54 protein-coding genes and 1 tRNA gene (2 of these 55 cut by a window edge) are annotated in these 57,671 nt (G+C 52.9%); 14 read left to right on the forward strand and 41 right to left on the reverse strand.

What is annotated here, in order from left to right; translation table 11 throughout:
* The 3 genes in view from NXS13_RS00270 to NXS13_RS00280 are tightly spaced (at most 4 nt apart) and all read right to left on the reverse strand, a layout consistent with a single transcriptional unit that may run on beyond the window.
* A protein-coding gene (locus tag NXS13_RS00270) for a hypothetical protein (protein ID WP_259076982.1) crosses the window boundary here: on the reverse strand, window positions 1-133 show its 5' portion. 50 nt of this gene lie to the left of the window's left edge; 133 of the gene's 183 nt are visible here — the first part of the coding sequence; it begins with the start codon at window positions 131-133; the stop codon falls past the left edge of the window.
* Window positions 130-849 carry a YceI family protein gene (locus tag NXS13_RS00275; RefSeq protein ID WP_259289208.1) on the reverse strand — a complete coding sequence of 240 codons (720 nt, stop codon included), beginning with the start codon at window positions 847-849 and terminating at the stop codon, window positions 130-132. The genes NXS13_RS00270 and NXS13_RS00275 overlap by 4 nt, the downstream gene beginning before the upstream one ends.
* A 4-nt stretch (window positions 850-853) precedes the next feature.
* Window positions 854-1,186: a hypothetical protein gene (locus NXS13_RS00280; protein ID WP_259076978.1), complete on the reverse strand. Its 333-nt coding sequence runs from the start codon at window positions 1,184-1,186 to the stop codon at window positions 854-856.
* Window positions 1,187-1,368: 182 nt separating this feature from the next.
* On the opposite strand from NXS13_RS00280, the gene NXS13_RS00285 reads away from it, so the two are divergent.
* A complete protein-coding gene (locus tag NXS13_RS00285; RefSeq protein ID WP_259076976.1) occupies window positions 1,369-1,773 on the forward strand; it encodes an RNA polymerase-binding protein RbpA in 405 nt (134 codons plus the stop codon).
* Between the two features lie 46 nt (window positions 1,774-1,819).
* Here the strand turns inward: NXS13_RS00285 and NXS13_RS00290 are convergent, their stop codons facing one another.
* The 4 genes from NXS13_RS00290 to cobN all read right to left on the reverse strand — a co-directional run bounded on the left by NXS13_RS00290 (window position 1,820) and on the right by cobN (window position 8,404).
* Window positions 1,820-2,614: a polyprenol monophosphomannose synthase gene (locus NXS13_RS00290; protein ID WP_396125045.1), complete on the reverse strand. Its 795-nt coding sequence runs from the start codon at window positions 2,612-2,614 to the stop codon at window positions 1,820-1,822.
* Between the two features lie 64 nt (window positions 2,615-2,678).
* On the reverse strand, window positions 2,679-4,148 hold the full coding sequence (gene lnt / locus NXS13_RS00295; RefSeq protein WP_259289281.1) for an apolipoprotein N-acyltransferase: 1,470 nt from the start codon (window positions 4,146-4,148) through the stop codon (window positions 2,679-2,681).
* A gap of 17 nt (window positions 4,149-4,165) precedes the next feature.
* Entirely contained in the window at window positions 4,166-4,708 is a 543-nt protein-coding gene (locus NXS13_RS00300) for an FxsA family protein (RefSeq protein WP_259076974.1), read from the reverse strand.
* Window positions 4,709-4,777: 69 nt separating this feature from the next.
* Window positions 4,778-8,404: a cobaltochelatase subunit CobN gene (cobN, locus tag NXS13_RS00305; protein ID WP_259076972.1), complete on the reverse strand. Its 3,627-nt coding sequence runs from the start codon at window positions 8,402-8,404 to the stop codon at window positions 4,778-4,780.
* Between the two features lie 249 nt (window positions 8,405-8,653).
* Between cobN and NXS13_RS00310 the strand changes: the two genes are divergently transcribed.
* The 4 genes from NXS13_RS00310 to NXS13_RS00325 all read left to right on the forward strand — a co-directional run bounded on the left by NXS13_RS00310 (window position 8,654) and on the right by NXS13_RS00325 (window position 12,365).
* Window positions 8,654-9,838 carry a precorrin-3B synthase gene (locus NXS13_RS00310; RefSeq protein WP_259289209.1) on the forward strand — a complete coding sequence of 395 codons (1,185 nt, stop codon included), beginning with the start codon at window positions 8,654-8,656 and terminating at the stop codon, window positions 9,836-9,838.
* Window positions 9,835-10,482, forward strand: a complete 648-nt coding sequence (locus NXS13_RS00315; RefSeq protein ID WP_259076968.1) for a precorrin-8X methylmutase — start codon at window positions 9,835-9,837, stop codon at window positions 10,480-10,482. The genes NXS13_RS00310 and NXS13_RS00315 overlap by 4 nt, the downstream gene beginning before the upstream one ends.
* Before the next feature lie 3 nt (window positions 10,483-10,485).
* Window positions 10,486-11,979 (forward strand): precorrin-3B C(17)-methyltransferase, encoded by a 1,494-nt coding sequence (gene cobJ / locus NXS13_RS00320; protein WP_259289210.1) that lies wholly within the window; start codon window positions 10,486-10,488, stop codon window positions 11,977-11,979.
* Between the two features lie 71 nt (window positions 11,980-12,050).
* Complete coding sequence (locus NXS13_RS00325) at window positions 12,051-12,365, forward strand: hypothetical protein (protein WP_259076964.1); 315 nt, start codon at window positions 12,051-12,053, stop codon at window positions 12,363-12,365.
* A 1-nt stretch (window position 12,366) separates the two neighbouring features.
* Here the strand turns inward: NXS13_RS00325 and NXS13_RS00330 are convergent, their stop codons facing one another.
* The 15 genes from NXS13_RS00330 to NXS13_RS00400 all read right to left on the reverse strand — a co-directional run bounded on the left by NXS13_RS00330 (window position 12,367) and on the right by NXS13_RS00400 (window position 29,531).
* A complete protein-coding gene (locus NXS13_RS00330) occupies window positions 12,367-13,107 on the reverse strand; it encodes a cobalt-precorrin-6A reductase (RefSeq protein WP_259076962.1) in 741 nt (246 codons plus the stop codon).
* On the reverse strand, window positions 13,095-13,868 hold the full coding sequence (gene cobM / locus NXS13_RS00335) for a precorrin-4 C(11)-methyltransferase (protein WP_259076952.1): 774 nt from the start codon (window positions 13,866-13,868) through the stop codon (window positions 13,095-13,097). The genes NXS13_RS00330 and cobM overlap by 13 nt, the downstream gene beginning before the upstream one ends.
* A gap of 5 nt (window positions 13,869-13,873) precedes the next feature.
* Complete coding sequence (cbiE, locus tag NXS13_RS00340; protein ID WP_259076950.1) at window positions 13,874-15,163, reverse strand: precorrin-6y C5,15-methyltransferase (decarboxylating) subunit CbiE; 1,290 nt, start codon at window positions 15,161-15,163, stop codon at window positions 13,874-13,876.
* A gap of 36 nt (window positions 15,164-15,199) precedes the next feature.
* A complete protein-coding gene (locus NXS13_RS00345; protein WP_259076948.1) occupies window positions 15,200-16,324 on the reverse strand; it encodes a Xaa-Pro peptidase family protein in 1,125 nt (374 codons plus the stop codon).
* Between the two features lie 37 nt (window positions 16,325-16,361).
* Window positions 16,362-19,136, reverse strand: a complete 2,775-nt coding sequence (locus NXS13_RS00350) for an RNA helicase (protein ID WP_259289211.1) — start codon at window positions 19,134-19,136, stop codon at window positions 16,362-16,364.
* A 57-nt stretch (window positions 19,137-19,193) separates the two neighbouring features.
* The gene (gene tatC, locus NXS13_RS00355; protein WP_396125057.1) at window positions 19,194-20,189 is read right to left on the reverse strand and encodes a twin-arginine translocase subunit TatC; all 996 of its coding nucleotides are present in this window, start codon (window positions 20,187-20,189) and stop codon (window positions 19,194-19,196) included.
* A gap of 22 nt (window positions 20,190-20,211) precedes the next feature.
* Window positions 20,212-20,622 (reverse strand): Sec-independent protein translocase subunit TatA, encoded by a 411-nt coding sequence (tatA, locus tag NXS13_RS00360; RefSeq protein WP_259157801.1) that lies wholly within the window; start codon window positions 20,620-20,622, stop codon window positions 20,212-20,214.
* Between the two features lie 104 nt (window positions 20,623-20,726).
* Entirely contained in the window at window positions 20,727-21,683 is a 957-nt protein-coding gene (locus NXS13_RS00365; RefSeq protein ID WP_259157800.1) for a YafY family protein, read from the reverse strand.
* Window positions 21,684-22,682 (reverse strand): YafY family protein, encoded by a 999-nt coding sequence (locus NXS13_RS00370; protein WP_259076940.1) that lies wholly within the window; start codon window positions 22,680-22,682, stop codon window positions 21,684-21,686.
* Between the two features lie 6 nt (window positions 22,683-22,688).
* Window positions 22,689-24,086, reverse strand: coding sequence for a Pup--protein ligase (gene pafA / locus NXS13_RS00375; RefSeq protein ID WP_259157798.1), 1,398 nt, complete (start codon window positions 24,084-24,086; stop codon window positions 22,689-22,691).
* The gene (locus NXS13_RS00380; RefSeq protein ID WP_396125047.1) at window positions 24,087-24,278 is read right to left on the reverse strand and encodes a ubiquitin-like protein Pup; all 192 of its coding nucleotides are present in this window, start codon (window positions 24,276-24,278) and stop codon (window positions 24,087-24,089) included.
* Window positions 24,279-25,754: a depupylase/deamidase Dop gene (gene dop / locus NXS13_RS00385; RefSeq protein WP_259289212.1), complete on the reverse strand. Its 1,476-nt coding sequence runs from the start codon at window positions 25,752-25,754 to the stop codon at window positions 24,279-24,281.
* On the reverse strand, window positions 25,754-27,298 hold the full coding sequence (gene arc, locus NXS13_RS00390) for a proteasome ATPase (RefSeq protein WP_259289213.1): 1,545 nt from the start codon (window positions 27,296-27,298) through the stop codon (window positions 25,754-25,756). The genes dop and arc overlap by 1 nt, the downstream gene beginning before the upstream one ends.
* A 130-nt stretch (window positions 27,299-27,428) precedes the next feature.
* Window positions 27,429-28,265 carry a tRNA (adenine-N1)-methyltransferase gene (locus NXS13_RS00395; protein WP_259157795.1) on the reverse strand — a complete coding sequence of 279 codons (837 nt, stop codon included), beginning with the start codon at window positions 28,263-28,265 and terminating at the stop codon, window positions 27,429-27,431.
* 6 nt (window positions 28,266-28,271) lie between these two features.
* A complete protein-coding gene (locus NXS13_RS00400) occupies window positions 28,272-29,531 on the reverse strand; it encodes a M18 family aminopeptidase (RefSeq protein WP_259157794.1) in 1,260 nt (419 codons plus the stop codon).
* 48 nt (window positions 29,532-29,579) lie between these two features.
* On the opposite strand from NXS13_RS00400, the gene NXS13_RS00405 reads away from it, so the two are divergent.
* On the forward strand, window positions 29,580-30,371 hold the full coding sequence (locus NXS13_RS00405; RefSeq protein WP_259076932.1) for a PD-(D/E)XK nuclease family protein: 792 nt from the start codon (window positions 29,580-29,582) through the stop codon (window positions 30,369-30,371).
* Between the two features lie 40 nt (window positions 30,372-30,411).
* Here NXS13_RS00405 and NXS13_RS00410 read toward each other — a convergent pair whose 3' ends face one another.
* The 7 genes from NXS13_RS00410 to NXS13_RS00440 all read right to left on the reverse strand — a co-directional run bounded on the left by NXS13_RS00410 (window position 30,412) and on the right by NXS13_RS00440 (window position 37,737).
* A complete protein-coding gene (locus NXS13_RS00410; protein WP_259289214.1) occupies window positions 30,412-32,067 on the reverse strand; it encodes a formate--tetrahydrofolate ligase in 1,656 nt (551 codons plus the stop codon).
* A 134-nt stretch (window positions 32,068-32,201) separates the two neighbouring features.
* Entirely contained in the window at window positions 32,202-33,656 is a 1,455-nt protein-coding gene (gene aspA, locus NXS13_RS00415) for an aspartate ammonia-lyase (protein ID WP_259289215.1), read from the reverse strand.
* Between the two features lie 270 nt (window positions 33,657-33,926).
* The gene (locus NXS13_RS00420) at window positions 33,927-34,601 is read right to left on the reverse strand and encodes an HAD family phosphatase (RefSeq protein ID WP_259076928.1); all 675 of its coding nucleotides are present in this window, start codon (window positions 34,599-34,601) and stop codon (window positions 33,927-33,929) included.
* A 17-nt stretch (window positions 34,602-34,618) separates the two neighbouring features.
* A complete protein-coding gene (locus NXS13_RS00425; protein WP_259076926.1) occupies window positions 34,619-34,810 on the reverse strand; it encodes a hypothetical protein in 192 nt (63 codons plus the stop codon).
* Window positions 34,811-35,139: 329 nt separating this feature from the next.
* Window positions 35,140-35,595, reverse strand: coding sequence for a hypothetical protein (locus NXS13_RS00430; protein WP_259289216.1), 456 nt, complete (start codon window positions 35,593-35,595; stop codon window positions 35,140-35,142).
* Window positions 35,592-36,845 (reverse strand): cysteine--1-D-myo-inosityl 2-amino-2-deoxy-alpha-D-glucopyranoside ligase, encoded by a 1,254-nt coding sequence (mshC, locus tag NXS13_RS00435; protein ID WP_259076922.1) that lies wholly within the window; start codon window positions 36,843-36,845, stop codon window positions 35,592-35,594. Before mshC ends, NXS13_RS00430 begins: the two co-directional genes overlap by 4 nt.
* A 67-nt stretch (window positions 36,846-36,912) precedes the next feature.
* Window positions 36,913-37,737 carry an undecaprenyl-diphosphate phosphatase gene (locus tag NXS13_RS00440; protein ID WP_259077104.1) on the reverse strand — a complete coding sequence of 275 codons (825 nt, stop codon included), beginning with the start codon at window positions 37,735-37,737 and terminating at the stop codon, window positions 36,913-36,915.
* Window positions 37,738-37,914: 177 nt separating this feature from the next.
* Between NXS13_RS00440 and NXS13_RS00445 the strand changes: the two genes are divergently transcribed.
* Both NXS13_RS00445 and NXS13_RS00450 read left to right on the forward strand, forming a co-directional pair.
* Window positions 37,915-38,922 (forward strand): hypothetical protein, encoded by a 1,008-nt coding sequence (locus NXS13_RS00445; RefSeq protein ID WP_259157789.1) that lies wholly within the window; start codon window positions 37,915-37,917, stop codon window positions 38,920-38,922.
* A 29-nt stretch (window positions 38,923-38,951) separates the two neighbouring features.
* The gene (locus NXS13_RS00450) at window positions 38,952-40,064 is read left to right on the forward strand and encodes a quinone-dependent dihydroorotate dehydrogenase (RefSeq protein WP_259076918.1); all 1,113 of its coding nucleotides are present in this window, start codon (window positions 38,952-38,954) and stop codon (window positions 40,062-40,064) included.
* Between the two features lie 69 nt (window positions 40,065-40,133).
* On the opposite strand, the gene NXS13_RS00455 is transcribed toward NXS13_RS00450, so the two are convergent.
* Together NXS13_RS00455 and NXS13_RS00460 are read right to left on the reverse strand one after the other, a co-directional pair.
* Window positions 40,134-40,502 carry a hypothetical protein gene (locus tag NXS13_RS00455; RefSeq protein WP_259076917.1) on the reverse strand — a complete coding sequence of 123 codons (369 nt, stop codon included), beginning with the start codon at window positions 40,500-40,502 and terminating at the stop codon, window positions 40,134-40,136.
* Complete coding sequence (locus NXS13_RS00460; protein ID WP_259076910.1) at window positions 40,495-41,040, reverse strand: YbhB/YbcL family Raf kinase inhibitor-like protein; 546 nt, start codon at window positions 41,038-41,040, stop codon at window positions 40,495-40,497. Before NXS13_RS00460 ends, NXS13_RS00455 begins: the two co-directional genes overlap by 8 nt.
* Before the next feature lie 86 nt (window positions 41,041-41,126).
* Between NXS13_RS00460 and NXS13_RS00465 the strand changes: the two genes are divergently transcribed.
* Both NXS13_RS00465 and NXS13_RS00470 read left to right on the forward strand, forming a co-directional pair.
* Window positions 41,127-41,975, forward strand: a complete 849-nt coding sequence (locus NXS13_RS00465) for a potassium channel family protein (RefSeq protein ID WP_259289217.1) — start codon at window positions 41,127-41,129, stop codon at window positions 41,973-41,975.
* A 100-nt stretch (window positions 41,976-42,075) separates the two neighbouring features.
* Window positions 42,076-42,161 (forward strand) — tRNA-Leu (locus NXS13_RS00470).
* A 142-nt stretch (window positions 42,162-42,303) separates the two neighbouring features.
* Here the strand turns inward: NXS13_RS00470 and NXS13_RS00475 are convergent.
* From NXS13_RS00475 to NXS13_RS00490, 4 genes are all read right to left on the reverse strand, one after another.
* Complete coding sequence (locus tag NXS13_RS00475; protein WP_259076906.1) at window positions 42,304-42,714, reverse strand: cupin domain-containing protein; 411 nt, start codon at window positions 42,712-42,714, stop codon at window positions 42,304-42,306.
* A gap of 64 nt (window positions 42,715-42,778) precedes the next feature.
* Window positions 42,779-43,879 (reverse strand): methylmalonyl Co-A mutase-associated GTPase MeaB, encoded by a 1,101-nt coding sequence (meaB, locus tag NXS13_RS00480; RefSeq protein ID WP_259076904.1) that lies wholly within the window; start codon window positions 43,877-43,879, stop codon window positions 42,779-42,781.
* Between the two features lie 156 nt (window positions 43,880-44,035).
* A complete protein-coding gene (gene scpA, locus NXS13_RS00485; RefSeq protein WP_259289218.1) occupies window positions 44,036-46,255 on the reverse strand; it encodes a methylmalonyl-CoA mutase in 2,220 nt (739 codons plus the stop codon).
* 3 nt (window positions 46,256-46,258) lie between these two features.
* Window positions 46,259-48,067, reverse strand: a complete 1,809-nt coding sequence (locus NXS13_RS00490) for a methylmalonyl-CoA mutase family protein (RefSeq protein ID WP_259289219.1) — start codon at window positions 48,065-48,067, stop codon at window positions 46,259-46,261.
* Window positions 48,068-48,270: 203 nt separating this feature from the next.
* On the opposite strand from NXS13_RS00490, the gene NXS13_RS00495 reads away from it, so the two are divergent.
* On the forward strand, window positions 48,271-48,990 hold the full coding sequence (locus NXS13_RS00495) for a TVP38/TMEM64 family protein (RefSeq protein WP_259289220.1): 720 nt from the start codon (window positions 48,271-48,273) through the stop codon (window positions 48,988-48,990).
* A gap of 46 nt (window positions 48,991-49,036) precedes the next feature.
* A complete protein-coding gene (locus NXS13_RS00500; protein ID WP_259076895.1) occupies window positions 49,037-49,597 on the forward strand; it encodes a MarR family transcriptional regulator in 561 nt (186 codons plus the stop codon).
* Window positions 49,598-49,637: 40 nt separating this feature from the next.
* Here the strand turns inward: NXS13_RS00500 and NXS13_RS00505 are convergent, their stop codons facing one another.
* From NXS13_RS00505 to NXS13_RS00515, 3 genes are all read right to left on the reverse strand, one after another.
* Window positions 49,638-50,777 carry an SPFH domain-containing protein gene (locus NXS13_RS00505; RefSeq protein ID WP_259289221.1) on the reverse strand — a complete coding sequence of 380 codons (1,140 nt, stop codon included), beginning with the start codon at window positions 50,775-50,777 and terminating at the stop codon, window positions 49,638-49,640.
* A 6-nt stretch (window positions 50,778-50,783) separates the two neighbouring features.
* Window positions 50,784-51,212: an NfeD family protein gene (locus tag NXS13_RS00510; RefSeq protein ID WP_259076891.1), complete on the reverse strand. Its 429-nt coding sequence runs from the start codon at window positions 51,210-51,212 to the stop codon at window positions 50,784-50,786.
* Between the two features lie 62 nt (window positions 51,213-51,274).
* Window positions 51,275-52,078: a DUF3097 domain-containing protein gene (locus NXS13_RS00515; protein ID WP_396124703.1), complete on the reverse strand. Its 804-nt coding sequence runs from the start codon at window positions 52,076-52,078 to the stop codon at window positions 51,275-51,277.
* A gap of 47 nt (window positions 52,079-52,125) precedes the next feature.
* Here NXS13_RS00515 and NXS13_RS00520 point away from each other — a divergent pair, with 47 nt between their 5' ends.
* Window positions 52,126-52,845 carry a hypothetical protein gene (locus NXS13_RS00520; protein WP_259157784.1) on the forward strand — a complete coding sequence of 240 codons (720 nt, stop codon included), beginning with the start codon at window positions 52,126-52,128 and terminating at the stop codon, window positions 52,843-52,845.
* On the opposite strand, the gene NXS13_RS00525 is transcribed toward NXS13_RS00520, so the two are convergent.
* From NXS13_RS00525 to NXS13_RS00535, 3 genes are all read right to left on the reverse strand, one after another.
* A complete protein-coding gene (locus NXS13_RS00525) occupies window positions 52,800-53,876 on the reverse strand; it encodes a ferrochelatase (protein ID WP_259289222.1) in 1,077 nt (358 codons plus the stop codon). The two genes, NXS13_RS00520 and NXS13_RS00525, sit on opposite strands and share 46 nt — an antisense overlap.
* 125 nt (window positions 53,877-54,001) lie before the next feature.
* Window positions 54,002-55,720 (reverse strand): DIP1281 family NlpC/P60 protein, encoded by a 1,719-nt coding sequence (locus tag NXS13_RS00530; RefSeq protein WP_396124702.1) that lies wholly within the window; start codon window positions 55,718-55,720, stop codon window positions 54,002-54,004.
* A 383-nt stretch (window positions 55,721-56,103) separates the two neighbouring features.
* Window positions 56,104-56,583 carry a DUF6676 family protein gene (locus NXS13_RS00535; RefSeq protein ID WP_259157783.1) on the reverse strand — a complete coding sequence of 160 codons (480 nt, stop codon included), beginning with the start codon at window positions 56,581-56,583 and terminating at the stop codon, window positions 56,104-56,106.
* A 395-nt stretch (window positions 56,584-56,978) separates the two neighbouring features.
* On the opposite strand from NXS13_RS00535, the gene acnA reads away from it, so the two are divergent.
* A protein-coding gene (gene acnA, locus NXS13_RS00540; protein ID WP_259289224.1) for an aconitate hydratase AcnA crosses the window boundary here: on the forward strand, window positions 56,979-57,671 show its start. It continues 2,082 nt past the right edge of the window; the window shows 693 of its 2,775 coding nt (coding positions 1-693); it begins with the start codon at window positions 56,979-56,981; its stop codon lies beyond the right edge, outside the window.

Here is a 57,671-nt window from a genome sequence, read left to right on the forward strand (position 1 = left end):
TACTAATCATCACCACCAGGACTAAGCCAATGCCACCGGCGATATAGCTTCCCTGGATGAGTACATATGCGGTAAAGGCCACAACCACGACTAGACGCAGCCATAGCATCGGTTGCATCCGTGGATCATTCACGATGCAGAGTCTTCCGGTTCAGGTTTGATCTTCTCGAAGGTCAGTAAAATATTTAATTCGCCTTCCTCGTCAATCTTTGCCGCCACAAAGTCAGGAGTTTTCACACCATAGTCGATGCGGTTGATATCAATTGTACTACTCATAGAAATTCGATCACCATCGCGCACGGCCAAAAACTCACTGGTGATCTCCTGTGTAGTGTCCTTGATAGTAAGTTCACCGGTGATGTTTACTACTCCCGCGGCACCGTTGCTGGGAAGAGAGCTGATATCTACCGGTTGAGTAAGCCTAAAATTAGCTGTGGGATAGATATCGGTATCGAAGATTTTTCGACGTACATTAATATCTCGGCGTTCCCTATCAGATGAAATAGATGTCATATCAACTTCAATGCGACCTGACTGAATGGTTCCACCGGCGATCTTGATATCCCCTCGTACGCCTCGGGTCGATCCAGATGTAGTCCGTCGGTCCGACGGCAGCAACTCTCCAAATGTAAATCCCACTGAGGATATATGAGGAGAACGTCCGTATACTACAGTCCAATATCCGTCTATATCGGTGGTGGCCGGTTTGGTAGCGGCCGTGTCTATGCTGCCCGTCTTAATACCGGGGCCCAATAGCACAGGAATGACCGCCGATGCTAGGGCGAAGAGACCTAAGAGTACAACCGCAGTCACCGTCACAAAAATTGCTATCCGCGCTTTTAGATTCATTACCCTACCTTAATCTCAACTGCTCAATACTTTTGGAGATCCCAACTAATTCTGCGCACAATGCAGCCACTTCATCGGGATGCGCTCCCTCGGCAACAGCAGTTTGAATATCCTCAGCAGCGCACCTCAGCTCGAAGAGCGAATCCTGAAGCTGATGAGCCCTGTCAGGAGTTATGATAACAGCCTCGGAGGAAATGACCGTTCCTACAACCGCGTTCCGCTGCTCATAAGCGCGCTGGCGGCATGATTGACTGCAGTATTTGCGTGGCCTTCCGCGTAGCGGCTTTTCTATTTCGGTTCCACACCACTGACACGCCAGCGCTCGTTTACCTGCCATTCTTCCCAGTCTAGCAACCAGGTCACTAGACCCCCAGCACAACCGTCACAGACCTCAACTCGGAACTTTTCACCGTGGTGTAACGTTATATCCAATGATCCGTGAGTAAAAGGTACTCGCGTCAATCCCCCTACCGCTGTTGAGCGGGGGAAGAACTTTTAAGGAAAGGACTGATTCGCACTATGGCAGACCGCGTTCTCCGTGGTTCCCGAATGGGTGCCGTCAGCTACGAAACCGACCGCGACCACGATCTAGCACCTCGCCAGATGGTCCGTTATAAGACCGAAACAGGCGACATCTATGACGTCCCCTTCGCTCACGACGCCGAAATCCCCGAGACCTGGCAGTGCAAGAACGGCCAGACCGGTCATCTCATGGAGGGTGAAGGAGTCTCCGCTAAGCCCACGAAACCACCGAGAACTCACTGGGATATGCTGCGGGAACGGCGCTCAATCGAAGAGCTTGACCAGCTCTTAGAAGAGCGTATTGATCAGCTACGCCGACGGCGTCGAAACGCAGCTCGGCTTCTCAAGCAGCAGGAGGAAGAGGCAGCTGCCGCTCGCGCAGAAGAGGAAAACGTTCACTAATGCATAGCGAAAACCGCAGTGGGATATGTCCACTGCGGTTTTTCGATTAAATATAGTGTTCTTTACGCCACTTCTTAACTTCGTGAGCAATAAGATGATAACTCTCTCTGGCGATCGCCTTAACCTGTTCGCTGCGATAAGTCAAGCCCCACTTGCTCACCTCAAGCAGCGAATCCTTCACAAAGGATCCATCCAACTTCGATTCCCCGATTTCGCGTTCAGTGAAGGTTATAGGAACCTCGCGGATATCAAAACCCAAATTATTCACTCGCCACGCCATATCCACCTGGAAGATATAGCCCGCACGGGACAACTCATCAAAATTCACCTGTTCTAAGACCTCGCGTCTAAAGGCCCGATAGCCAGCTGTCATGTCCTTGATGCCCGCCCCTAAAGCGACAGAGATATAGACATTGCCTCCCTTTGATAGGAGGTAGCGATGGCGAGGCCAGTTCACTACTTCCCCACCAGAAACGTATCGTGAACCAATCACCATGTCAGCGCCTTGGTCGATCTCGTCAAGAAGGCGGTGCAATTGCTCTGGAGCATGGGAACCATCGGCGTCCATCTCCACCAGAATGTCGTAGTGGCGCTCAAGGCCCCAGTGGAACCCTGCGATATAGGCGCCGAGTAGGCCGCTTTTGCCCTCGCGGTGCAGTACGAAGATATGGTCATCGCCGCTGGCTAGTTCATCGGCCAAATCACCGGTACCGTCGGGAGAATTATCGTCGATAATCAAAATATCAACATCCGGGTTACTTGCACGCACCCTTGAGGTGATGAGCGGAAGATTACCCACTTCGTTGTAGGTTGGGATCAAGACGAGAGTCTGAGAGCTCAAGATATTCTCCTTTAACAGGTCAGATACCCACGGTCGCTCTATGGAAGTGGGTGCGAAAAAGACTCTAGAGTTTCCGACGTACTAATGCAATCGATAGCGCCACAGCGATAAGCCCCATTATGACTAAGGCCCACTCGATGTCTGAGCCAAAACGAGCCGCAGGGCTGAGACTGTCTTTCAGCGGCACGGAAGCTGTCAGATTCTTGGCCTCGAAAATTCCTGTTCGAGACTGGATACTTCCATCGGGTGTCACAATCGCTGATACCCCAGAAGTAGCCGCGACAATAACAGCTCGATCCAATTCGATCGCGCGCATCCGGCTCATTGCTAACTGCTGATAGGTCATATCGCTGAATCCGAATGTGGCATTATTTGTCGGAGTGGACAGAATTTCTGCTCCAGCTCTGACGGCATCCCGCCCCGCTTGGTCAAAGGCAACTTCATAGCAGGTGCTGATACCAACGCGTACGTTGCGTCCCAGTTGCATTGCACGTATCGCTACCGTGCCATCTCCGTGTCCAGGTTGGAAATTGCCGGCTAGATCCACCATAGAGGAGAAAGTACGGAAAAAATCACGCATGGGCATATATTCCCCAAACGGCTGGAGAAATTTCTTGTGGTGGTACTCCCCTGGTCCTGAAATTGGATCGAAAACCTGCATTGTATTGTGTGCCCCCGCCTCATCTCGAGTAATTGTGCCCACTAGGATTGGCGCATTGAGCTGCGATACCGCTTGATCGATCAAACGCCGAGCATCCCCATCCTCGAAGGGGTTGACATCGGAAGAATTTTCTGGCCACACTGCGAAGTCAACAGGTTCAGAGATCCGTGCAGTCTCTGCCACGTGATTGCCTAATACTGCACGCCGCTGGGCATTGAAATCGAGGCCCAGCCGTGGCACATTGCCTTGCACTGCTGCGACTGTGACCGTCTCAGTGCTTTCACCTCGGGGCATCATGATGGCGGTGGCGCTTAAAATCACGACAAGGCTGAGCACCAGCCCGTGGCCTAGATCCATTCTCCAGCGGGCCAGCGTTGTGGCGAGCAGACAAATCATGGCACTCACCAGCGCAGGCCCCCCGAGAAATGCCAGGGATGCCAACGGACCATCAATCTGCGTCCATGCTAGGCGGACCCACGCGAAGCCACCATAGGGCCATGAGGAACGCAGGAACTCGATGGTGACATAGTAAAAAGCGAAACCGATATAACCGTATCGATGGGCGAGTATAACTGCTCCACCTGCTCCTAAGAGAAGAGAATACAGTGCCAAAAAGATTGCTAGCGCTATATATGGGAAGGCTCCGACAAACTCACCAATCCACGGCAGCATCAGGAGGTAGACCACGAGACTGTGGGCGAAAGCGATCACAGAGCCACTGCGCATACTCACAGCACGACCGTTATAGGGGCTCAGCGATAGCACGAGCACAATCACCCCGACGATTGCCGCCTTCCACCACCCCAGGGGTTGATAACCGCTATAAACTAGCAGGCCCCCAAAAGCGCTCAGCGCTATCCGGCCGAGAAAAATTACCAAAGGTTTATGCCTCATGAGGACTTTTTGGGGTCGTCAAAATCTTCAGGATTAAGATTTTTCGACCACGTGCTGAGCTCTTCCTCGTCGATTGTTTCGGCCGTTGGGGTCACTGAGCTCCCTGAGGCACGGGATTGTGCCCCCGGCCCAAAGTGGCCGTAGCTGTGCGGAGAGCGGTAGCCCTGGGTCATTTCGAAACTGCGTACCCCTAGATCCGCGATCTTGGCTCGTAGTTTTTTAGCCAAAAGACGGCGCACGACGGCCCGGGTAGGGGCGATGATGAGAATAAGTCCTATCAGTGTGGTGACAAAACCGGGCAGAGCAACACCCACTGCGCCCGCAGCAAGCAGACCTAGATCTCCAACCGCCTGTCCAGCACTGCTTCCTAGGGAGGCACTACGAGCAACTCGGCGCATCTCAATTGCGGCTAATAATAGCCCTGCAAAGAAGAATGCAAATAGCAGTAAAAGGGCTACGCCCACTCCCAGCCATTTGGATACCAGCCAAAAGGCCAGCGCCTCGCACACGAAATAGGGCACAACGAGAAAATATGGCATAGCAAAATACTAGCGCAATAACGCGCGCGCCGCCGAAGGGCTTTCAGGCGGCGCGCTCATGACGCGATATTAGCGATCTTCGAGTTCTCCCTCCATCTCTAGGAAGGTAGTACGCAGAGTATCGAGTGCTTCGGGGCTAGGTTCCTCCCACAGCTTCCGTTCGGCTGCCTCGAGAAGCCGTTCGGCAATATCACGCAGCGCCCACGGATTCGATTCCTGGAAAAATTCCCGATTCTTTGGGTCCTTTACATATGTGTCCGTGAGAGTTTCATACATCCAATCCTCCATAAGACCTGTGGTGGCATCATAGCCGAAGAGGTAGTCCACGGTCGCTGACATCTCAAAAGCACCTTTATAGCCGTGGTTACGCATTGCTTCGAGCCAGCGGGGATTGACTACGCGAGCACGGAAAACGCGCCGCGACTCCTCGTGCAGGGTTCTGGTTTTTACTGTTTCTTGGCGGGTGGAATCACCAATATAAGCTTCAGGATCAGCACCTGTCAGAGCTCTGACCGTCGCGATCATACCGCCATGGAACTGGAAGTAATCGTCAGAATCGGCTATGTCATGCTCCCGGGAATCAACATTTTTTGCCGCTACTTGAATGCGGCGGTACGCCCGGCGCATATCATCGCTAGCCTCGACGCCATTGACGCCGCGGCCATATGCATAGCCACCCCATGCGGTGTAGACCTCCGCGAGGTCTTGATCGTCGCGCCAATTCCCAGATTCAATAAGCTCCAACAGTCCGGCCCCATAGGTGCCAGGCTTGGAACCAAATATTCGGCGTATAGGACGATCTGTGCCTTCCGCATCCTCGCTGATATGAGCGCGCACATAATTCTCCTCGGGGCTCTCATCCAACTGTGCCACCATGTTTACAGCATCGTCGATGAGCGCTAATACATGGGGGAAGGCATCTCTGAAAAAGCCCGAGATGCGCACCGTAGTGTCAATGCGGGGTCGCCCCAATTCCTCGAGAGGGATGACTTCGAGATCCACGACGCGTCGCGAGGCGTCGTCCCATACGGGTCGCACACCAAGTAGTGCGAATACCTCCGCAATATCGTCTCCAGAGGTGCGCATAGCGGAGGTACCCCAAACCGACAGGCCGACAGACTTCGGGTAGGTTCCGTGTTCCTTTAAATACCGCTCAACCAGGGAATCAGCGAGCAGCTGCCCTGTTTCCCAAGCCAATCGTGAGGGCAGGGATTTGGGATCTACAGAATAGAAGTTGCGGCCCGTGGGAAGCACATTAACAAGTCCGCGGAGCGGAGAACCAGAGGGGCCGGCTTCAATAAATTTGCCATCCAGAGCGCGTAGGATTTGTTCCACCTCGCGAGAGGTTGCAGCAAGCCGAGGAATGAGTTCTTCGCATGCGAATACAAGAAGGTCACGCAGGCCACGGCGGTCAAGATCGTCCGGGAGGTAATCAGCCGAAGCAAGAAGATGATCTACTTCCCCACTGCGCCAATGCTGTGCTTCAAGGCTGGAGAGTAACCGGTGCGCAATTGCCTCCACCTCGTCAACTCGAGTGCGGCTTTCTTCTCCAGTCTCTGCGAGTCCTAAGGCTTCTCGTAGACCAGGAACCGCGGATTCCCCGCCCCACAGCTGGCGGGCACGAAGCATGGCTAAAACCAGCTCAACGCGCACGTCACCAGTAACTTCTTCGCTAAGGATATGGAGCCCTCCGCGGATGGACACATCTTTGATCTCGCATAGCCAACCATCGATTTCCATGATTTTATCGTCGAAGGCGTCTTCGTCGGGGCGTTCATCCCAACCTAGATCACGGTCCATTTTGGCAGCCTGCAGTAGAGTCCAAATTTCCTGGCGAATCGCTGGTAACTTTGCGGGATCCATCGCTGCAATATTGGCGTGTTCGTCAAGTAGCTGCTCCAAACGAGTGATATCGCCATAGGATTCCGCGCGGGCCATCGGAGGAATCATATGGTCAACCAAAGTGGCGTGAGCACGCCGTTTGGCCTGTGTGCCCTCCCCTGGATCGTTAACGAGGAATGGATAGATTAGCGGTAGCTCCCCGATGGCCTGATCGGTATAGCATTGTGCCGATAGCCCAGCGTTTTTTCCTGGCAGCCATTCCATATTCCCGTGTTTACCCATATGCACGATGGCGTCGGCACCAAAAACCTCACGCAGCCAGTAGTAAACGCCTAGATAATGGTGGTTCGCTGGAAGGTCAGGGTCGTGATAGATTCCCACAGGATTCTCTCCGAAGCCGCGCGGAGGCTGGACCATGATAACAACATTGCCGAAGATTAAACCTGCTATATAAATCTCGTCTGTTTCTGGATTGACATAATGGGTTCCAGGGGCTGGTCCCCAGTGCTCGATCATTTCCTCTTGCATCTCTTTAGGAAGCGTCGAGAAAAATTCCCGGTAGGTATCTCCCGATAATTTCAACGGGTTATTGGCCATGACCTCGGGTGTGAGCCATTCTGGATCATGTCCACCAGCATCGATCACAGCGTGCATGAGTGCGTCGCCGTCTAGGTTGCCATCTTCGCTATAGCCTGGAATCAGGGCTGGATCTCCGAGGTCATAGCCTGCTTTTACTAGGGCCCTGATGACACGCAAGACTGACTGCGGAGTATCAAGACCCACGGCATTACCAATGCGTGCGTGCTTGGTGGGGTAGGCCGAAAACATGAGAACGAGTTTCTTTTCGGCGGGCGGAATTGTCGATAGCACGGCGTGCCGGTAGGCAATGCCTGCGAGTCGTTCGCAACGCTCGGGATCCGGGATATAGGTGATCAGTCCCGCCTGATCATATTCTTTAAAGGAAAAAGGCACGGTAATAAGGCGTCCGTCAAACTCAGGAACTGCGATCTGGGTCGCCACATCCAGTGGGGACAGACCTTCATCAGATTCTTCCCACTCTCGGCGAGGGCTCGTCAAGGCGAGACCTTGGATGATGGGGATATCGAGGGCAGCCAGTTGGGCGACATCCCACGCCTCATCGTCACCTCCGGCCTGAGCCGTTGCAGGTTTCGTACCACCAGCGGCAAGAACAGTAGTGATGAGTACGTCGAAGGTGGCGAGTTCAGCTAAGAGATCTTCTGGTGCCTGGCGTAATGAGGCCGCATAAATAGGAATAGCGGTGGCACCACGGGCGGCTATAGCGTCCGCGAGGGCATGGATATAGTGGGTATTCCCTGCCAGGTGCTGAGCGCGGTAATACACAATGCCGATACGAGGGCTAGGTGCACCCTGGTTCCATGGCGTATCCAAGGAGTCTGTTTGTTCGAGGTAACCCCACAGTGGCATTCGTCGTGGAGGCTGGAAACCTAAACCGGTGAGAAGGAGCGTGTCGGAGAGGAAGTTATGGAGATTATGAAGGTTATCGAATCCACCTTCCGCTAGATAGGTATGGGCCGTAGTGACCACACCAGCCGGAGGGGTGGAAAGATCGGTGAGCTCGGCATCGACCGCCAGCTCCCCCGAGACTATGACCACGGGTTTTGGTGAAGCAAGAAGTGCATCGATCCCCCATTCCCACGCTCTCTTGCCACCAAGAAGCCGAACCACAAAGATATCGGTTGTTCCGATGAGTTCACTGAGGCTGTCAGAGTTGAGATAATTGGGGTTCGCGTAGTGGTAATGAACATCAGGGTGTTCGCTGGCTGCTCGTGCGGAGAGCAGGTCGGTATCGGAGGTCGAGAGCAGTGTGATCATCGAGAAAAAAATGATCCTTCCGGGTTCATATGGATAAATTGCTGAGGCGATGAGAGACCTTCTTGGTAATCATTGCCGTAATAGAGTAAGTGTATACTGAGATTCCTCGTAGATTGGTGTCTTGGGCCTAAACGCTTGTTCGCGCGGCCCGGATATATCCACCGCAGCGAGGATATTGGTGCACCTTAGCACGCTATTAAGGGATTCCTAAGTTATTAAAAGGTTGAGAATATTAGTAGAATCGCCGCTATGACCAGATCTCACCTTCGCTCCATTGATGCAGTCCCGTCAGATACCCCATTCAGCAGGTCTGTCGGAGATAAATGTCCTGGTGCTCTCAAACTATTCCCAGCTTCTGATGGCTATATAGGTCGGTTGCGATTTCCCGGAGGACGGATCACAGCGAAGACATGGTCCGTTATCGCCAAATTGGCACTTGAGCTCGGCGACGGTGAAGCGCACATCACAACCCGCTCCAATCTGCAAATTCGTGGTGTGAACGACCACACGGCTTTTAGTTCGCGAGCCATCGAGTGTGGTCTCGTGCCCTCAATAGCTCACGACCGCATGCGCAATATCCTAGCCTCCCCCCTTTCAGCTAAAGCTCAAGCTGATAGCCGAACCTTGGATGCTGCCATACTGGCCGATAGTGACGTAGCCGCCTTACCCGGACGGATTCTATTCGGAATCGACTCTGGGCGCGGCGATATTCTCGGTCAACGTGTAGATTTCGGAGCGCAGCATCGATCCGATGGCAGCTATAGGCTCATTCTCGCGGGTGAACCCACGCCCTATTGCGCTCCCGATCAGCGCACTATGATTGACTCTCTGCTCGATGCCGCTCGATACTGGCAATCGCATCGGGGCAAGCTGTGGCGAGTAGCCGAATCGGCGAGCCTAACTCGTGAGATCATGGAGTTATGGTCCCAGAACACTGCATTAAGCTATGAAGATCTCAGAGATATCCTAAGACCAGAGCCCGAACACCATATGCGACCAGTCGGATGGCTCGACAATGAAGACGGCACCGTTAGCCTAGGAGTTGGACTGCCATTCGGGGTGATCCCACAGCAGGCTCTTCAGGTTCTCGGAGTCATCGAAGTTGATACTTCCATTACGCCGTGGGCTTCGCTGGTTGTCCATGATCTCACCGAAGGTGACGCCGAAGCAATTGTTAAGGTACTCGCGCCCCTAGGCCTCATCCTTGATGCGAACTCTCCCTGGCTGAAGGTTAGTGCCTGTACAGGTTTACCGGGGTGTCAAAAATCCCACTCTGTCACGCGCAGCGATGCTAGTGAGTTTATAGAAAGAGGCTACGATTTAGACACACCTGTCCATTTTTCCGGCTGCGAACGTCGCTGTGGGCACCCACTGACCACATACACCGACTATGTGGCAGTAGGTGACGGCGAATACGAGGTATATAATCGATGAGTTTTAGCTATATCACTGATGGCGATGAGATTTACAGGCAATCATTCGCCATGATTCGAGAGGAATCAGATCTCTCGACCTTCACCACCGAGCAATCACAAATAGCAGTGCGCATGATTCATGCTGCTGGCGAGACTGACCTCGCTCGAGATATCGAATTCTCCCCCGATGCAGTTACCTCCGCCCGAGAAGCATTCTTCCAGGGGCGCCCAATTATCACCGACGTCACCATGGTGCACGCTGGCATCACACGGGCCAGGTTGCCTAGAGATAATAAAGCTTTGTGCTTTCTCCACGACGAACGCACTAGGGATCTTGCACGTCGACTAAATACCACCCGTACCGCCGCTGCCGTGGAACTGTGGGAGCCCGAACTTGCCGGCTCAATTGTAGCTATCGGAAATGCACCCACCGCTCTCTTTCACCTGCTTAATTGGCTCGAGGCCGACCCACACCGTCCTCGACCAGCGGTTATTTTAGGTATCCCCGTGGGATTTATCGGTGCTGCTGAATCAAAACTGGCACTCAGTGAAAAGGCTCGTGAACTAGGCACTGATTTTATTACCGTGCACGGGCGTCGCGGCGGATCCGCCATCACTTGCGCAGCTATCAACGCTCTAGCCACCTATAAGGAGATTCTTTAAATTATGAATCACGGCACGCTCATCGGCGTCGGTGTAGGTCCAGGCGACCCTGAATTGCTCACTATCAAAGCGGTATCCGCGATTAAGAATGCTGATACTGTTGCGTTTCATGCTCGTCCGGGCGGCAGCTCTGCGGCGCGGGCCATCGCTGAGCCCTATCTAAATCAGGGCCAAGAGTTGCTCCTGTTGGAATACCCTGTCACCACTGGCGCCACCGACCATCCTGGAGGTTATGCCGGGGCCATGGCTGAATTCTATAGTGAGGCTATTGCACAATTGCGCACCCGCCTGAGTGACGGTAAGACTGTTGCGGTGATTGCCCTTGGTGATCCCATGCTTTACTCCTCCTACCAGCATCTGCACGGAGTTTTAGCTGAGGAATTTCATTCCGTTGTCATTCCCGGCATCCCCTCTCTGACAGCGGCAGCCGATGTCCTCGCCAAACCTTTATGTCAAGATGACGAGGTGCTGAGTATCCTTTCCGGCACCCTTGATGAGTCGGTTTTAGTCGAGAAACTGCGTAATACCGACTGTGCAGTGATTATGAAACTGGGTCGTACTTTCGACAAAGTGCAGCGCGCGCTACACGAAGCTGGTATGGCAGATAGAGCTTATATCGTCGAGCGCGTGGGGATGGAGGGCCAACGCTCCTACCCACTTAATGCTGTGGGAGAGGAACCTGTCCCCTATTTCGCTGTCGTGGTTGTTCCTTCAAAGAAAGCTGAGCTCCCGCACGATGAACCACATATCCAGACTGGTGAAGTAGTTGTTGTAGGCCTAGGGCCCGCTGGTGCGCAATGGCTTAGCCCTGAGGCCAGTGCCGAGCTCAAGGCAGCAACCGATATTGTGGGATATTCTACCTATGTCAATAGGGTTCCCGATCGGGCTGGACAGCGCAAGCACCACAGCGATAACAAGGTTGAAGCGGAGCGCGCTGCTATGGCGCTCGACTTAGCCCTCCGCGGACGCCGCGTTGCCGTGGTATCTTCTGGCGATCCGGGGGTTTTCGCCATGGCTGCAGCTGTTCTGGAGGTGGCAAGCGATCCCCAATGGGTAGGGGTTCCAGTACGCATAATTCCAGGGATGACCGCAGCCCAAGCAGTAGCTTCTCGGGTAGGGGCACCGTTGGGCCACGATTTTGGCATGATCTCCCTGTCTGATCGTCTCAAGCCTTTTGCAATTGTGGAAAAGCGGGTGCGAGCCTTGCTGCAGGCAGATATGGCCTTCGCAGTTTACAATCCGGCTTCTAAGCAGCGGCGTGAGCAGGTCCACACGTTAAAGAGGATCGTTGCAGAGTATCGATCACCCGACATACCTATTATCGTGGCCCGCGCGGTGGGCAGCGAGAGTGAGAAAATCACAGTCACTACCGTTGCCGATTTCGATCCCGACATAGTGGATATGCGAACCATGCTCATTATTGGGGCATCGACGACCACCACCTACAAGGCGGCAGGATGTGTAACACGCGTGTATACTTCGCGATATTATACTTAGTTTCGTAGCGCGACTCAATGATCGAGCTGCGCAATAATATTGCGATGCAGTCCACGATGAAGAAGGGCCCAATGAATTTATATTCCTTCAAACGCTCCATGATTGCGCTGGTCACCGCCAGCACTGTTATATGTGCTGGCATGAGCGCGGTTGAGGCGGCGCCTAGTACCAGCTCTATCACCGCTGAAGATTTTAATAAGGATGTCGGTAGCATCGACTCCAACAGCTCGAACCCAGAAACTAACACGGGCTCATCCGCCACCTACTGGTTTGATCGCCAACAGGGCTGGGTGCAAACCCTCATCATAGTGATAAGCAGCTTGCAGATTGCTGCCCTATTAATAGGCCCGGCGCGCGCCTTATTCTACAATCTTTTTAAGGTCTAAACTAGGCAAACCGAGCATCCTCTAATAGGGCGATCACCTCTTCTGTCGATGAGCACTGATGTGCAATGGCCGGCAGAGCTGGTCGCTCGATCATCAACACCTTGATGCCAAGTTCTCTAGCGGCCTGCAATTTAGCGGTAGTCATGGAGCCACCAGAATTCTTGGTGATCAAGCAGTCAATCTGATTATCACGCATAATCTTCTTTTCGTCGGCTACCTTAAAAGGCCCACGTGAGTGGATGAGGCGATATCTGTGTGGAAGTGGCGGCCTCGGCGGCTCAACCGTCCGAATCACATATATATTGTGCACATCGTGGGCGAAATAATGAAGATTCTGGCGGCCAATCGTGAGGAAAATGTGGTGAAAATTCTGGGCGGCTTGCGCAGCAGCGCTGGCAAAATCTGGCACACGTATCCATTGATCACGGTCTCCTGGAGTCCACAATGGTCGATGCAAGGCAACCAGTGGAATGCCCGTAGCCCGGGCAGCCTCGGCCGCCGAAAGCGAGATTCGCTCCGCAAACGGGTGGGTAGCATCGATCATCACCTCTATGCCATGGCTGAGGATCCATTGAGTTAAACCGGCTGGGCCCCCAAAACCTCCAATTCGTACCTCCCCGACGGGTAAGGCTGGATTAGAGACCCTACCGGCTAGCGATGTTGTGGTGTACCAGCCCATATCATTGAGGCGTTGCGCTACATCGCGTGATTCTTTGGTTCCCCCGAGGATTAGAGCACGCATGGAAGTGTCCGCCCTTCCTCGTCACGGGGCCGATCATCTGAATAGAGGAAAGAATCAGGAAAACCACTGGCGCCTAGAACTTTTCCGACAACAATAATGGCCGTACGGGTAATTCCAGCCTCTAAAATCTGCGCAGCGATATCTCCTAAGGTACCCCGCAGAATTTTTTCATTCTCCCTAGACGCGAATGCTACCACTGCTACGGGACACTGGGCCCCATAAAACGGCAGGAGCTCAGTAACCACACGGTTAATATCGTGGGCAGCTAGGTGTATACATAAAGTGGTCCGGGCTTGAGATAAGGTTGCGAGATCTTCCCCCTCCGGCATCGCTGAGGCGCGCCCCGATACCCGAGTGAGAATAACCGATTGTCCGACGGTGGGAACTGTCAGTTCATGCCCTAAAGATGCCGCTGCTGCCGCGAAAGCTGGAACACCAGGCACGATCTCATAGTCGATACCTCGTGCTGTTAAACGTCGTACTTGTTCAGCGAGAGCAGAGTATATGCTGGGATCCCCGGATTGCAGGCGCACAATCTTTTTGTGTTGCGCATGCGCCTGAGCGATGATTTCCACGATTGTGTCTAGGGGCATACGGGCGGTATTGATGAGTTCGGCGTGTTCAGGAGCTGAATCCAACACCTCCTGCGGAATTATTGATCCTGCATATAGACAGAGATCCGCCTGCCTAATGAGACGATCGGCACGCACAGTGAGAAGATCTGACGCCCCTGGACCTGCGCCGATGAAATAAACAGTCATGGAAATTAATCGCTTTCTAATTTATCTGTGGAGCTAAAGCTTCTATGGGCTTTGTCGATAACCCACTGTACAATGGGATAGCTCGGTTTGAACGCGGTGAATTCACCGATGTGCTGCTCGGTGGAAATATTGACCCGAGTAAGAGAGCCACCATACTGGCGGCGTAGGTTGACAACGAGAGCTTCGCTTTCAATTGTCACAGCATTGGCTACGAGACGTCCTCCAGGTAGTAACTTCTCCCACGCACTATCAAAAACTCCGGGGTGGGTCAGCCCACCTCCTATAAATACACGATGAGGGCGCGTTTTTTCACTGATGACACTCTCAGGAGCGGTACCCGCGATTGTCAAACGGTGCGAAACGCCGAGTTTGCGGGCGTTGAAGTCGATGCGCTCACGACGATCCGAGCGATCCTCGAAGCACACACCACGCGCGGTTGAAGTTGATCGCAAGCATTCAATGACAACACTGCCTGATCCCCCACCAATATCCCATATGATATCGCCGGCCCGTGGGGCTAGAGCCGCCACACTGAGCGCTCTGATATGGGCCTTACTGAGTTGCCCATCACTAATATACGTGTCATCCGGCAGTCCTGGAGTAAGCGGAAGACCGCACCGAGAGGGAGTGACGGCAATAATATTTAGTGCACTAACGACCGCCGGAGGATTGCTGGCAGTCCCCACAGCATGTGATTCATCGGCTCCCCCGAGGTCGTTAAGAATCTCCACCTGCGCATCCGGCTGATCGAGGTCTCTTAATAAGGCGCACAGTAGCCTAGGGGTCGTTTCGTCCCGACCCAGCACGAGGAATGGGCGCCCTTCTTCAATGGGAATAGTGAGTGATTCAATGGGCTGTGAAACCACCGAATGGACCGGCGTCGTGTCGAGTGCCCATCCCAACCGCGCACACGCTAATGATGCTGAAGACATATAGGGGTAGATAGTCAACGGCATATCTGGAAAAATCCTCTTGAGGGTTGTTCCAATCCCGTGAAACATAGGGTCACCACTGGCTAAAACCGCGACTTTTCGCTCACCGATGGTGTCAAATATGTCCTTGAGCGCAGGCACGAGAGGAGATGGCCACGGACGGCGCTCGGCGGAGATCTCCTCTCCTAGCAGGTTTAGCTGGCGCCACGATCCCAGCACCAGGTCGCTTGAAGCCAGCGCAGCCAATGCCTCTTCGTTGAGGTCAACGATGCCGCGGGCACTCATTCCCACCACGCTTATATGCGCTCCGCCGCGGGCTGAGCTGTCAAGCTTTTGGTACAAGCCACTTTGAGATTGGGTCATATAAGCAATTCTAACTGTCTCAGGCAGAGAAATTCGCTAGCGCAGCGTGCGCGGCTGATTATTAAGTCTTTCACATCCTTTGTCTGTCACTAGCACAATATCTTCGATGCGCGCTCCGAAGCGTCCTGGAATATAGATGCCTGGCTCCACGGAAAATGTCATACCCGGCTCCAAAATGAGATCGTTACCTGCCATGATATACGGCTCCTCGTGGGTCGATAGACCAATTCCGTGACCAGTACGGTGAATGAAATACTCCCCGAAACCCCGTGAGCTAATAGCAGTTCGTGCAACTGCATCAATCTCTTGTGCTTTAGCTCCGGGTTTTACTGCCGCAACCGCAGCATCTTGAGCGAGGTAGAGGACCTCGTAAAGTTCGTGCATGAGTGGGTCGAGATGATCGAGGTTTCCTCCGACAATATATGTTCGGGTGCAATCAGAGTGGTACCCCACCCCAAAGGTGCCTCCGATATCAACAACCACAACGTCACCCGCACATAACTTCCGGTCTGAGTAGTTATGGTGAGGGTTAGCACCATTGGCCATGGAGCCAACGATGATGAAATCTACAGCGCTGTGTTCTTCGAGGATCAGAGCATTGATATCAGTTGCTACCTCTCGTTCGGTGCGCCCTGGTCTGAGCAATTCCGGGATTTTGGCATGAACTCGATCGATCGCTTGACCTGCACTGCGCACCTGCGCAATCTCGGCTTCATCTTTAGCAATGAAGAGTTCTTTGAGGATCACAGTGGCCGATACCCATTCGGATTGAGGCGCACTCAACTGTTGCAGACGCAGGAGATGGCTGGCTTTAAGGTCATCACTTATTCCCAACCGGATGGGTTGACGGCCAAAGTAGTCCACCACCATCTGATGGGGATTATGCCCGTCTTCCCACGGCACTAGACGCACCGGGAGATCTTGGATCACCGATGTCTCAATCTCTGCTCGGTCAACCGCGGGATAGTAGAATTGGGGCTCGCCGTGCGCTGGGATAACGAGAGCACAGAATCTTTCATGGGTGCTCATCCATGACGAACACAGATACGCTAGCTGCGCTCCAGGAGCAACGATGACTGCATCCAAACTATTGGCACGCATCAGCCTTTGAGCTCTAGTAATCCGAGAGGCATATAGGTGGGCGGGAAAATGCGGATTCATATCCTTATTGTAAATCACGACATCAAAAGCGGAGACCCTAAGCTCCCAGGGCGACGACACCTCGGCGGATTGCTGCAACAGCCTGCTTAGCCGTATGAATAGTATCTTCGTTATACGAGGTTTTATTCATTTGTTCTAGCAGATCCACCACTTGGCGTGCCTGCCGTACAAAATCTCCCGGTGTCAATTCCGCACCCGACTCATGGGCGGCAGCTAGGCAGTAGCCCAATGGAGCTCCAGCCGTCCACTGGTGGAGTGCAAGAGCGAAACCAGGTTCGGGCATCTTGGTCTGTGTCAAACGGTGTCGGCGTTCATCAAAAGATAGTTGCTCCCATATCCGCATTGTATTATTCATGGCCACGACCATGGCATCGGTAGCCCCTTGGGCCTCCCCTCGCGCTTCACGACGATTTTCAAAGGAACACATGCTCACAACGCCGGCTAATTCGGCTGGATCAAGTCCATCCCAGATACCACGACGCAGACACTGGGCAATGAGAAGGTCGGACTCGCTGTGAATGAGCGCCAAACGCTCACCTTCCTCGGTGATTGCGGGCGTGCCTGACTCGTCAAACTCCACGTAGTCCATTTCAGCCAGCAAACCAAGGATGCGATCAAACTGCTTGCCCAAGGTTTCGGTGGCTTGGTCGACCTGATTTCGCCTCTTTTTAAGCTCGAGACGGGCGCGAGTCAGCTGCTGTCCGAGTGGATTGAGATCATCAATATGGGGCCAGTAGTGGGCTGGGTGACTGCGCAACTCCGCACGTAGTTTTAATATCTCTGTGCTAGGGCGATGGCGCATATCCGGGCGCATCCTTTTTGGTCTCGGATAGGAATTCTTGGCAAAGAGCTCCTTGGCAAGCCGTGAATTTTTTTCCGGACGCGCAATAACGGGGCGCGGTAAACGCATATGACCGATGCGTTGGGGGGCGATCGGAAAGGCCGCACTATCGACGCGACCTGCCCACCCCGATTCCATAATGATCTTCGGTCGCGGATCGTGGCGGTTATGGGCTGGCTGTACAACTACAGCAAGAATAGGTTTTTTTCTTCCGGGCAGTGCAATAACATCCCCTAGTTGTAGTCGGGAAAGCACTGCGGTGACCTCGATGGCACGCTCTTCGAGAGACCGTTTCTTCTGGGCTTTCTCGGCTCGAGATAATGTACTGCGAAGATCAAAGTACTCGAGTATCTCAGCTAAGGGATCTTCGCTGGCGATATCGGCGGTAGCAATGGCCCTTTGTAGTTTTCTTTCAAGATCCTCTACCCGATTCTCCGCTCGCTCAATATCACGGATCTCTTCGACAACACTGCCATCAGCTTGAAACTGTGCAAAGGATTTTTCCAGAAGGCGGTGAGCGGGCGAAAAACCGATAGTTTTCAGCAGATTGACGCTCATATTATAGCCAGGAGCGAAAGTTGAGATAAGTGGATAGGTACGCGTAGATGCTAGGGTAGAAACGTGCTGCGGATCCATCGCGGGCGCCCACATCACAACTGCATTACCTAGGGTGTCAATCCCCCGCCGGCCCGCACGCCCAGTCAGTTGGGTGAATTGGCCAGGGCTGAGATCAACGTGGCCTTCACCATCGTATTTAACTAATTTCTCCAAAACAACCGAGCGTGCTGGCATATTAATACCCAACGCTAGAGTTTCGGTGGCGAATACAGCTTTAACTAGTCCACGAGTAAAAAGTTTCTCCACGATATGGCGAAAAGCCGGAAGCATGCCCGCATGGTGAGCAGCAAACCCTCGCGTGAGTGCAGCCTTCCACTTTCGGAATTCGAGAATCTTTAGATCCTCTTCTGGAATATCCTTGACGCCGTGAGCAACAATTTCAGCAATCTTCTCAGATTCTTCCTGGGACGTAAGCACCATCTTCGAGCCTAAGCACTGTGCTAAAGCGCCATCACAACCGGCTCGTGAGAAGATGAAGACGATCGCGGGTAGCATCTCGTGGTTGCTGAGAATTTGAATAACCTCAGGTCGCCCTAGGGGACGATGGCGATCGGTGCGTTTTGCCTGAGGTCTGTTAATCGATGTGCGACCTGATCCTCCACCTGATCGGGCTCGGAAAGACTTCTGAGCGAAAAAGTCAGAATGCCCGTGAGGCCGATCGTCACCGCTGATGCGTTCGATATAGGATTCGAGTCGCCGGTTGACAGTGCCTACCTCGTTGGGTTCGAACAGCGGGAAAAGTTTGCGGCCAACGAGCATCCACTGATCCAGCGGTACAGGGCGATCCTCGCTGATGATAACTTCGGTATCTCCGCGGACAGTTTGTAGCCATTCTCCAAATTCTTCGTAGTTACTCACGGTCGCTGAGAGCCCAATGATCTTGACTGTGTCCGCCAGACCGAGAATGACCTCCTCCCATACGGCACCGCGTGATCTATCCGCAAGGAAATGGATTTCGTCCATGACAACATGACTGAGTCGATCGAGGGTATCCGACTGCGCGTAGATCATATTGCGAAGTACCTCGGTGGTCATCACGAGGACATCTGCATCTCGATTGATTGAGGTATCACCAGTGAGAAGTCCGACGTTATCGGATCCGTGAGCGCCTACGAGGTCGTGATATTTTTGGTTACTCAAGGCCTTGATTGGTGTGGTATAGAAGCACTTTGTACCCTGCGATAAGGCCAGTGATACGGCGAATTCACCCACGATAGTTTTGCCCGCTCCGGTTGGGGCGCAAACGAGAACTCCGTGTCCGTTCTCGATAGCCTGACAACCAGCGATCTGGAAGTCATCAAGTGGATGGGATAGTGATTGACGAAAAACGTCGAGATGGGAACCAAAGCTCATGGCTCAAGGCTACCTAAGCTAAAAGGATGCACCAAGAATATAGGTGCATCCGCTTATTTAGATAATGTCGTCGAAATAGTTTTTGTCTTCAGCTAAAGGCGCTGGCTTAGATATGGGAGCCGAAGCTAAGGTCGACGATTCGTCGGGATTTTGCGAGGTTTGAACCGGGGGCGAGGCTTCTTCATCGCCTAGGTCCAGCCACTCGGGGCGGTCAATCCTTCGGCGTCGGTCGTTGAAGCGACAGAATTGGATCGCTAATTCCATGAGTAAGCTTAGCGAGAAAGCCAGTGCAACCATGGAAAATGGATCTTGACCGGGGGTCATAAAAGCCGCAAAAATAAAAATACCCAAGACAATAAAGCGCCGCTTCTCTTTAATGGCTTGATAGCTGATTAATTCCACCACGTTAAGCATGGCGATGATGAGCGGTAGTTCGAAACTGACGCCAAAAATAACTAGTAGTGCCAGAATAAAATTAAAGTATTGTCCACCCGAAAGCGCCGCGATCTGGGTATTATCGCCGATAGTCAGAAGCAGATCCAAGCCATAGGCGACCACAAAATAGGCGAGGAGTGCGCCCACGACGAAGAGGAAAACAGCACTAGCGACAAAGGTGAAAGTCCACTTACGTTCCTGGCGCTTCAACCCTGGGGTTATAAAAGCCCACATCTGGTATAGCCACACTGGGGAGGCGAATACGGCACCAGCAAGGGCACCAACTTTCAGTCTCAGGAGAAACATCTCGAAGGGGCTGGTCGCGAGCAAGCGGCATTCGCCGTCGAGCGTAAACGATGCGCGCTTCGAAGGATCGAGGGAGCAGTAAGGACCGCGCAGAATCTCTCCGAGACTAGGGATAGATAGTACCGCGTGCTGGTACCACAGAAAACCGGCGATGGATCCGAGAATCAACCAAATGACCGATATGATTACTCGGCGGCGTAGTTCTTGGAGGTGCCCCACCAGAGACATTTGAGCTTCCGGATTGCTGCTGCGCCTAAATCGCTTTTTCTTCGCCTGTTTTTCTGTAGATGCGGCTGGTGTAAGAGAACTCATCATTGCTTAAGAGGAACTGTACCTAAGCCTGAGGATTTTGGTTGCCTACGGAGCCCTGCCCTGGATTTGTTACGTGCCCTTGATGGGGAAAAGGAGCCTGCAAGGGATTCGGGTTATCGCCCTGCTGAGGGTACTGCGTAGGGTTGGGATGAGTAGCTGGCCCCTGGTTGGCATAGGGAGCCTGGTTGGGGTTAAGCGCTGGCCCTTGATTAATAGGTGACGCGCTGATGGGAGAGGGCGTTACTGGCTGCTGGGCGATCGCTTGCTGGTCACTAACTGCCTTATCATCGTTACTCATTTCTTTGACCTCCGACTTGAAGATACGCATGGAGCGTCCCAGTGAACGGGCAGCATCGGGTAGTCTACGAGCACCGAAAAGGAGAATGAAAACGAGGAGAATCAGGATGATCTCGAGGGGGCCTAAATTTGGCATAGGGGTCCTTTCTGAAGGTCCAACAGATCAGGAAAATCTGCTCAACGTTATGGTAGAGCGCTGGCTAAGAGAAATCTCTCAATCGTCAGATGTCTCATTACGTCCTAATCATACGCACCTTTGAGCTCTCTGGCTCGTTTTCTCACAGTGTCGGCGATTTCTGCAGGTTCGACGACTCTCATACGGTCAGTATTGCCGAGGGCGAAATTAACCAGCCATGTTCTGGATACAAGTGGCAGGGTAATCCACAGGTGGTGATCTTCATCTAATAGAGCCTGGCTGTGGGGTATGGTATCGGCTAACCAACTGGCATGGGGATATATGACGATGGTGGCATGTTCGGTGACCGCATGGAAGTCAAAGGGGTCGTTGCTATCGAATTCGAGCTCTTCAAGATGGCTCTCCGCGGACTCGTTCTCCAGCGTCAAGTCAGTTATGCAATCGATGCGAAAAGTGCGATGGTCTACGGCATCATGATCGTAGGCGTGAAGATAGACTAGACCGTCTTTGCTGAATAAGCGTACCGGCGAGGCGTACCGTTTACTGAGTGCATCCTTGGCGCGTGAGTAATAAGAGAATGCTATCCTTTGGGATTTTTGTAACGAGGTAGCTATCAATGCCAATTTCTCACCGTGTTCGTCACGGGTTTGTTCTCGACCGAGATGATCGGAACTATTAACCTGTAAACCAGTGGCTAGGAGCAGTGACCTGATCTTCTCGATCGCTGACTCCACGGCTTCTTTTTCCACCAAGCCAGGAGCCGATAGCAGTGACTCCAAACCGAGAATGAGGGCATTGGCCTCCGTTCGATTGAGCCGTAGCGGGAAATCCATGCCCTGGCTATCAAGGATTTTCACCGAGTGAAACTCGGATCTCAAATCGACCAATTGATCAGGAGTAATGCCAGGACCACAACAATACAAGCGGTTTAAATCCTTCTTCAACGTCCCGGGGTCGGTTCCTAGGTCAGCGGCAGCTTCCATAATTGAACGCCCCGGATGCTTTTGAAAATAGGGCAAAAGATTCAGCATCCGCACCAGATCGAGATAATGGGTGTTCATTTACCTCTCCCCTAGAGCCATATCAACGAGCTCGCGGATCTCCGCGATCAGGGAGTCGGGTGATTCCACTCGCACAGATGGGCCGTGGATCATGGCTTGACGCTTCAACCAATCGGCGTCAACGTCGCGAAAGACATACCGATTATCGCCGAGCGGCTGGGCCAGTGATCGAAGATCGTTCGCTACACCAGGGGTGATGAAGAGCTCAGCCGTGATAAATGTGGTGCCGCTTCCGAGTTGTCCGATGAGAAGATCAAGAAAATTGGTCCCTGCTGCAGGCGCATTAAAGTCCCCGTATGCGCTTGATTCTTGGGGGTCTACGATTGAGATATCTGATAGCCGCCTCAGCCGGAAACAGCGCGGTGCCGCGCGATCGATATCATAACCAATGAGATACAGCCTGTCTTTATAAGTGAGAAGCGCCCATGGGTCTATCCACCGTTCATAAAAGTCACTGGCCTGATCACGCTGATAATAGAATCGCAGGCGCTTTCGCTGCGCGATAGCTTCGTCGATAAGATCGAGGTTTTGAGAACTGAGTAGTGAAAGATCGTTGATGGGGGTGAATAACGGTTTCTCGTTGAGCGAACTTGGCACCCCGCTAGCCGCCAGCTTGGTCCACCCGGACCGGGAAAATGTAGCAAGTTCTCCGCAACTGTCCATCTTGCCTACGAGACTTAAAACCCGAGCCTCTTCTTCGGTGAATTCGATCGGTGGAAGCTGATAGTCATCGGAGTTAAGGCACCACACACTAATACCCTCGATATTGACGTTCTCGAGAGGGACCCCCAACGAAATGAGGGTGTCGATATCACGGGTAAAAAGGCGTCGTGCTGCGGATACCGTCCGGATGGGCGTCTTAGCGTCTTTTGCGTAGCCATAGACGTCACGGTAAATGTCTTCGAATGTGAGATAACGGCGCCCTGAATGTGCTGCTTCGAGCAAAGCAAAAGTAAGATTCGTGATTCGGGCTAATTTCACTTCGGTGGGAGTTGCCACAACGAATCATTCCCTGCCTTCTCGTTTCATGATCTCAATAAGTTCATCAACGCGTGTGTCGTGGGGGCTAAACGGGCACCCGAGTTCTACGCTGTGCGGTTCCGACCCATTGACCTTCAGACGCATCCAGTCCGCGGAGAATTCTACCCCATGATCCCGGGCAGCTTGGATAAATCGGCCCCGTAAGTGGGCTCGGGTGGTGTGCGGTGGATGTACTTGGGCGATATCTACCAGTCTGGGATCAATCCACCGATGAATGAGTCCTTTTGATTCCATGATTCGATGCAGACCGCGCTCATTCCTTATGTCGTGGTAGGTCAGTTCCACCTGCTTGAGCTTAGGGTGGGAGAAATCCGTACTAGATAGTCCGAGGCGGCGTTGGTAGCGCCTCAGCAGTTGAAGTTTGATGATCCAATCAATATCGTGCTCAACGAGGGAATAATCTGTAGATTCGATGGCCTCTAATACGAGGCGCCACAAGTGACACACCTTAACTAGCTCGGAGTTGGGAGTTGAATTATTGTCGTCGCGGTGTTCCAGCCATTTCTGTGCGGCTTCAAGGTACCGCCACTGAATATCTAATGCACTCATTGATGGGCCCTTTTCGCACGGGACCACCGCTCGGCCGGTGCAATCACGCGATATCTCTCGAATGACGGAGATATCCTTTTCGCTGGCCAGCCGCGGAAACTCGATTCCCGCTTCCAGCATCTCCAATACTAGAGTTGTGGAACCTACTTTGAGGGCGAGAGAGGGTTCGGCCATATTTGAATCCCCCACGATCACATGTAGCCGACGATAGTGATGGGAATCGGCATGGGGCTCATCGCGGGTATTGATGATCGGGCGCGAGCGTGTTGTGGCACTAGAGACTCCCTCCCATACATGATCGGCGCGCTGAGAGAGCTGGAATGAACCTTCTTGGATACTCCCGGCGCCGCATATAAGTTGCCTGGTAATTAAGAAAGGCAAGAAGGATCGACCAAGGTGGCGTAACACCGTCTCTCTGGCAACCAGGTAATTCTCATGGCAGCCATAAGAATTTCCAAACGAGTCTAGATTATTTTTGAAAAGATAGATCCGGTGAGGTCGCCCTTCTTCAGCAAGCGCTCGCTCTGCTTGGCTGGCAAGGGAGTCTACAATCTTATCCCCCGCGCGTTCGTAGCTGATGAGTTGGGAGAGACTATCGCACTCGGCGGTGGCCACCTCTGGGTGAGAGCCGACATCTAGATAGAGCCGAGAACCGTTGGGAATAAAGACATTGGAGCTTTTCCATTGATCCATGACAGGGCGAAAGAGTAGCCGTGCGATCTCGTCGACGTCCAGTCGCGGTTGGCGGACATCTGCAGATACCGAATTTATTCCGTACTCAGTCTCGATGCCGACGATGCGCCTCGAGAACACTTACTCGCCGCCCTTTTGGATATAGGAGCGAACAAACTCTTCGGCATTTGTTTCCAACAAGCCGTCAATTTCATCGAGGAGATCATCCACCCCCTGATGATCTACCTGGATCTGGCTTGCTGAGATATCGCCCAACTCCCCCTCGTTTTCACCCTCGGGAGATCCTGATTGCATACGATGCTTATGAGCCATTTACACGTGTCCTTTCTTTAGAAACGGAAACCGATTAAATAAGTCTGAATCTCCGGCTAGATTGCTGATTTCATCGCGGGTATATCCCTGTGGATCCAGCATTGCAAATTTACTGCCAGCGCTCGTCACGGAATCCCAATTAGCAGCATCTACGCATGTGTGGGATATGAGGTTGCCACGGAGGTAAGCGCGGGTATCGGCAGGCGGGATATCTGCGCAGGTGGCAATATCTTCCGCGGAGACGAGGGTGAGCATTCGATGCGATCTCACTAAGGCATGATAAAGGCTGCGCTCGGGGGAAATATCGCAATACTGTAAGTCCAATAATTTGATTTTAGGATCATCAATGTCTAAACCTCGGCTGAGATAGGCAGAGATCAGTGACCATTTAGCGCACCAGTCGAGTCGGTCTGCGCAGCCTTTATACCCCTCGTCCTCGAGGATATCCATGGTTTCCATCCACAAAGGGTAAACATACTCATCCGGTTGAATTCTTGAGGCATAGATCCGCAATATGTCGAGAGCAGTCCGTGAAGAACCATCTGCCATCTGCAATGTCTGAGATAGAGATAGATCTCGTGAAACAAGGCGAATCTGTTGTACTGGATCGGCGAGGCGTAGATCGGAAAAATCTACTCCGTTCTCAATCGCATCGAGGATGAGACTGGTCATCCCTAATTTCAGAACAGTTGCGGTTTGTGACATATTTGCGTCGCCAACAATGATATGAAGCCTGCCAAAACGATCGGAATCAGCATGAGGTTCATCGCGTGTATTGATAATTCCGCGGTTGAGAGTGGTTTCTAGCGAAATTTCCTGTTCGATATAGTCAGCGCGTTGGCTTATTTGAAAGCCCGGTTGTTCGCCTAGGGAACCGATACCGACGCGGCCGGCGCCTGTTAAAACTTGGCGACAAACGAAATAGGGAATGAGAGATGACGCTATATCGTCGAAGTCTGTATCGCGTCGGTAGAGATAGTTCTCGTGACTGCCATAGCTCGCACCCTTTCCGTCGACATTATTTTTGTAGATTCTTAAGGGAGGGCAGGGGTCATGGTGCTCGAGAATCGAGTGACCCGCCTGAGTTAAATGGGCAATATGGTCGACAGCACGCTGGAGGATGATATCGCCCGCCTGGTCGTAGATCATTGCATCGCGGGCATTGGTCGTTTCGGGGCTGGAATATTCCGGGTGGGCGTGGTCGACATAGAATCGACCTCCATTCGGGAGCATGACATTCGCTACACCGAGCGCCCGAGGATCCACGACGGGAATATGATGAAAGCGTTTTAGGTCAAAGCCGCGACGATCTCTAAGTGGATGCTCAGATATATAGTCCCATCGAGTGCTTAAGGCCTGGTGTTCTAATTGCCCGAAGGCAACGACAGCGTGTGTTGAGGTAATGATGGGGCTTAGCTGCGGCTGATCAGGGCTGGAGATGCCATACTCGGTTTCGGTACCTAGGATGCGTGACATCAAAGTGATCCCCCGATCACACGAGCTTCTTGCACCTCAAGACCGTGGCGCCCTAGGATTCGTGACCACTCGTGGGGATGCGACGTATTGGGCATATCCTCACTTTCCATATTTTCGGCATCGATTGCGCGCCTGAGATGCTCGCTGGTAATTCCGGAGGCGCTGTCAGTTTGAAGTTGATCTTTTATGGCGTATTTTTTTGCCCGATCCACGATATTTGCAATCATCGCACCGGAGGCGAAATCGCGGTAGTGGAGGACCTCAACTGTGCCACTTCGAAGGACCAACTCCACAAAGGGGTGGTCGGCAAACATATATTCCACAGCATTATCGATCAATACAGAAATGTCCTCAGCGTGAGGAATATCTTCACCAAGATGTTTGGCAAAGATATCGCGAGATTTAGCAGCATCGGGACGACCCACGCGAATTTTAATATCTAAGCGTCCTGGCCTCAGAATAGCTGGGTCGATCAGCTCTTCCCTATTCGTGGCTCCGATGACAATAACGTTCTTCAATTTTTCCACGCCGTCGAGCTCTGTGAGCAACTGTGGAACTACCGTCGTTTCCATATCCGAGGATACTCCAGACCCTCGGGTGCGGAAGATGGACTCCATTTCGTCAAAAAAGACTATAACGGGGCGTCCTTCGCTGGCTAGGTCTCGGGCCCGCTCGAAGATCAGTCGGATGCGGCGTTCCGTTTCACCAACGTACTTATTTAGTAATTCAGGTCCCTTAACGTTGATGAAATAGCTTGATGGTCGAGATCCATCTGGATCGGATCTTCGCTGAGTGCGCTCGGCTAGAGAATGCGCCACCGCCTTAGCGATGAGGGTTTTCCCACAGCCAGGCGGGCCATAGAGCAAAACACCTTTGGGTGGAGTGAGATTATAGCGCCGGTAAAGCTCGGGCTCAAGGAAAGGCAGCTCTACAGCATCGTGAATCTGCTCAATTTGCTCAGCCAAGCCCCCCACATCCTCATAGGTGATATGAGGGACTTCCTCCAGAGCTAGCCGCGATACTTCAGTTTTAGGAATAACTTCAAAGGCGTAGCCGGATCTTTCATCGACAAGCAACGTATCGCCCGGACGAGCTTCGCGCTTTAACTGCTCCTTAATATCATGAGCGATCCTTAGAATCTTCTCTTCACCAGTCTGGGTGGCCACGAGGACGCGTGCGGAATCCACAACCTCTAACAGAGTCCCCAGCGCGCCTGTGTGCTGAAAATGACAAACCTCGACAACTTGGTTGCCTTCCCCCAGTCGCACTAGTTTACCCGGAAGGAGGTCTCGCGGATCTACCAAAGGCGATATCGCGACACGCATCCGTCGATTGCTAGTAAATACCTCTGCGTAACCTTCTCGTGGAGATTGTTCGAGGTAAACGCCGTAAGTGGACGGTGGTGCCGCCATTTCTTCCAGCTGTCCGTGAAGTTCCTCAAGCTTATGCCGGGAAGCTTTAAGAAGATCCGCCATCTTCGCTGCACGCGCCTGGAGTTCGCGGTTTTCTCGCTGCAGTTTAAGCATTGTGGTGGAGGATTGCATGCCGCTCAGCTTACTCGGTAGTGCACCCTAAGTCAGATTTAGCGCGCACGGTGAGATGACAGTATCGACGATCACGGAGTAAGCCGACTGCCCGCGCGAGTATGTCTCGCAATAGTCGGCTTGGCGCGAGCTACTTCCGAGCTTTACGTTGTGGACGTGGCGGGGTCACCCCATCAGCGAGGCGTCGTGCGAAGACGAGGAATGCGGTGTGAGCATTCATCCGGTGCTCTGGTCTCGTAGCCAAACCTTCTACACGCCAGTCTCGAACAAGCGATTCCCATGCTCTCGGTTCGGTAAAGCACTGCCGCTCCCGAATACCCTCCATTACCTTCATGAGCTGGGGGACCGTTGCTACATAGGCCATTATTACGCCGCCCGGAAGGAGTAATTCCTGAGCCTTTTCCAAGCACTCCCACGGCGCAAGCATGTCCAAGATGATTCGATCCACTGGACCGTTGAGCTCTTCGAGCGAGATTTCTTTAAAGTCACCGAGTCGTGGATGCCACGTGGCGGGTCGTGTACCGAAATACTGGTCGACATTCGATTCCGCGAACTCGAGGTGGTCCTCCCTAATTTCATAGGAGAAGACTTCGCCCTTCTCTCCGACGGCGCGCAGTAGAGCCATGGACAAGGCACCAGAGCCGGCACCTGCTTCGAGCACGCGCGCGCCGGGAAAGATATCCCCTTCGACTAAAATCTGCGCGGAGTCCTTAGGGTAGATGACTGCCGCACCACGGGGCATAGACAAAACATGATCAACGAGCAGGTGCCGGAAACAAAGGTATTCATAGCCTTGCTCTGATTTGACCACGGTGCCCTCGTGAGAGCCGATGATATCGTCGTGGGCGATTGCGCCTTTATGGGTGAATAGTTTCCCACCAGTTTCAAGGACGACTGTCAGATGCCGTCGTTTTGGGTCAGTGAGCTGGACGCGATCGCCTACTTGAAAAGGACCTGAATATGCCATGGGGATTTAGGCTACCAGATAGCTGTGCAGGGCTCGCTGGAGCCCCGCGAGATCTTCGCGATGGCACAGCTCGCGGGCCGAATGCATACTCAGCAGCGGAATGCCTACGTCGACCGTCGGGATTCCCAGTCGGGTTGCAGAAATTGGGCCAATGGTTGAACCGCACGGTACCGCGTTATGGCCCACGAATACTTGAGAGTTGACCCCTGCACGCTCACAGGCTGTAATCCACATAGCGGACGTCTCAGTAGTGGACGCATATCGTTGATTGGCGTTGACTTTGAGAACGGGGCCACTGCCCAGTATCGGGAAGTTGGTTGTATCGTGCTTATCCGCGTAGTTGGGGTGCAGAGAGTGAGCCGCGTCTGCGGAAACGCAATGCGAACGGGCATATATTCTCTTGATGGCATCGTAGTTTGCCCCGAGGGATACCGCGGTACGTTCGAGGACATCTCCAAGAAGCGGCCCAGCAGCACCTGTGATGGATTGGGATCCCACCTCTTCATGGTCGAAACAAGCGAGCACTAATACATCGCTCTTATTCGATGCTCCACCCGCTGATACCGCCTCGATGAGAGCTTTGATTCCGGGGAATACTGAGGAGAGATTGTCAAGACGCCCTGCTGCTAGAAATTCCTCATTCAAACCAAAATACTCACCCCGCTGGGCATCGCAGGTTATCAGATCATGGGAGATGATATCGTCGGCGGCTACACCTGCTGATTGGGCGAGAATATCTGTGATGCTCGTGTCTTCATACCCCACTGCGTAGATGGGCTGGGTGTGCTGTTGCCTGTCGATTTTCAATGCCTCATTGCTCGTGCGATCTAAGTGGATGGCGAGCAGCGGGATACGAAAGAGTGCTGGGGTATCCACGAGCACTGTGGATCCGTTCTTCAACCCTAGACTTCCAGCTAGTCTCAACTCACGGTCGAACCATGACGGAATGATGGGTCCACCGTAGACTTCCACCGCTGCTTGATTAAAGCCGTGGCGATGGAGGTCACCGTGGAATTTCAGTTTGAAACCAGGCGAATCGGTATGGGCGCCGATAATTCTGAAGCCGCTGTGATCTGAGGCCCCCTCTGGTATGAACCAGGCAACAAGTGCTCCCCCGCGGATGAGATAGTGTCCACCTGGAGTGCTGTCCCACGGTTCTGTTTCCTCTTGACGGACAAAACCTGCGGCAGCTAACAACTGGGCACCGAGATGTGCTGCGTGAAAGGAACTAGGTGCTGCGTGGATAAAATCTTTGATATCGTCCATAGCCTCTAGTCTAGAACAGCGAATGAGCGTGGTTTAAGATGGGAGGTCATGAAGCTAGCTCTCTCCCCCTCGCGACTGTCGGATTTTAAACAGTGCCCTTTGCTCTACCGGTACCGGGCCATAGATAAGATCCCAGAGAAGAAGACTAGGGCTCAAATTAAGGGCACTGTGGTGCATCAATGTTTAGAAGATCTTTTTAGCCTCGACCACTCGGCTCGCACCCTCGATTCTTTAACGCGACGCATTCCCGAAGTGTTCGAGCACATGGCAGCTAAAGATCCCGAGATTCGCAATCTCGTTTCCACTCCAGAGGAGAAACGAGAATTTTTCAATGAGGCGTGGGTCTTGCTGCGCCGCTATTTTGTGGTAGAAAATCCTCGGGGTTTTGATCCTCTGTCGTGTGAGAAATATATTAACGGCACCTTACCCAATGGGGTGCCTATACGAGGTTTTATTGATCGCGTGGATCGAGCTCCAACGGGGGAATTACGCATTGTGGATTATAAGACGGGCAAAAAACCTCCTGAGCGCTTTAGCCAGCAAGCTATGGATCAGATGCGGTTTTATGCTCTTGCCTGGTGGCGTTTGAATAACCGCGTTCCCACCATGCTCCGTCTGATTTATTTAAGCACCGATGATCCATTTCTCGACCTCATACCCGACCGTGAGGATCTCGAGAGGTTCGAGCACTCTCTCGATATCGTGTGGGAAAAAATTCAGATGAGAATTGCGGCTCAAGATTTTGAGGCCACCCCATCTCAGTTATGCCCATGGTGCAGTTATCATGCGTTGTGCCCGCAACAGCAAGGACATAAGCTACCCTTTCCCACCATGAAATAGGTCCCAATCAACTAAAAAATTGGGACTTATTTCAACTGACTTAGAATAGTCCGTTAATCAAGTCTCCTTCCACGGTGATCTGTTCTGCTGCGGGTTTTTTCGGCAGGCCTGGCATTGTCATCACATCTCCTGTGAGTGCAACGATGAAACCGGCGCCTATGCGTGGCAATAGTTGTCTAATGTGGATAACGTGGCCTTGGGCTGCTCCAAGAGCATTGGGATCCTCGCTGAATGAGTATTGAGTTTTGGAGATACAGACGGGCAGGGTGTCCCATCCGTGAGCCTGTAAATATTTCAGGTCCTTGAGTGCGCGAGCAGACCACTGCACCTCCTTGGCTCGATAGATCTCTGTGGCGATGCGATTGATTGATTCCTCCAAGCCCTGTGCGGGATCGTAGAGCGGATGCGAGGAGGTGTCGTGGAGATTGTCCAATACATATTGAGCGAGTTCAGCGGCACCTTGACCACCCTGTGCCCACACATCCACAGCGTGCAAGGCCACGTTATAATTCGTAGCCCAAGCCTTCATCCACGCAATTTCGGAATCAGTATCTGTACTAAAGAGATTCAAGGCCACCACGGGCTCAACCCCGAATTTCCTCAGGTTTTCAATATGCTGCTCGAGGTTGACGATCCCGCTCTCGAGGGCCGAAAGGTCTTCGTGAGTCAGGTCCTGGCGTGTCATGCCTCCATTGAATTTCAACGAACGGATAGTGGCCACTATTACGCAGCCAGCAATATCAAGATGCCCGATTCGAGCCTTGATATCGAAGAATTTCTCGGCGCCCAGATCTGCGCCGAAGCCAGCTTCAGTGAGCACATAATCAGCATGCTCGAGTGCAGTTTGTGTGGCGATGAGTGAATTGCACCCATGTGCGATATTGGCGAAAGGCCCGCCATGGACAAATGCAGGTGTCCCACCGAGGGTTTGAACCAAGTTGGGATGCAAGGCATCTTTTAGTAGGGCCATCATAGCACCAGTGGCTGATAGGTCAGCAGCGGTAACTGGGCGTCCGTCGAAAGTCTGGGCCACGACGATATTGGCCAACCGTTCCCCAAGATCGTTGATCCCGGTAGCTAAGCACAAGATGGCCATAATCTCGCTCGCTGCGGTAATAGTGAATCCCGTTTCAGTGGGGACACCGTGAGCTGGTCCCCCAAGACCTGTGACCACATGGCGAAGGCTCCGGTCGTTGACATCGAGGCAACGTTGCCATGAGATTTTTCTCGGGTCAATTCCCAAGGCATTCCCTTGGTGGATATGGTTGTCGATGATTGCGGCGAGGGTATTGTTGGCGGCTGTAATCGCGTGGAAATCCCCTGTGAGGTGCAAATTAATATTTTCCATGGGAACAATCTGGCTGTGTCCGCCGCCTGCGGCTCCGCCTTTAATCCCGAAAACAGGCCCGAGGGAGGGTTCGCGTATAGCCACAAGTGTGGAGTGACCCTGAGCCGCAATAGCATCGGCTAGTCCAATAAGGACGGTGGATTTACCCTCGCCTGCTGGTGTGGGTGACATCCCAGTCACCAAAATGAGTGCGCCTTTTTGTGAGCGGTTCGGTGCGATCGTCGTATCGATCTTGGCTTTATTGCGCCCATAAGGGAGCACCGCTGCGGGAGGTATACCAGCCCGCTCGGCAATAGTGTCAATATTGACAAGCGGGTGGGATTGAGCGATTTCTACATCGGACAGCATGGGGCTAAGGCTCCTCGGTATATGTGGGTAGATGCTAAACAGTTCAGGTTTAAATCTATCCGATGGAGTTCAAGAATATGCGCCCATATCCATACTTTTTCCAGACCCGCAAGCTAGGGGGACTCAGACCTCATTTAGTTATCAAGGTAGAGGCGTCCCCTAAATACTGGATGCATGAGGTTTTCTTTAGAGAGCACCTGATTGAGGGTCTCCTCGTCCATCAGACTTTTTTCTAAGACGAGTTCACGAACCGATTTCCCCGTCGCAGCCGCTTCCTTACCGATGAGGTCGCCATTGTGGTGGCCAATAAAAGGATTGAGGTAGGTGATAATGCCTATGGACTGCTCTACGTAGCGTTGGCATACCTCTTTATTAGCGGTGATTCCGCTCACGCACTTTTCACGCAGGGTTCGAGATGCATTTCTCAAAATGTCCATAGACTCGAATAGTGCTTGGCCAATGGCGGGCTCCATCACATTGAGTTGCAATTGCCCCGCCTCCGCCGCCATGAGGACGGTGATGTCGTTGCCGAATACTTTGAAGCACACTTGGTTAACAACCTCGGGGATAACGGGGTTGACCTTCGCCGGCATAATCGATGATCCTGCTTGACGTTCGGGCAGGTTGATCTCGTTGAGGCCAGCTCTGGGTCCTGAGGAGAGAAGTCTGAGGTCGTTGCAAATTTTCGATAGTTTCATAGCACCGCGCTTGAGAGCCGAATGGACGAGCACATACGCGCCGGTATCACTAGTAGCCTCAATAAGATCGGCAGCTGATTTCACCGGTAGTCCTGTGACTTCAGCAAGGGCTGCGGTCACTTGGTTGCGATACCCGGACGGGGTGTTGAGACCCGTTCCGATAGCTGTGGCCCCTAAATTAACCTCTAGGAGGCGATCGGCAGCGAGCTGCATAATGGCGCGTTCTTCACTCAGGTTCTGGGAGAAGGCTTTAAATTCATCGCCGAGGGTCATCGGTACCGCGTCTTGCAGCTGGGTGCGCCCCATTTTTAAGATATCGACAAATTCGTGCGATTTGACGTCAAATGCTGCCTGTAGGTGGTCAAATTCCTTGATCAAACGCATCATGGAGGCATAAAGGCCCAAACGGAAACCTGTGGGGTACGCATCGTTTGTTGATTGCGACATATTTACATCATCGTTGGGATTGATGACATCATAGGCTCCCTTGGGCTCACCTAAGTGCTCGAGGGCTAGATTGGCGACAACCTCGTTGGTATTCATATTCAGCGACGTTCCCGCTCCACCTTGGAATACGTCGATGGGGAATTGGTCCATGCAGCGGCCATGCTCCAAAATCTGATCACATGCCCACACGATTGCCTCTGCTTTGTTGGCGGGTAGTGTGTGTAGGCGTCGATTGGCTAGTGCTGTCGCTTTCTTTACCTGCACCATGCCCCGAATAAAGTCTGGGATCTGGTTGATGGTTGTTCCCGAAATCTGGAAATTTTCGATGGCTCGCTGTGTATGGATTCCGTAGTATTTGGAATTATCAATGTGCATTTCACCGAGGAGGTCTACCTCAGTGCGCATATCGGAGTTATGGGGCTGAGTTGGGTTGTGGCGAGCCATAGTCGGTGGAAGTCTCCTTAAAATTGTATTATTACACAGTAAGAAGGTGCTGAGAAGGTGGAGCGCGAAATCCTAGGATTTCGCTGGGCGCGCCACTTTTAACCTAGGCGAAACCTAGCTCTGAAAGGTTTCGCACCAAGGCTACGTTACCTCGACGGCACCACCACTCACCATACACCGATACAGGGGGTTTGTGAGCCTAAAAGTACAGATCGGCTCTGTGTAGTGACCGCTCAATGGGGGTAGGTGAGCGCTCTGTACCCAGGTACGCTACTGACTTATGGAATTAAACCATTCTTCGAGCCGATTAAAGGTGATATCAGCATAGGAATTAATGCCGATCTCATGAACCTCAGGTGGGCGCTGAGCTTGTGAGCCAGGAGCGGCGACGACCACGCACCCAGCACGAGTTGCAGCGGTCATGCCAGTGTAGGAATCTTCAAAGACGAGACATTCTCGAGTGGATACCCGGAGTCTTTCCGACGATAAACGGTAGATAAGGGGATGTGGTTTTCCTGTGTGAACCTCGTCTCCGCACAAGGAGCCTGCAAAATAGTGAGCTCCGAGAGTGTCGATGACGGGCTCAGCTAATTCTCTGGAGGTATTAGTGACTATAAAATTAGGGATTCCTCGCTGCTGAATATCGCCCAAAAGCTCGATAACACCAGCAAAGATTTCAGTCTGCGGTAGCAATTCTTGCATCCGCTTCACCATAAAACGTTCAAAATGCTCGTAAGCAGGCTTATCTAAGGAAATACCGGCGTGTTCCGCGGCAATTTGAAGGGTATTAGCAAATGATCCCCCCACCGTCTGAGCCCGTAATTCAGGGGTGAGTCGTCGCCCCATCTCTTCACTGAGTTCGTAGGTAGCAATCTCCCACAGAGGTTCTGAGTTCACTAAAGTTCCGTCCATATCCCACAGGACGGCACGAAGTTTTGCAGCCATCTATTTGAGTGTCCTTCCTAACGGAAAAATTGCGCAATATTCTCGAATAACCCTACTTGATGACCGCCGCCGAAGAATACCAGCGCAAAGATGATAGAGAAGAACCTCCGGATAAGGCTTCGTACAATACTAATTATTGCAACTAGCACCACTACTCCAATAATGAGTGGAAAGGCCACTTCTGGGCTGAGGAGATAATCGAGGGACATATCTATCACTTCTTTCTCATGGGTGCTTATATAGCTTCCGGCACTCCTAGGATTCTAAGACAGAAAAGCCCTCGGTCATAAGCGGGTGTTCGTGGCTGATATTTACTCTTGATAGTCCTCCCCTATGCTCGTGCGCGAGCCAGTCAGGGCGGATAGGAGTTAAAAAGCGTGTGCACGATGCTGAAACGATCGTGCAAGTCCAGTAGCCACGATGCCTATACACTCGCCGCGAGCTGTGTGGTCACCGACTATTATTCCGTCCATCTTCTACACTCGAGCCCCTCGGTCAGCGAATAATCCTCGGATCGCCGGAAAATCGCGATCATGGTCTAGCCAAGCAGTGAGGCGTCGCGGTAGGAAACGGTATCAGTGTGGGAACAGTACTCCGCTTCCGTTAATCTCGGCAGCTCCGTTACCCGTGCTTCAGCTACTCCTTTGAGAGCCCACAACTCGGCGATAAGGTCCTCGAGTTCCGCTGCTTCTTCGGGCTCGATAATGGCATCAGCGTTACGGTAGTTGAACTCTAAAATTCGCCGATGCCAGTTGGAAGTCGTATCTACAATAAACTCGTCCGATTCCACCAAGGAGGGATCGTCAATCCGGGCGCACTCTCGGACCAGGGCGTGCAGGAGGTTTTCCAGCTCAGCTAACTGCTCGCTATCATATGGTGGATCCCAGAATTCTTTTTCCGATGCTCGAAGATAAGAGCCAGTCGAAAATGTGCGCAGATCAGCGATAAAATTCTCCACCTTTTTATCAAAATATTCGATAAACGTACCCGTCATAGCTTTATTCCCAATAGTGCATCAACCCCCACCTGAACGAGCTGGCCCGCCTCGCTCAGCGTTTGACGGCTGGGGGGTTGCCCCACTACCGAATGAGCCCAACGATCGATCGCTGACAAAGCACCAGGGGTATCGAGATCATCTGCCAGTCTCGTACGCACAAACTGGATAAGATCTTCGGCGTGAGCACGGTTGCTCTCGCGGCTAATAGCGCTGCGCCATAGCGCGAGTCGATCTTCGGCTGCAGCGAGTAAATCTTGAGAGAAATCCCGCGACGCGCGATACGACGCCGAAAAGACACTGAGACGGATGGCGGCTGGATCGTGTCCCGCTCGAGTGAGATGGGATACGAATACTAGATTGCCAAGTGATTTGGACATCTTGACTCCATCGAGGGAGATCATGCCGGTGTGGACATAATGTCCGGCCATACGCGGGCTATCGCAGGCCGCTTCCACGTGAGCCGCTGAGAACTCATGGTGGGGGAAGATGAGGTCTGATCCACCTCCTTGGATAGCGAAATGGTTACCCAAACGATGAGCAGCAATAGCCGCGCACTCGATATGCCACCCCGGGCGACCCGGCCCAAACGGAGAATCCCATGAGGGTTCCCCCTCGCGGTGAGCTCGCCAAATTAGGGCATCGAGAGGATCTTTCTTAAATTCCCGCTGTGGGTCTCCCCCGCGCTCAGCGAAGAGTTCTTCCATAAGTGCCCGAGAATAATTTGACTCGTAGCCAAAGTTCTTTGTTGCCGTAACAGAGGCATATATATCGGGATAGTCGGGATCGTCGACAATATAGGCAGCACCAGTCTCGAGCAGTCGCGATACGAGCGTGATAACCTCATCGACCGATTCCATAGCCCCGATATAATCCTGTGGCGGTATAACCCTCAGGTTAGTCATATCAGAACGGAAGAGATCAATCTGGCTGGTACCCAACGCCTGCCAGTCGAGGCCGTCTCGTTGGGCGCGTTCAAAGAGGGGATCGTCGACGTCGGTGATATTTTGCACGTAATGGACCTGCGCACCTTGATCGATGAGAACTCTGTTGATGAGGTCAAAAGTCAGATATGTCGCGGCGTGACCCAAGTGCGTGGAATCGTACGGAGTAATTCCACACACATAAATCCCAGCCTTGCCTTGATGAACTTCAACTGGTTTGACTACCCTATCGGCGGTGTCGTACAAGCTTAACGCGATGGGTTCGCCAGGGAGGTGGGGAATGTCGGGCCGTGACCAAGAAAACATAGGCGCTAGTTTACCGAAAAATCACCGTTGCGCCGATTCGCTAACACCGGCCCCTACCGAGCCGCTGCTACGGGATTAGGAGTCCGGCTGCGAGCAGCGCTATCGTGGCCAGCCCCACCGGGATGCGGTAAGCCGCGAACCAACTAAAGGAGTGCTGGGAAACAAAGCGTAAAAGCCACGCGATAGTAGCGTAACCGACTCCAAAGGCGATAAGGGAGCCGACAATGAGCTGAACGCCAGAGGCAGCCTGGCCCGTCTGTGGGGCGAAAGCATCGGGTAGCGAGAATAAGCCCGAAGCTAAGACCGCAGGTATAGCGAGCAGAAAGCTAAACCGGGCTGCGACTTCGCGCTCCAGTCCAAGAAAAAGACCAGCAGAGATCGTCCCTCCTGATCGAGAGACCCCAGGGATAAGCGCAAGACACTGAGCGAGACCCATAACAATAGCGTCAGTCATAGTGAGATCTTCGTAGCGGCGCTTTTTCCTCCCCCACCGTTCTGCTGCGATAAAGACAAAGGAGAAAAGGATCAAGACGGTGGCGGTGATCCACAGATTGCGGAGATTGCCCCGTATATAGTCCTTAGCTAGGAATCCGATGACGCCCACCGGTATGGTGCCCGCAATGACCATCCAGCCCATCGTGTAATGGAAACCACGCTGGGAGGGTCGAACCAGTCCTACGATCCAGTGCCTTATAATCGTGTAGATATCTCGGGCAAAATAGACTAATACAGCCGCTTCAGTACCCAGCTGCACAACGGCAGTAAACGAGGCCCCCGCATCTTCACCAAAGAAGAGCGAACTGACGATCCTTAAATGACCAGAGGAACTGACAGGTAAAAATTCTGTCAGCCCTTGCACGAGGGAGAGGACCACGACCTGAACCCACGACATAGCCGTCGGATCCGTGGCGGATGCCAGAATGTGGGCACCTTCGGTAATTGCAGCAGTATCAGTCACAGATGTATACCGTACTCGTTTCTCGGCGAACGTTCATGCATCAGGCCAGAAAGTACACAGCAACCCAACCTTCGGGGTGGACAGACACTGATCGGTGCTAACATTCTCCTTGTGAAATATAAAGCTCTCGGGACAATTCTTGCCCTAACTCTTACCGCCTGTAATCCCCCTTCGGTTGAAGAAAAACTCCCGGTACGTATGGGAAGTGCTTTCCCCGAACCGAGGGTGTCGGGCACGGTGCCCCATGGAGACGTTATTGATCTTGACCCCAAATATCACAATGTTGAAGATATGGAACGGGTGGGCGATATCCTGGCGCTGCGTTCGAAAGACAAGCTAGCGGTGGGTACGGTTGCTGATTTCCGATCCGGTCAAGCGGCTGTCCTTGAGGTGGATCCCAAATGTGGCGATATGACCGCTGCAGCTCCGGATTTTCTGATCGCTTGTCCTGATGGGGTCAATGCTATTGACGCGAAGAACCCGAAACTGCTGGTGATTCAAACAACGCCGAAGCCTGTGACAGCAGTAGCACGCACTAGCGACGGGACCCTTTTTGTGGGTAATGCTGATAGCGAGGAAATTCTAGCCTATAAAGAGGGTAACGAGCACTCTATTACCATGGAGGGCCCAGTTGACCAGCTCATAGCCGTAGCTCGCGACGCCGGCCCCGACTCCGTTTACCGCACCAATAGGGTCAATACGACCATTCAAAATATTTACCCCGACTCCCTCAAGGCTGGAGCCGTTCTGCGGGTGGGCCTAGGTGTGGGTGAAATTTCTGCCGGTAGCAATGGTATGGCTTTGGCAGCAGATGCTATAGGACATCAGTTCGGCGTCTATCTGGCCGATGATGTGATCCGGCTGCATCAAACCACACCCACGCATGGGCAATCTCCTTGGGACCTGGCATGGGATAAGAATACCGAGAGCGTGTGGGTGGCAACGACGGCTGATTCCAGCATTAGTGGGTATACAATCTCAAGCGGAGTTGGACAAGAGATTGTCCAGTATTCAGGAGTCTCCGATATTCACAATATCGAGATCCTCGACAACGGCGATATTGTAGCGGCCTCCGCATCAGGTGCTGGCCTGCAGATTATTTCCCGTGCACAACAGTGACAATAAGTATCTACGGTTAGGATGAGGTCATGAGCTATAGAACTCCGCCCCAGAGGATTGCCCTCTATCAAAAAACACTCACGCTGATGTTTAAGCTCTCTCCGGAGCTCATCCACGGCATTATCTCACGAGGTGTTAGCCTCGTGCAGAATATCCCTCCCCTACGCTGGATCTTAGCCAAGATGGTGCGAGTGAACGATCCCATTTTGGCGCAAGAGGTTTTCGGAACTGTCTTTCCCCTGCCCCTCGGTTTAGCTGCCGGCTTCGATAAGGATGGGCTCGCACCCGATGCCTGGGAGGCCTTGGGTTTTGGGTTCTCGGAACTGGGCACCGTGACAGCCTCACCGCAGCCAGGAAATCCGCAACCGCGACTCTTTAGACTTCCTAAAGATCACGCGATATTGAATCGAATGGGCTTCAATAATACGGGCGCCACGGAAGTGGCCAAAAATCTCCGCAGGCGCTCCGCTGCAAGTATTATTGGAATCAATATTGGTAAGACCAAGGTTGTCGAACCCGAAGAAGCAGCGGATGATTATCGGCGTTCCGCATCCCTGCTCGGGGATCTCGCGGACTATGTCGTGGTCAATGTATCATCCCCTAACACCCCAGGACTACGCGATTTGCAAGCGGTAGATTCGCTGCGACCTATCCTTAGTGCGGTTAAGGCTGCAACTTCGACTCCAGTTCTGGTAAAAATCGCACCCGATCTTAACGATGCGGATATTGATGCCATTGCGGATCTTGCCTCTGAGCTTGATCTTGATGGCATCGTAGCTACCAATACCACGATCTCGAGGGAGGGCTTATCGACTGATGCGTCGATAGTCGAGGATATGGGCGCTGGAGGAATATCCGGCCCCCCGGTAGCCGCCCGATCTCTCGACGTCCTGCGACGCCTGCATCAAAAGGTAGGCGATGAGATGGTATTGATTGGTGTTGGCGGCATTGAAAGTGCTCGGCAGGCGTGGGAACGGATTGCCGCAGGCGCAACCCTCATTCAGGGCTACACCGGTCTCATTTATGGGGGCCCCGATTGGATTCGTGAAATCCACCGCGGATTGGCCGAACAGCTGCGAGCCCATAACCTCGCTTCATTATCCGAAGCGGTGGGTTCGGGTCTTCCTTGGACACTTGACTAGAACGAAAGAAATAACTCCCTGCATTGATGATATATCGATGCAGGGAGTTATGCTCAATACGTCCTCATGCTAAGCCTTTCGCCTAATATACAGGCCGCATATGAGGGCAAGTACTGCATAGGAGGGAATCCAGAACTGCTCCCACACTATGAGCGGAGTGGATGGAAATAAGCGGCCCGAGATAATAAGTAGTAGCGCCCCAACCAGAGCAATGAGCTGTGTAAAGTGCGGGCGTTGCTTGATGTGGGTGGTCGCATAGCCCCCTACTAATCCAGCGGCTACAACAGTGTTGATAAATCTGAAAGTGACGGCAAAAGGCGCCATCCACCCATGCTGGCTGATCTCCATCACTGTGAAGATCAGCAACACCACCGCAATTGCAATAAAGGCACCACCCACGCGAAGAGCCGCGGAGACTGGCGGTGCCCCCTTACTCATTCTCGTACCAACCCCAATAAATGGCACGCCCGAGGGAATGGAAGTAGACGTGGAATCCCAGCACAGCCGCGGTGGCGGTGGGTTCAATCTCCAAGGAATCAACGTCGAGAGCGTGCACCGCATAGAGATAGCGGTGGGGCCCGTGACCTGACGGAGGATTAGCGCCATAGTGAGATCGCAAGCCAGAATCTCCAGCGAGTGTGACCACGCCAGGATGAGTGGTGAGAACCCCACCTGCGGACCCGGCACCAGCTGGTATCTCGGTTACGCTCGCTGGAATATTAAAGACAGCCCAGTGCCAGTAGCCAGATGCAGTAGGGGCATCGGGATCAAAGCATGTAATCGCTAGTGACTTGGTGCCCTCTGGGAGCTGAGACCAGCGCAGATGTGGGCTTACGCTGCCGGGAGCCACCACGTGAGAGGGGAGCCGGTCTCCGTTCGCAAAATCCTCGGACACGAGTGGAAAACTGGGGAGATTCTTGAGCGGCGCATAAGGGTCAGGTCCTGGAAAACGTGGATCGTGTGCATATGAAGTCATACCTTCATCCTAACTACGCTCACTCTCGAGCGCCGAGGAATATCAGTGTTGCATCAAAGATAGCGTGAAAGTGCAAGAATAAAACCATGAATTCTCATGCCAAGGCAATCGCATCGCTTTCACTGCGCGCCAAAGTTATGCTGCTCGTGCGCGAATTATTTGCTCCGGATATTCCAGATCATGCTTCTGCACAAATGAAATGGGAACGGCGGGTGGAGGGGCCTATGTTCGTGGCCTCGCTGGCATTTTTACTCCTCTATGCATGGAATGCCCTAGGCGATAACGAGGCCTTCCTTAACCAGGCGGCTGCGGTGGGAATGTGGGCCATTTGGGGGGCATTTCTCATTGATTATCTCGTGCGTCTATACCTCGCTGAGAATAGGGCAGCATGGATGGTTGGTCACTGGTGGGAGACCGCAATGATCATGTTGCCTATGTTCCGCCCGTTACGTGCTCTCAGGGTATTGCCCACCTTGGTTTTGTTGCAACGCTACTCGGCTGCAAACGCGCGGGTGACCGTGGCTCTCTATACGTCAGTAGCGTCCTTACTTATCATTATTGTTGCAGCTATTTCCCTCTACGAGGCGGAAGTAACGACTCCCGGCACGGCAGTGCACAGCTTCGGCGATGCCCTGTGGTGGGCCTTGACCACCGTGACCACTGTAGGATACGGGGATATCTCACCGATCAGTAGCCAGGGTCGTATCGTGGCCGCCCTCCTCATGCTCACCGGAATTGCTGTTGCTGGTGTCGTCACAGCAATGGTGTCGGCGTGGCTGGTCGAACAGGTGCAAAACGATGCGGTGAGAGAAGGGGAAATAAGTGAAGCTCAGCGTCACGATGAACTTATGGAAACTCTGCAGGTTATGAACTCTGAGATCCAACGCCTGAGCGCAGAGCTGGCTCAACTAAGACGTGGTAAAGATGAGCCATAGATTCCACTTTTTAGCCCATAGCCAGCGGATTTGTTAATGATTGAGCTCTCTAATATAGTTTAGTGAGTGCCCAGCCGCGAGGCTGAAAACGATACTCATTGCCCGGGTGGCGGAATGGCAGACGCGCTAGCTTGAGGTGCTAGTGTCCTACTAACGGACGTGGGGGTTCAAGTCCCCCCTCGGGCACACTGTGTTGAGACAGTAAAAGAGTCCCAGAATTATTTCTGGGACTTTTTATATTTCTTTACCCCTCACCCACTCTCGCACTATGAGACAGTGCGCAAAAAGTGCTCGGCTTAAAATCCCGAGCACTTTGATATTTCGACAATTAATGTTCGTGAGGATCGTTATCCGCATCATCCTTGGTAGGATGCACGGTACCCTTCTTATGCTCAGGGGCAGCGTAGATTGAATAGACCTTCAAAGGTTCTTCACCCGCATTGACCACATTGTGGTACTTACCGGCAGGAACAAAAATAGCCCAATCGTCTTCAATAATTTCGTCAATTTCTAAAGCTTCGGCGCTCTCACCAATCATCACGCGACCCTTGCCAGCCTCGATCCTTAAGAATTGATCGTGGTCGTCGTGCACTTCGGCGCCGATCTCTCCCCCAGCGGGTATGGTCATGACCGTCATTTGAAGGAATTGGCCAGTCCAGACTGTGTCCCGAAAATGAGGATTGCTGAGAGTTTTCTCTTCGATATTGAGGATATAGGGATGTGGGCCGTAATCAGCCATTAATTCTCACCTTTCTCTTAATTATCGCGAACGGTTACCATTATAGCCTTTAGGCCATAAACTCTCAGGGAACCTGAGTATCGAAGGCGTTCAGGATCTTCTCTGCCGCTAGGGTAGGCGTAATCTGTGCCTCACGCAGTTGGGATTCTACGAGGGCACTAACCTGTTTGACCGACGGATGTGAATTAAGGCGCTGTAACAGAGTCTCATGCACCATCGACCACATCCACTGAACCTGTTGATTTCGACGGTTTTTCTCGAAGAGGCCCGACTCGAGCATCTGCTCGTGATGCTCCATAACATAGTCCCAGAACTTATCTGTACCTTCATGCTCAATAGCCGACATTGTTAAGGTGGGCGGATGCCACTCGGCGTTCTCAGGACGCACCATATGTAGTGCGGCTGCCAGTTCCCTAGCAGCTCGCTTGGCATTTTTAAGATTGGATCCATCGGCCTTGTTAATTGCCACGAGATCCGCCATCTCAAGAACACCTTTTTTGATGCCCTGCAGTTGATCTCCTGCACCCGCTAAAGCAAGGAAAGTGAAGCAATCAACCATCTGAGAGACAGCTACTTCGGACTGTCCAACTCCCACAGTTTCCACGAGTATGACGTCAAATCCAGCAGCTTCAAAAACTACCATGGATTCTCTGGTGGCTTTGGCAACTCCACCAAGAGTTCCGGCAGATGGAGAGGGCCTAATAAACGCATTGTCCTCGCGAGTGAGCTTCGACATACGAGTCTTATCACCCAAAATAGATCCGCGCGTACGTGTGGATGAAGGATCAATGGCGAGCACTGCCACCTTATGACCTTCGCGAATTAGTTTCTGCCCTAGCGATTCGATAAAGGTCGACTTACCGACGCCGGGCACGCCCGTGATACCGACTCTGAGCGCATTACCGGAAAAAGGCAGGAGTTTGACTAACAACTCTTGGGCAAGAACGCGGTGCGCAGGCGCTGTCGATTCAAGTAACGTTATCGCGCGTGAAACCATTGTTCGGTTATTTTCTCTGACTCCCTGGAAAAGCTCATCGACGTCGATGCGACGCCGAGCCCGCACTACGATTTGAGGGGGTACCGCGGTGATCTCCCCCAAATCTGTGCCGGCGGTGGTTAGGAGAGAGCCCAGATGGTGCTCTAAATATTCATTATCGTGGGGCATGTCATCACCCTTCTTGAGGTCCCTCAGGGCTGTAAGAACCCCGAGGACAAGGTATGGAGGCTATTCCTAGGTAAACGTCGTGGCCACCCAATAGACGTTCATCGAGTGGCCACGCGTTTTCTTTCTCAGCAAGGAGAACCTAGGGTTACTAACTTGCTACTTCAGATCTTCGGGTATGTCCAGCTCAAAACCCAGTTGTGCCGATAGCTTGGTGAGCATATCGATAGCCGACTCTGCAATCACTGTTCCTGGAGGATAGATCGCCACGGCGCCATCATCGTAGAGCTCTTGGAAATCCCCTGGCGGAATCACACCACCAACGACGATCATGATGTCGTCGCGGCCCAGCTTAGCCAGCTCATCGCGAAGTGCCGGCACCAATGTCAAGTGACCTGCGGCGAGCGAGGATACGCCCACCACATGCACGTCGGCATCAACAGCAGCTCGGGCTGCCTCGGCTGGGGTCTGGAAAAGGGGTCCGACATCAACATCCATGCCAAGGTCGGCGTAGGCGGAAGCTACAACCTTCTGACCGCGATCATGACCATCCTGGCCCATCTTGGCGAGGTAGATACGTGGACGGCGGCCTTCCTCGGCCTCGAAAGCATCGGCCATAGCGATGGCGCGGGCGACATTATTCACCTGGCCCTCCTTTCCAACCTCATCCTTGTATACGCCTGAGAGTGTGCGGATCTCAGCCTCGTGGCGGCCAAAGACCTTCTCGAGCGCATCCGAGATCTCGCCCACGGTGGCCTTGGCGCGCGCACAGTCCACCGAGAGCTTGAGCAGATTGTGCTCAAGATCGCCGGGTTCCTTATCGGTCTTTGCGGCTGCCTCAGTGAGCGCCTGCAGTGCTCGCTGGCAGGCATCTTCGTCGCGCTCGGCGCGCAACTTCTCCAGCTTAGCCAGCTGCTCTTCGCGTACCCTCGTATTATCCACCTTGAGCACTTCAATCTGCTCGTCCTCGGTGACCACATACTTGTTCACACCAATGAGTGCTTGACGGCCAGAGTCAATGCGGGCCTGCGTCCGAGCTGCAGATTCTTCAATGCGAAGCTTCGGGATGCCTTCGATCGTCGCTTGTGCCATACCGCCAGCTGCCTCAACCTCTTCGATATGCTTGCGAGCACGCTCTACGAGTTGCTCAGTGAGCCATTCGATATAGTAGGAGCCGGCCCATGGGTCTACCGGCCTAACCGTGCCGGATTCCTGCTGCAGCAAGAGCTGCGTATTGCGGGCAATACGTGCAGAGAAGTCGGTGGGCAAAGCGAGTGCCTCATCGAGGGCGTTGGTATGGAGGGACTGAGTGTGTCCCTGAGTTGCTGCCATTGCCTCGATGCACGTGCGTGAGACGTTATTGAACACGTCCTGAGCGGTCAGCGACCAGCCCGAGGTCTGGGAGTGGGTACGCAGAGATTGCGATTTCGGATTCTTATTTTCGAATTTCGCAACCAGTTCGCTCCACAGCAAACGTCCGGCGCGAAGCTTAGCGATTTCCATGAAGGTGTACATCGAAATGCCCCAGAAGAAGGATAAACGAGGGGCAAATTTATCGACATCAAGGCCCACCTCTTTACCAGCGCGGATGTACTCCACACCGTCGGCAAGTGTATAAGCGAGCTCGAGGTCGGCCGTCGCTCCCGCTTCCTGGATATGGTAACCAGAGATCGAAATGGAGTTGAAGCGTGGCATCTTCATCGAGGTGTACTCGAAGATATTGGAGATGATTCGCATTGAGGGCTTCGGTGGGTAAATATAGGTATTACGCACCATGAACTCTTTGAGAATATCGTTTTGGATGGTGCCCGCCAGTTGCTCGGGAGCTACTCCCTGCTCTTCAGCGGCAACGATATAGAGGGCCAAAACTGGCAGCACAGCACCATTCATGGTCATCGAAACGGACACGCTTGACAGATCGATGCCTTGGAAGAGCTCGCGCATATCCAGAATCGAGTCGATGGCCACGCCCGCCATACCGACGTCACCAAGCACTCGTTCGTTATCAGAATCATAACCGCGGTGGGTAGCAAGGTCGAATGCAACCGACAGGCCTTTCTGACCGGCGGCTAGGTTGCGTCGGTAGAAAGCATTTGATTCAGCTGCCGTGGAAAATCCCGCATACTGACGAATCGTCCACGGCTGGTTGGTGTACATGGTGGGATAGGGTCCACGCATAAATGGCGGCATCCCAGGGAAAGAATCGAGCTGCTCGGCGGCGACTGCATCGTTGCGATCGTCGCGGTTGAAGACGCGAGGTACCCCAATGCCCTCAGGGGTTTCCCAAAGCTGGTCTTTCAAGGCGCTCATATCGGCCTGAGTGGAGGTCGGATTTTCAGGCTGTGCTGAAAAATCGGAGAAATTAGGGATCGTGCTCATTGCTTATGCTCCCAACTTATCTAGCAGCGTGGCAAGAGTTGCAGCCGCATCGATCTTAAGATTTAAATAGTCATCGGCATCGACGCCGTGACCGCTGGTGCCGGCTAACATAATAGTTTCGCATCCTGCTTCGCGCAGCGCATCGAAGGCAGCAGCGCCGGTGGCTTCGTATTCCTGATCGGTACCGCAGATAACCACGATCGAGCTCTGTGAAGCTGCTTGGGTGAATTCCTCAGTGCCTGGCTTGACTTCACCAGGGTTGTGGGATTCAATGCCTCCTGCGGCCAACAAGTTCGTAATGAAACCGGTACGAATATTATGCTTCGCTAGCGGCCCCAACGGGATAAGAGCGATAGCGGGGCGTGCCCCATGTTCCTCAAGATAGGCGTCCGAGCGGTTACGCAAGGCTTCGAATTCAGCCGCCCACCGCTTAACACCTGCGGGTTCTTGACGCAGTTGTGCGGGCAGGGGCGCCTCAAGCAGATTTGGGAACTCGTTAATTGCAGTGACCTTCTTGCGGCGCAGCGCAATTTCTTTGCGCGTTGCCTCATGCGACTCTGCAAGCATTGTCGCAACGATGCCAGCATCTACCGCCTGCTGCAAACCACCAGCCTTTTCGATGGTGGTAAATACATCCCACGCCTTGTCGGACAGCTGCTTAGTGAAGGATTCTACGTAGTAGGATCCACCGGCAGGATCGATGACATGCCCAAGATGCGATTCTTCGAGCAGTAACAGGTTGGTATTGCGGGCGATACGGCTGGCAAAAGTGCGTGAGGTTTTCGGTAGACCACCTGGAATAGCCCAGTCGAAGTGCAGAACCTCAACATCCTGTGCGCCGCCTACACCAGCTGCAAAAGCAGCAACTGTGGAACGCAGCATATTAACCCAAGGATCGCGCTGGGAGAACATTACGGGAGCAGTGACCGCGTGAAGCGGAGCCGAACCGTGCTCTGGTGCCCCCAAAATCTCCGCAACTCGAGCCCACAAAGCGCGGCCAGCACGCAATTTAGAAATTTGGGAGAACTGATCGTCGGTGATTGCGTAGCGGAAGGAGATTTGCTCGAGAGCATCCGGTACAGAGAGACCTGCATCGGTTAAGGCGCGAAGATATTCCACTCCGGCAGCGAGCGCTAGGCCAATTTCTTCAGCATCGGTGGCTCCTTGGTTAGAGAAAGACACCGCGTCTACCAACAGTGCACGGGTATGTGCTCGCTGGGAGCTCTTCTTAGCCCAGGAAATAGCTTCGTCGAGGGTGCAGGTTTCACGTCCATCAATCTGGCTGGTCAAAGGGGCTGCGCCTAATTCGATAGCAGTGGGATCGTCCTCTTGGGAGTCGACAATCTCAAAGAGCGCCTGTGCTTGCTTGTCTAGGTCTGCTCCGGAATCTAGTCGCACCGGCGCTAGGCTGAGGTACACGCCGTTGAGCAGGGTGGCTAGATCGGCCGATCCTTTGAGTACTAGGTTGGTGGTGCCGTTTTCCAAAGCATGCAACACGTCGCTCTGGTTGTGGGAGGAATCGAAGGTTTCGGTTACTCCCCACCCTTCATTTCCTTCACCGGCGCCTTTGGGTCCGCGGAGGAATGGAAATTGTCCGGGAGGGGCCACTTCGTCAATTTCATCAGCTCGCGTATAGAGCGGGTTGATGTGGATACCCTCACCGGTAGTTTTAATTAATTTTCGCCAGATATCGTCAGGAATATCGGCGGCGTCCTTTTTCTGTACCCGAGCAAAAACTCCAGCAACGGCTCGATACCAAGCTTGCTGGCGGTTTTCAAACTCTTGAGTTAAGGAACTTCGTGTGTCAGTCACGATAAGGACCTACTCCCCTCTTTTTCCACGCTTAAAGGCCGTGAGTGTCCCACTCGCGACCTTTGAAGGTGATGTTAGTAATTTGGGCATGCTGCTGAGATAAGCAAATTCAGAGCACTACGATTAGTCTAGCTAATGCAGGCAGCAATTGCGCCCTGCTTTGCCTAGATATAGCGCGCAAATGAAGAAATATAGTGGAAAAAGTGAAGCAAGCATTAAAAATCGTTGTGAAATTCACATCCTTCCTCCAACTAACGTGGCGGGATTTATCCCTCGCACGCCGTATCGCGTTCTCGAGCCTGCTGATTATAGGCATGGTCGCGGTGCTCTTTATCGATATTCCATCGCTTGAAACCCTGGAGGATCTCTCTCACCGCAGTGGGTATTTTTTTATTCCAATTTTCTTCCTGCTCTATGTCACTATCACGCAATTCCCGATTCCACGGACATTATTGACGCTCAGCTCCGGGTTGCTCTTTCCACCGTGGCTAGGAGTGGCCATAGCACTCAGCGCCACCACGTGCTCAGCGGGCCTCTCTTTGTTGTTGGTTCGCTACGTTGTGGGTCAGTCTGTCTTAGATCGCCTCGATCATCCAGCGGCCTCCCGCATTAACTCTCACCTCGAGCAACGTGGGTGGCTAGCTGTGATGAGCTTGAGAATGATCGCGGGTATTCCTTTTTCGCTGCTCAATTATACGGTGGCAATGACAAGGATTCCCTTAGGTGGCTTTCTCATTGCCACCTTCATCGGTTCTGCCCCTGGAACAGCTGCGGTGGTTTTTCTTGGCGACGCTCTTACTCGCAGTTTTGATACCACTACATTGCTTATCACTGTCGCTTTCGGCTTCGTCGGATTGATTGGGTTATGGCTAGATCACACCCTGCCACTTGGGGATGCGTCACAAGTCAAGTCTTCGGACTAGAATAAGAGTTATCTGTCCATGTCTTTGTAGAGTCAAAGGATTTTCTATGTTTGTTCTCTATGCTCGCTACCGCGGTCGCGAACGACGTCGTGCGGAATTGGTACGCACCTCGGCAGCACGACTTTCAACCCTTCCGGGGGCTGGTGAATTCGAAGTAGTCAGCGTCGAAGACATCGTGACGTGCATAACCTCTGCCGAAGTATGCTGCGATCTTGCGCTTGCACTTCTGTCTCATGGAGACTGGGCGATAGCTATCGCCATCGCCCCTCAAGCTGAGCAGGCGCGGCGACTAGCACGTACCACTCTTGGCTCCCATGCCCGTGCCGGTGTAGTGAAGGTTGGGATAAGGCGGCAAAAAGAAAAAGCCGAGGATATTGCGGGAGCCTTTATACTTTTAGCCTATCTTCTTCACAAGCGCACCCCTGAAGGGCGCGAAGCAACTAGCCTCATGCGTCGTGGATATACTCAGAATGAAGCAGCCATGGAGCTGGGGATTTCAAAGCAGGCGATGAGTCAGCGCTTGCAAGCTGCTGGATGGCAAGCGGAATTGGCTGGTTGGCGTCTGGCAGTCCGCTTTCTCCAAGCAGCTGATGAGAAAAAAATATAGGCTGCACACCAGTGCAGCCTATATAACTAAAACTCTAGTTCTAGGAAGTTTCGGGCAGCTGACTCGTCTGAGTGGGAAGACCCGGGATGGGGTTGACCTCATCCACAGGTTTCTGCGCCACCGCATTTGCCGCCGCTAACGCTGCCTCGATCTCGGGATTAGAGCTTGCCGATAACCATTCCTCAGGCACGTCTTCTTCTTGGACCGGCTCGGATTTCTGCACTTCGTAGCGGAATACTCCATCCTGATCTTTATCGCCAAAGCTCTTGGCGAAGTGCTCAAGAGCGTCAGAGAACTGACTTGGGATCATCCACATCGTCGAGCCTTCATTGCTGGCCATCTTCGGTAGCTTATCCAAGTACTGATAAGCCAACACTTCCGGAGTGAGCTCGGAGCGCTTAATTGCGGCATTGATTTGAGTGATGGCTCGCGCTTCACCTTGAGCTTCCAAGAACTTGGCTGCCCGAGTACCTTCAGCTCTCAGGATGGCTGCCTGGCGTTCGGCCTCGGCGCGCAAAATAGCGGCATGCTTCTCACCCTCAGCACCGAGGATTCGCGCTTGCTTTTCACCTTCAGCGGTGCGGATATCGGATTCACGACGGCCCTCAGCAGTTAAGATCATGGCCCGCTTCTCTCGATCTGCCTTCATCTGCATCTCCATAGACTGTTGAATAGATGGAGGGGGATCGATCGCCTTGAGCTCGACGCGGGAAATTCTCAGGCCCCACTTGGTGGTGGCCGCATCAAGCTCGCCTCGCAGCCGACGGTTGATGACTTCGCGGCTAGTGAGAGTCTCCTCCAGGGTCATACCGCCTACGACATCTCTAAGAGTGGCAACAGAGATTTGCTCAACACCAACAATATAATTATCTACACCGTAGATAGCCTTGGCGGCATCATTGATTTGAAAGGTAACGACGGTATCAATAGCTACCGTCAAGTTGTCTTGAGTAATAACAGCTTGCGGAGGGAAGCTCACCACTCGTTCACGAGTGTCCACGCGTTGGCGGACACGGTCGATAAACGGTATTAGTAAAGTGATACCGCCTGAGACCGTACGCGTATAACGTCCCAGTCTTTCAATTACTGCCGCTTCGCCCTGAGGTATCAGAACCACTGCCTTAGCAACGGTCACGATGATCAAGACAATCAGGACCCCGAAGAGTATGAGAGTAACCATTATGTTCTACACTTTCCAGACCACGGCAGTCGTAGACTCAATGGAAATCACTGCCACGGTATCTCCTTCTGAGAAAGTGACACTAGGGTCGAGACTACGTGCGGTCCATATTGATCCATCTACCTTGATTTGACCACTGTGCGCTGTTATAGCTTCGACAACGAGAGCGTGACTGCCCTCTAACGCTTTGGGACTGGTATCGAGGTAGACATTCTGGTTGAGGAAGCGGGTCTTTAATGCTGGCTTGAGAAATATCAAAAGCATAAGAGAGAAGACTCCAAAACTTATGATCTCTACGCCTACTGGAATACCTAGCAAGGCGACCACACCGGTTAACAGCGCCGCACTTCCCAGCATCATTAACGTCAGCTCCCCGACCGCCAATTCGGCGACGAGGAGAACTAACCCTGCAATAACCCAGATTAAAGAGCCCACACGGTCAGTCTACTCGGTTGAACTGAAAAATAGCAGGAGTCCGTAAGGGCACTGCGATATCTCTAAAGAAGATCCGACTTTTTCAATTCAGGGTTAGTGACAAAATCGACGAGCCGTTCGACTGCCCCGATGAGATGAGAATCAATATCTCGGTAGCTGTGCACCGCTCGGTATACTCTATTCCACCCTTCTTTCGGATCGGACCAGTGCAGACGCTCACACACGCCCATCTTCCAGTCTTCTCCGAAGGGAATATCGGGCCAGTTTCTCAACCCTAGGCGTTCAGGTTTGACCGCTGCCCAGATGTCAATATATGGGTGTCCTGTCACCAGCACATCCTCGCCCACGGACTGGGTCAAGCGCATCTCCTTTGATCCTTTTATAAGGTGATCGGCTAGTACTCCGATGCGTCGTCCTGGTCCTGGGCGGAATTCTTGCAACCTGGCGGATAAGTTATCCAGCCCCTCGAGATATTCCACCACTACGCCTTCGACCCGGAGATCATGACCCCAAATCTTTTCCACGATTGCAGCGTCATGGATACCTTCGACCCAAATACGAGAAGGGGCGGCGACTTTCGCACTGAAGTTTTCCACCATCGTAGATCCCGAATTTGAGCGACGTGGCTGCTGCGCTGCGATTTTTCGTTTCAAGGTCGCCCGTTGGCCTTCGATGAGAAAGGCGCCCGGTCGTAGTTTGAAGAGTTTCTCAACCCCACGCCGATCTTCCAGGCGGATGAAATCACCATCATAGGTCTTCTCGAAACCTATGATTGCGCCCACAAAGCCATCAGCAAGCACCTCGACGACCGATCCGATGGTTACCTCTACCTCAGGGTAACGAGGTCCCTTTTTTTGCTGAAAAATATCCCCGTAATTTCTCACGATCACTTAGCCTACTAAACTCATGGAGAATGAAAGATTTCTACTCGCCTCTTCAAAATATAACCCTGTGGCTCGGCGCCTGGTTTTATGGATTCGAATCCTTTGACAGCCTTAAAGATGCCTTAGGCGACCTCGGAGGCGCACACTCGCTGTACGACGGCGAGGAAAATCTGCTTGAACTGCTGAAATTCCTTAGACAAAAGATGCTCACCTCGGCAAAACCACCAGTACTTATGGCCCTCCTTGGTGGTCCTGGTGATCCTATTCCCGCACCTTTAGGAGTCAATGAAGCCTTATTGATCGGGCATCACACACTGCTCATCCCCCATCAGCGTGCTACGGGAGTGGAATGGGAGGCCGCCCCATACCAAGGTCGCCCGCTTTCTACTATTAGTCTGGGGGAAGCTGATACCCTGTTGCGGGAAGCCACCGCCCGGTCTGCGGACTATATCGAAGGCCGAGATTCGCTGCTACAGCATCAATCGAGCCAGCCCCGCCTTCTAGTGGGGACTCTCAGTGACTTCTATGAAAATCCTGGCCTGCCCGCAGATCTGCCGCCGCGGGCCGGTCAACTAATCGCGCGCGCCGACCGTGTAAGTGCCATTGTGGAGGCAGTCCACATTCGCTACGACCACCACGCTTTCGATCCTCAACTCCTTAGCTTGGCAAAATATATCCGACACGCTCGGATGGCTGCTATAAGTTATTCCTTGGTCGAGTGGGGGCGCCGTGCCGGCGGACAACATTGATACTCACAGGCAGCTCCATTTAAGGTAACTCCTTTCGATATCACGGTACCTGAATGCTGTGCAGGACATTTACCCAGACTTTCGTCGATGAGATCGACCACCATTGACGCAAATTCCTGAGTGTGCCCGACGGTTGGCGCCCGTAAGATCGTCATATTCAGCCGCTGCGCATCGTCGCGGACTTCGTTATCTAGATCCCACACAACTTCCATATGGTCTGAAATGAAGCCGATTGGGCACACCAGAATATTGTTGACGCCTTGATCGTTAAGCTGCTCAACGTGATCTCGTATATCGGGTTCAAGCCACGGTATCCGACCATCACCGGAGGCTGATTGCCACACGACGTCGTAGTCCTTGAAGTCTACCGCGTGAGCGACAAGGCGGGCCGCTTCGTGAATTTGCCGAGAATACAGATTCCCATCCGCAAATGTGCCAGAATTTTCGTCGGCCACCATGGGAATGGAATGGGCCGTAAAAACCAGGCGAAGATCCGATGGTGGGATGTTTAGGGCTTGAAATTTTGCGAGAGTATCGCGCACCGCATGAGCATTCGCGGCTATAAATTCTGGATGATCATAAAATTGCCGCAGCTTGATAAAGTCGACTGATGGTAGTGAGCGTTCCGCGAGATGCTCGCGTAGCGCGGAGATATCCTCGTTATACTGCCGGCATCCCGAGTACCCACCCCATGCACTCGTCGCGAAAACTGCTACAGTCTTGTGCCCATCGCGAGCGATCTCTTCTGAGGTGTCAACGGCAAAGGGGTGCCAGTTCCGGTTTCCGAAGTAGACGGGAAGTTTGCGCCCTCTGTGTGATAATTCCGATTGGATATTTGCTACTATTTCTCGGTTGCAATCGTTGAGGGGACTGTATCCGTCAAAATGGTGGTAGTGGGTTGCCACAACTTCCAAGCGCTCGTCGGGGATTCCGCGGCCGCGCGTAACATTGCGCAGAAAAGGCATCACATCTTCGGACTTCTCTGGGCCACCAAAACTTAACAGCAAAAGAGCATCAATAGAAAGGTGCATAGGGATGACTCTAACCCATCCTAATACCCTGAAGCGACATTTCTGCCCCACCGCGGCCTCCCATATTCTCAGTCCGCCACCTTTACCGTTGAGGTGGCGGCCTGAGAATATTTAAAATGCGCGAGTTAAATTAGACGCACAGCGTACGGACTCATACCACCCCAGCGTACATCGGAGATACGGACGGTTGAACCAGATTGGGGAGCTTCGATCATTGTGCCATCACCGAGATAGATAGCTACGTGGTATTCAGCGTTGGGTCCGTAGAAAATGAGGTCACCACGCTGCATATTTTTGGGGTCGATCTTGGTGCCGTGCTTGTATTGGTAGCCAGTATAGTGTGGCAGATCGAAGCCGGCGGCGGCGAAGGCGTAGATGACCAGGCCCGAGCAGTCGAAACCAACCTTATTAAAGTCGCCGTAGCTATCGGCGGTTCCGCCATCACGGATTCCTTTCGTAGGGCCATTCACGTTGCCACCACCCCAAGCGTAAGGGGTCCCGATCACGCTCTGTGCCCTGGCAATCACGGCTTCGATGCGTTCGCTCCTTGAACCATCGGTGATGATGTCATTACCGGTTGGAGTTTCGTCCGCAATCTCATCGAGTTTAACGAGGAGATCCTGGATAGCGGAATCTAATTCGTCGTCAGCGACCGCCGAGGCTTCTGGGGAACTAGGGCTTGAATTACTAGAATCCTCTGCTATATCCTCAGCGCTTGGCGCAACCGACTCTTGAGGGATGTCTTGGGGTGCGGCTCCCTGGTCTGGGGTATCGGAGGCTTTTAGGAGTTCATCGGCTGCGAGATTAACCAGCTCGAGTGCCTGCTTTTCGGCGGCTTGGGCTGCAGCTGCCTCCCGCGCTTGCTCGGCGGCTACCTCGGCCGCAGTTTCTTGGGCCCTGCGCGCTGCTTCAGCTTCAGCTTCAGCGGCAGCACGCCGCTCCGCTGCCTCCTTTTGTGCGGCGCGTTCCTGTGCTTGTGCTTGTGCCTCTCGGGCTGCCTGGGCCTGTGCCTCGGCTTCTTGGCGTTCTCTTTCTTTTCTCTCCAGTTCTTGTTGTGCAGCTACTCGCGCAGCCTCGGCCCGCGCTGCCTCAGCCTCTTTGGCCTTGCGTTCGGTTTCGGCTTTTTCAAATGCTCGGTATTCCTCACGTTGGGCGTAGAGAGCATCGGCCGTGCTGCGCGCCTGACTCAAACGTACCTGGGCGGCTGAGCGGTCGGCCTCGAGGCTCTGACGTTCCATGTGTCGACGCTCGAGTTCTTGAGAGTTTTCGCGTATTGCTCGCTCCGCATTTTCCTTGGCGTCGAGAGCGGCCCGCTCCTTGGCCTCAGCGATATTACGCGCCTCGCGAAGGAGAGATTCCTCATTAGCCTGTTGAGTGCGAAGTCGATCCAGTTCATTAACGACTGTTCTCTGCTTTTCAGCGCGGGTGCGAAGGAAAGTCTGGCGAGCCAGTGCGTCCTCAGACGTTGTGGTTCCCGCGAGTCCCCCGACAACTCCCGTGGCGCCTTTGCGATAGGTTGATCGAGAAATCTCATCGAGCGATTGCTGCGCGCGAGTGAGATCAGATTGGGTCGACTCTAAGTTACTGCGTGCTTGGGCGACTTTAGCACGTGCTTGGTCAGCTTCGTCTTTAGCTCGGTGATAGTCAACGATGGCCTTATTAACGCCCTCACGCAGCTTACCCATCTCCAACTCAACTCGAGACAGATTGGCTTCACTATCTGAAATTGCTGCCACTAAAGCTGTCACGCTTGACTCGGCATCGCCAACCTCGCTGTGCGCAGTTGCTATCGCCGAGTCGGAGGGATTGGTAGGCACCGCAACGGCCATCAACTGTGATGGCATAAATAGGGCAGCTACCGAGGCCGCGGTTAGGATACGCCCAAATTTGCGCACGAAAACTCCTCGTTCAAAATTGTCAAGCCCGACAATATGGCTGTTTGCGACGTGCTTCCCCACATGTGCAAAAAACGACCAATGATAGTCAAGCTTCTGGAATCGACTCAAGAGTCAATACACAAACAATAAGGCAATTCCTTCACCACATGCACCATGCTTCGATCCAGTCACAAACGCAACAGCACACCTCTTCTGAAACAATGCATGATTGAGCTGCGAAAACGATGTAAATTTGAGGTCAAAGTGATATTGATTACATTTTGGACGTTTATCGGCGCGCCTACCCCACAAAATAAAGAAGAAACTGTCAAGCACACGTTGACAGTTGTCTAGTCCCAAACCTTGATTTTACGGATACTTCCTATAATTCCTGCAGCAACTAAGCTAAAAACTAGGACGGGTACAAGGGGGGCAGACAACATAGGATTACCCCCAGCGAGAGTATCGGCAAAGGCCGTAATATCACCGGCGTAGTCGGTGCTTTGAACCAAGCTAAATTTGGCCGACTCGATTTCCGCGCGGCTCAACGTTGTACTCACAACTCCGCTACTATCGGGGCTTCTGACAATCACCAACTCATATCCTCCCGCATCCAGAAGGACCTGGCCTATATCCCGTAAATCAGCGGGCTGTGGTGGGGTCTGATCTACTACCACGACTCCAACCGGCGAGACCATCGTCTGCTCTTCGAGATAGAGCTTGGCACTTTCAAGAGTGCCGTGGAGGTTGTCATCTTGAGTTTCTAAGGCCACATCATCCTCAGCAAGCTGCCGAGCGAGATCATTCATATCAATAGTAGAAGGGATCATAGAGCTAAACTTTCCTTCCGATTAAGCCAGTGCCTTAGACAGCAGAGAGCATGGTGAGTACCTCAACTTATGCCACAGGGTAGCACAATCCACGCGATAGCAGATCCACGCATTAAACAGAATCGACAGCGTTGGCTGGTGCACAAATTGGAGGGGTATAGGTACTCCTAGAATGCGTCACGAGCTGAGTTTTTATTGGTATATGTAGCGATTATCTTGGAGGAGCTGAATTTATTTGCTCGATTTGATTCTAACTCCGGCCAACAGAACGCTTGTACTGTTATAATGAGCGTCACGCGACGCGACCAAAGATTTTCCAGCCGAAAAAGCCTCAAGTGTCGCACCTGATACTAAGATATTCGAAACCCAATCCCTATCAACCCTGGAGCTATATAGTGACCGTTAGCAAAGACTCTTTTCATGCCCGCAAGGCTCTCGCAGTAGGTGAAAAAACCTATGATTTTTACTCTCTCGACTCCGTGCCTGGTTTGGACAAGCTGCCCTACTCACTCAAAGTGCTTGCGGAAAACTTGCTCCGGCACGAGGACGGCGCCAATATTAAGGCTGAACATATTCAGGCTCTCGCCAACTGGGACCCTCAGGCGGAACCTAGCGTAGAGATTCAATTCACTCCCGCTCGTGTACTCATGCAGGATTTCACGGGCGTTCCCTGTGTGGTCGACCTTGCCACCATGCGCGAGGCGGTCAAGACTCTCGGGGGCGATCCCGATAAGGTAAATCCGCTCAATCCCGCCGAAATGGTCATCGACCACTCGGTTATTGTCGAAGCTTTCGGTTCCAACGACGCGTTGCAAAAAAATGTTGACATTGAATACGAGCGCAATGAGGAGCGCTACCAGTTCCTACGCTGGGGTGCCGAGAATTTCTCCAATTTCCGTGTTGTTCCACCAGGAACAGGGATTGTGCACCAAGTTAATATTGAATACCTTGCCCGCGTCGTTTTTGACAATAATAACGTCGCCTATCCCGATACCTGTATCGGCACAGATTCGCATACCACCATGGAAAATGGTCTGGGCATTCTTGGCTGGGGCGTCGGCGGTATTGAAGCCGAAGCCGCTATGCTC

The sequence above is a fragment of the Corynebacterium sp. ES2730-CONJ genome, assembly GCF_024834055.1.
GTDB lineage: Bacteria > Actinomycetota > Actinomycetes > Mycobacteriales > Mycobacteriaceae > Corynebacterium.

What these genes read in the sequence shown, in the direction of transcription:
- NXS13_RS00300 (WP_259076974.1), bottom strand. Translation starts at nt 4,708, where the DNA reads ATGCCATATTTTCTCGTTGTGCCCTATTTCGTGTGCGAGGCGCTGGCC.
- NXS13_RS00310 (WP_259289209.1), top strand. Translation starts at nt 8,654, where the DNA reads ATGACCAGATCTCACCTTCGCTCCATTGATGCAGTCCCGTCAGATACC.
- NXS13_RS00500 (WP_259076895.1), top strand. Translation starts at nt 49,037, where the DNA reads ATGTTTGTTCTCTATGCTCGCTACCGCGGTCGCGAACGACGTCGTGCG.
- NXS13_RS00475 (WP_259076906.1), bottom strand. Translation starts at nt 42,714, where the DNA reads ATGGCTGATTACGGCCCACATCCCTATATCCTCAATATCGAAGAGAAA.
- arc (WP_259289213.1), bottom strand. Translation starts at nt 27,298, where the DNA reads ATGCAATCCTCCACCACAATGCTTAAACTGCAGCGAGAAAACCGCGAA.
- NXS13_RS00520 (WP_259157784.1), top strand. Translation starts at nt 52,126, where the DNA reads ATGAAAGATTTCTACTCGCCTCTTCAAAATATAACCCTGTGGCTCGGC.
- NXS13_RS00530 (WP_396124702.1), bottom strand. Translation starts at nt 55,720, where the DNA reads ATGCCATCACAGTTGATGGCCGTTGCGGTGCCTACCAATCCCTCCGAC.
- NXS13_RS00380 (WP_396125047.1), bottom strand. Translation starts at nt 24,278, where the DNA reads ATGGCTCATAAGCATCGTATGCAATCAGGATCTCCCGAGGGTGAAAAC.
- NXS13_RS00460 (WP_259076910.1), bottom strand. Translation starts at nt 41,040, where the DNA reads ATGACTTCATATGCACACGATCCACGTTTTCCAGGACCTGACCCTTAT.
- NXS13_RS00330 (WP_259076962.1), bottom strand. Translation starts at nt 13,107, where the DNA reads ATGCGTGCTCTAATCCTCGGGGGAACCAAAGAATCACGCGATGTAGCG.
- NXS13_RS00450 (WP_259076918.1), top strand. Translation starts at nt 38,952, where the DNA reads ATGAGCTATAGAACTCCGCCCCAGAGGATTGCCCTCTATCAAAAAACA.
- NXS13_RS00395 (WP_259157795.1), bottom strand. Translation starts at nt 28,265, where the DNA reads ATGGCATATTCAGGTCCTTTTCAAGTAGGCGATCGCGTCCAGCTCACT.
- NXS13_RS00280 (WP_259076978.1), bottom strand. Translation starts at nt 1,186, where the DNA reads ATGGCAGGTAAACGAGCGCTGGCGTGTCAGTGGTGTGGAACCGAAATA.
- NXS13_RS00525 (WP_259289222.1), bottom strand. Translation starts at nt 53,876, where the DNA reads ATGCACCTTTCTATTGATGCTCTTTTGCTGTTAAGTTTTGGTGGCCCA.
- meaB (WP_259076904.1), bottom strand. Translation starts at nt 43,879, where the DNA reads ATGCCCCACGATAATGAATATTTAGAGCACCATCTGGGCTCTCTCCTA.
- NXS13_RS00425 (WP_259076926.1), bottom strand. Translation starts at nt 34,810, where the DNA reads ATGTCCCTCGATTATCTCCTCAGCCCAGAAGTGGCCTTTCCACTCATT.
- NXS13_RS00325 (WP_259076964.1), top strand. Translation starts at nt 12,051, where the DNA reads ATGAATTTATATTCCTTCAAACGCTCCATGATTGCGCTGGTCACCGCC.
- NXS13_RS00345 (WP_259076948.1), bottom strand. Translation starts at nt 16,324, where the DNA reads ATGAATCCGCATTTTCCCGCCCACCTATATGCCTCTCGGATTACTAGA.
- NXS13_RS00315 (WP_259076968.1), top strand. Translation starts at nt 9,835, where the DNA reads ATGAGTTTTAGCTATATCACTGATGGCGATGAGATTTACAGGCAATCA.
- NXS13_RS00400 (WP_259157794.1), bottom strand. Translation starts at nt 29,531, where the DNA reads ATGGACGATATCAAAGATTTTATCCACGCAGCACCTAGTTCCTTTCAC.
- NXS13_RS00465 (WP_259289217.1), top strand. Translation starts at nt 41,127, where the DNA reads ATGAATTCTCATGCCAAGGCAATCGCATCGCTTTCACTGCGCGCCAAA.
- NXS13_RS00365 (WP_259157800.1), bottom strand. Translation starts at nt 21,683, where the DNA reads ATGAACACCCATTATCTCGATCTGGTGCGGATGCTGAATCTTTTGCCC.
- tatC (WP_396125057.1), bottom strand. Translation starts at nt 20,189, where the DNA reads ATGAGTTCTCTTACACCAGCCGCATCTACAGAAAAACAGGCGAAGAAA.
- cobM (WP_259076952.1), bottom strand. Translation starts at nt 13,868, where the DNA reads ATGACTGTTTATTTCATCGGCGCAGGTCCAGGGGCGTCAGATCTTCTC.
- NXS13_RS00505 (WP_259289221.1), bottom strand. Translation starts at nt 50,777, where the DNA reads ATGGTTACTCTCATACTCTTCGGGGTCCTGATTGTCTTGATCATCGTG.
- mshC (WP_259076922.1), bottom strand. Translation starts at nt 36,845, where the DNA reads ATGTTTTCTTGGTCACGGCCCGACATTCCCCACCTCCCTGGCGAACCC.
- NXS13_RS00275 (WP_259289208.1), bottom strand. Translation starts at nt 849, where the DNA reads ATGAATCTAAAAGCGCGGATAGCAATTTTTGTGACGGTGACTGCGGTT.
- cobJ (WP_259289210.1), top strand. Translation starts at nt 10,486, where the DNA reads ATGAATCACGGCACGCTCATCGGCGTCGGTGTAGGTCCAGGCGACCCT.
- aspA (WP_259289215.1), bottom strand. Translation starts at nt 33,656, where the DNA reads ATGGCTCGCCACAACCCAACTCAGCCCCATAACTCCGATATGCGCACT.
- NXS13_RS00285 (WP_259076976.1), top strand. Translation starts at nt 1,369, where the DNA reads ATGGCAGACCGCGTTCTCCGTGGTTCCCGAATGGGTGCCGTCAGCTAC.
- dop (WP_259289212.1), bottom strand. Translation starts at nt 25,754, where the DNA reads ATGTCACGCATCCTAGGTACCGAAACCGAGTATGGCATCTCCAGCCCT.
- NXS13_RS00420 (WP_259076928.1), bottom strand. Translation starts at nt 34,601, where the DNA reads ATGGCTGCAAAACTTCGTGCCGTCCTGTGGGATATGGACGGAACTTTA.
- scpA (WP_259289218.1), bottom strand. Translation starts at nt 46,255, where the DNA reads ATGAGCACGATCCCTAATTTCTCCGATTTTTCAGCACAGCCTGAAAAT.
- NXS13_RS00410 (WP_259289214.1), bottom strand. Translation starts at nt 32,067, where the DNA reads ATGCTGTCCGATGTAGAAATCGCTCAATCCCACCCGCTTGTCAATATT.
- tatA (WP_259157801.1), bottom strand. Translation starts at nt 20,622, where the DNA reads ATGCCAAATTTAGGCCCCCTCGAGATCATCCTGATTCTCCTCGTTTTC.
- NXS13_RS00535 (WP_259157783.1), bottom strand. Translation starts at nt 56,583, where the DNA reads ATGATCCCTTCTACTATTGATATGAATGATCTCGCTCGGCAGCTTGCT.
- NXS13_RS00430 (WP_259289216.1), bottom strand. Translation starts at nt 35,595, where the DNA reads ATGACGGGTACGTTTATCGAATATTTTGATAAAAAGGTGGAGAATTTT.
- cbiE (WP_259076950.1), bottom strand. Translation starts at nt 15,163, where the DNA reads ATGACCCAATCTCAAAGTGGCTTGTACCAAAAGCTTGACAGCTCAGCC.
- NXS13_RS00405 (WP_259076932.1), top strand. Translation starts at nt 29,580, where the DNA reads ATGAAGCTAGCTCTCTCCCCCTCGCGACTGTCGGATTTTAAACAGTGC.
- cobN (WP_259076972.1), bottom strand. Translation starts at nt 8,404, where the DNA reads ATGATCACACTGCTCTCGACCTCCGATACCGACCTGCTCTCCGCACGA.
- NXS13_RS00440 (WP_259077104.1), bottom strand. Translation starts at nt 37,737, where the DNA reads ATGTCGTGGGTTCAGGTCGTGGTCCTCTCCCTCGTGCAAGGGCTGACA.
- NXS13_RS00455 (WP_259076917.1), bottom strand. Translation starts at nt 40,502, where the DNA reads ATGAGTAAGGGGGCACCGCCAGTCTCCGCGGCTCTTCGCGTGGGTGGT.
- NXS13_RS00350 (WP_259289211.1), bottom strand. Translation starts at nt 19,136, where the DNA reads ATGAGCTTTGGTTCCCATCTCGACGTTTTTCGTCAATCACTATCCCAT.